Origin of the sequence: Bacillus cereus group sp. MYBK101-2, from assembly GCF_051918845.1 — a bacterium.
GTDB classification, from domain to species: domain Bacteria; phylum Bacillota; class Bacilli; order Bacillales; family Bacillaceae_G; genus Bacillus_A; species Bacillus_A paranthracis.
Genome location: NZ_JBQAIE010000001.1, coordinates 288,358 through 346,028, shown reverse-complemented (window position 1 = coordinate 346,028; position 57,671 = coordinate 288,358). Strand labels below are relative to the sequence as shown.

The following is a 57,671-nucleotide window of genomic DNA, read 5'->3' as shown; positions in this document are numbered from 1 at the left end:
AGTAGATGTGACATTACCATTTGACATTAAAACAACTGAGGTGTTCCAAACTTCACAAGAAGAATTTGAAACTGAAGCTGAAATTCATTGTTTAGAAGGAGAAGTACTTGACTTACTGCCCGTAATCAAGGAAAATATACTTTTGGAGATTCCAATGCAAATTTTCAGTGATGATGTTTCTGGTGGAGCACCGACGCAAGGTCAAGACTGGCAAGTGATTTCGGAAGAAGACAAAGAAAAGCCTGTTGATCCAAGATTGGCAGGACTTGCAAAGTTTTTTGACAAATAATCGGAAGACTGGTTCAGGCCTTCATATGAAAATAACTATTTCTTTTAAGGAGGTGGGAAGAATGGCTGTACCTTTTAGAAGAACTTCTAAAACAGTAAAAAGAAAGCGTCGTACGCATTTCAAATTATCAGTACCTGGTATGGTAGAGTGCCCAAGCTGTGGTGAAGCGAAATTAGCTCACCGTGTATGTAAAGCATGCGGTACTTACAAAGGTAAAGAAGTAATCAGCAAGTAATTGCGGGAAAATAAACGTAGAAGATATCTTCTACGTTTATTTTTTTGTCTTATTCTTCATTTGTTGTATTCTATCTTTTCTAGTAACTGCATATGTTTAATAAAAAATGCATAGGGAGGACTAGAGAGATGGCGACAACAAGACAAGATGCTTGGACTGATGATGAAGATTTGCTTCTGGCAGAAGTAGTACTCCGGCATATTCGAGAAGGTGGAACGCAATTATCTGCCTTTAAAGAAGTGGGAAGACATTTATCACGTACACCAGCAGCATGTGGCTTTAGGTGGAATTCTTACGTTAGAAAGCAATACAAAGAACGTATTGAAGAAGCGAAGCAACTGCGTAAAGTGGAAAATTATGAAGTGAAAGAGACAAAGGTATTAGAACCTACGTCAATTACATTGAATGATGTTATTGATTTCTTGCAAAATTATAAAGATGAAAACTCTTTAGTGGTGTTGCAACAGCAAATTGAATCGTTACAAACAGAGAAAGAGAGCCTGTTGGAGCGATTATCAGTATATGAGGAAGAATATAGAACATTGCTTGATTATATTGATCAAAAAAGAAGTGTAATGGTAGCGGAAAGAAATAGCGCTCGTTCGAATGGGAAATTAGAGAAGTTAAAGAAATAAAAAAACAGCTGCTATGTAGCTGTTTTTTTTATTTCTTATGCAGACTCTTCATTTGTAACCGCATTCAAATTTGTTTCTGGGTGCCAAACGTAAAAATCACCATCAGGTACTGACACAGGTTGGAAATTTAATTTATCCCAAAAACCAGCTGAATGGATACGTGCGATCGTTTTAATTGGGAACTGCAGTCCCTTCGCATAATTTACAAGCATTTCTCCGAATCCTTGTTTTTGGAAAGTTGGTAATACTTCAAGTTTATAAAGTTCTAGGTAAGTACCTGTAATTTCGAATGGTTCCCCGCCGTTCCTTTTCATGTATAGACTCATACGTGCAATGAGTGATCCGCCGTAATAAATACCGTAAAATGGAGATTCACTATTGTTTTCAATAATGTTTGCTTGTAATTCTTCTAACATGGATAGTTCTTGAGCTCCGCAGCCTTTAAATTTTTTAAACTCGTCTAATGTTTTATAATTGATGAGCAAGCGCTCAACTTTTGGGAATCCCATAACATCACATCCTTTTTGTCTCGTTGAATGCAGAAAAGTGAAAATATTTATAATAATATTATAACTCATTTTTTTATTTTTATGAAGATGATAGTGTATTTCTTTTATTATTTTTTTGAGGATTTGCTAAACTAAGAGTAGAAGCATAGTAATAAGTAGTATATACATATTGAAAGAAGAGGTGGCATTTGATCATCTTTAGTTAATTATTATTCCGTATGAATCGGGGGTTCGCGGAATAAAAGAGGAGGGGAAAAAGGGACTTATGTATCGTGTTCAAATGAGTTCCTTGTGTGAAAATGAAAATTGGAGTTGCGGGACCGGGAGCTATTGGTCTATTGTATACATTTTATTTACAAAAAAGTAATCAAGATGTTACGTTGTTTACAAGGACAGCTAAGCAGGCTGACGAATTAAATATAACGGGTGTAACTTGTATTAGGGAGGGGAAACGTGAAACGGTATTCCCGCCAGTATTACCAATAGAAAGTATGCTAGACCAGCAGCTAGATTATATATTTATTGCTGTTAAGCAATATCATATAACTGACATACTACCTTTTGTGCGAGGGAAATCCTCAGTAGTCTTTTTGCAAAACGGAATGTCACACCTTCATGCTATGCAGAAAATAGAGAATGAAAATATTGCAGTTGGAATTGTAGAGCATGGTGCGAAAAAAGAAGAAAGACATATCGTTTATCATACAGGGATAGGTGTAACGAAGTTTGGAATCGTGCGCGGTCGGTCTATACATTTTGAAAAAATATTTAATTGCTTTCCTTTTCCGCATTTTCCAATTCGAATAGAAGATAATTGGAAGGATGTTATGCACAAAAAATTAGTAGTGAATGTATGTATCAATCCATTGACGGCATTATTACAGGTCAAGAACGGAGAATTGATCACGAACCCGTTTTTTTATCAGATGATGGAGCAAGTATTCCAGGAAGTCGTTTTTCTCGTTAAAGAAGAAAAAGAAATGGTATGGGAAATGGTACGTCATGTATGTGAAAGAACATCTCATAATACATCATCTATGCTGGCAGATGTAAGGGCGAATAGACAAACAGAGATTGGTGCGATTGTTGGATATGTATTAGAAGAAGCTAAGAAACAGCAACGATCCGTTCCGACACTTCAATTTTTGTTCGATGCAATAAAAGGGTTAGAAGTAAAAGTATAAGTGTAATTCTTTGCTTTTATGTGAAACATTGACTACAATGTGGATTGGTGAGAGAACAGGATACGAAAGGAAGAATTATATGGAGATAAAAGAAATCTCTGTTCCGCAACAAGGTGTTGTAGCGGACTATATGAACGGTAAAAAAGAGATACAGTCGTGTTTTGATTATATGTTAACAGAAGATGCTTTTAAACAGCGTGTACAAGATTTGCGTGAGAGGGAGTTTTTCCGCCAAGATTTAGTAGCGCATTTATTAGAATATAATACAAAATTACAAGCGGGAGAAGCTACAATTCAAAATGTAAAAGCGCTTGAAGATGAAGATACATATGTTGTTATAGCTGGACAACAAGCTGGGTTATTAACTGGGCCACTTTATACGATTCATAAAATTATTTCAGTTTTACAGCTTGCGAAGGAAAAGGAAGAAAGTTTAGGCGTTAAAGTTGTTCCTGTTTTCTGGATTGCTGGTGAAGACCATGATATGGATGAAATTAATCATACTTTTGTAACGAAGAATAAAAAAATAAAAAAGACTATTTTTCATGATCGTAATCCGAAAAAGGCGAGTGCTTCAGAGTCTGAGCTTTCTTTGGAAGACTGTAGAAAGTGGATTGAAGAAATTTTTAAAACATACCCTGAAACGAATTTTACAAAGGATGTACTGAGATTTATTGATGATTCTTTACGGAAATCGAATACGTATGTAGATTTCTTTGGTCACCTTATTATGAAAATGTTCATAAATTCTGGTTTAATTCTTGTCGATTCGCATCATCCTGAATTAAGAAAATTAGAAGTGCCGTTTTTTAAACAAATTGTAAGTAAGTATAAAGAAGTGCAAGAGGGGCTTCATAACCAACAGGAAGTAATTAAAGAATTAGGATATAAGCCAATTATTGAAACAAAGTCTAATGCAGTACATATATTCATGGAAATTGATAATGAGCGAGTGTTGCTTGAAGACAATCAAGGGAAGTTTGTTGGGAAGGATGGGACGTATTCCTTTTCATATGAAGAATTGATTGAAGAGATGGAAAGAAGCCCAGAGCGCTTTAGTAATAATGTTGTAACACGCCCTCTTATGCAAGAGTATGTATTTCCTACGTTGGCGTTTATTGGAGGTCCAGGGGAATTAGCTTACTGGAGTGAATTACAACAAGTCTTCCATACTATCGGTTTCCGAATGCCGCCTGTCGTTCCTCGTATTACAATTACTTATATTGAGAGGGATATAGCGACAGATTTACACGATTTACAATTGCAAGAGAGTGATCCGTTTTTAAATAACGTGGATAAGTTGCGTGAGAACTGGTTATCTAATCAAATAGAGGAACCGATAGATGAACGATTTGTAGAGGCGAAAAAAGAAATAATGAATATTCATACGTCATTACAACAGTTTGTGAAGGAAATAGATCCTGGATTAAGTGCATTTGCAGGGAAAAATGAGTTCAAAATTAATGAACAAATTGAACTGTTGGAAAGAATGTTGAAAAGAAATGTTGAGAAAAAACATGAAGTGGAACTAAATAAATTCCGTCGTATACAATTTGCAATCCGTCCATTGGGAGCGCCACAAGAGCGTGTGTGGAATGTATGTTACTATTTAAATCAGTTCGGTTTAGATTTCGTTGATCGTGTAATGGAAAAACCGTTTTCTTGGAATGGAAAACATCACGTTATAAAACTATAGAATCTTGCTCTTAGGAGCAGGATTTTATTTTTATTCCGTTGAATTTACTGTGAAGTGAAATTTTTCTGAATTATTAATTTTAATAAAGCTAATATCGTAATTATGCAGGATACTTAAATATATGACAAAATAGCACAAAATGTAAACGTATTATTATCTTTTTCGACAGTTTTTTATTTAAATTCCCGCAAAAGATGATAAAATTTAGTATATAATAAAAGAAAATGGCGATTTGTATAGTATGCTGCCTTTGTAGGCAAGTTAAATGAGTCGTTCTTTCATAGTATTTCGTTCTCTAGTCGTGAAATATGCGTTTAGAGGAGGAGATACATTCAACATAATTAATTGGAAAAAGAGTAGGTGCAACAATGTTTAATCACGTAACAGTGCTTTTGAAGGAAACAGTAGATGGCTTAGATATAAAGCCAGGTGGTACATATGTAGATTGTACACTGGGGGGAGGAGGACATAGTTCTTATTTATTATCCCAATTAACTGAAGGCGGAAGATTAATCGCGTTTGATCAAGATGAGATAGCAATTCAAAATGCGAAAGAAAAATTCTCTTCATACGGTGAGCAGTTCATAACAGTAAAGAGTAATTTCCGTTACCTATCTGAAAAACTACAGGAATTAGGTATAACAGAAGTAGACGGTATTTTATTTGATTTAGGTGTTTCATCCCCGCAATTAGATACACCAGAGCGTGGCTTTAGTTACCATCATGATGCACCGTTAGATATGCGAATGGATCAAGATGCCCCATTAACAGCCTATGATGTTGTAAATAGTTGGTCATATGAACAACTTGTAAGAATTTTCTTCCAGTATGGCGAAGAGAAATTTTCAAAACAAATAGCAAGAAAAATTGAAGCGTATCGTGAGAATAAAGCTATTGAAACGACAGGGGAATTAGTAGAACTAATTAAAGAGGGTATTCCAGCTCCTGCTCGTAGAACGGGTGGACATCCTGCGAAGCGAGTGTTCCAAGCGATCCGTATTGCGGTAAATGATGAATTGAAAGTATTTGAAGAAGCGTTGGAATCTGCAATTGAGATGGTCAAGCCAGGCGGAAGAGTTAGCGTTATAACATTCCATTCTTTAGAAGACCGTATTTGTAAAACGACGTTTAAGCGAAATAGTACAACGCCACAATTGCCACCAGGATTACCAATTATTCCTGATGAATTTAAGCCAAAATTAAAGCTTATTACAAGAAAACCGATTTTACCTTCTGATATAGAGTTAGAAGAAAATAATCGAGCGCGTTCTGCGAAATTGAGAATCGCTGAAAAACGATAAAAAGGGGAGAGAGGTATGAGTAACTTAGCTGTAAAGTACAAGCAACAAGCGCAAGAAGAGGTTCAGATTCAAACGCCCCCACAGCAGATGGTTCAGCCAAAAGCTAAAGCGAAGATTACAAGAATCGAAAAACTGTTGTATGTAGCGTTTATTGGCTTTTTATTGTATGCCTGTGTAGCATTTATTGGAAATAAAGCAGGCCTTTATCAAGTTAATGTAGAAGCTGCGACAATAGAACAAAAAATTGTACAGCAGCAAAAAGAAAATCAAGAGTTACAGGCTGAAGTAGAGAAGTTAAGTCGTTATGAACGAATCGCTGAAGTTGCAAAAAAACACGGGCTAGAAATTAATGCGAATAATGTGAAAGGCCTCAAATAAGGCAATAGGTGTGAAGGGAAAATGAAGAGAAATATGACTAAATTTCATACCAATAAGGGAGCAGGGTATTTTATGATTTTATTCCTCCTGCTCTTTTTGCTGTTATTAGCCCGATTTTTTTACATACAAGCGACAGGAACAGTGCATAATCAGGATTTGGATAAACTCGCTCAGCAAAAACATAGTAAAACAGGAGTTCTCGAAGCAAATCGCGGGACGATTTATGATCAAAACGGTCATGTATTAGCGCAAGATGCAAACTCTTATAAACTTGTAGCGGAACTAAAAGGTGCGAAGCCGGTTGAGGATAAAGAGGATACCGCCAAGAAAATTGCGGGCGTACTCGGAAAAGATGAAAAGAAGATTTTAGATACGTTAAATAAAGAAGGTAGAAGTCAAGTAGAATTTGGGAATTTAGGTAAGGGCTTGACGAAGGAACAGAAGGAACAAATCGAAGCATTGAAATTGCCAGGCATATCTTTTATTACAGAAAATGCAAGAGTGTATCCAAATGGTGATTTCGCATCTTATGTTGTAGGTTACGCGAAACCTGATGATAAAGGAATTGCTATAGGACGATTTGGTTTAGAAAAGAGTTTGGATAAGTATTTAGGTGCTGCTAATGGAAAAGTAGCTTATACAGGTGACCGTAAAGGAGTATCTCTTGACGGTGGAAAAGTGAATGTAAAGGCACCTAAAAATGGTGATAATGTTTATTTAACGCTTGACCAACGTATTCAAAGTTATTTAGAAGACGCGATGAAAGAAGCGAGTAAACATTATGAACCGGAAAGCTTAATAGGAATTGTTGCGGATCCAAAAACAGGGAAAATATTAGCGATGTCTAGTAAACCTAGTTATGATCCGAACCAGGAAATTAATGAGTATTATTATAATGATGCAATTGCAAATGCATTTGAACCTGGATCAACAATGAAAATTTTCACGCTAGCAGCAGCTATTAATGAAGGTGTGTATAAGGGACAAGATTATTATCAGTCTGGTACATATCAAGTCGGGAACCGCAAAATAAAAGATCATAATGGCGGCGCTGGATGGGGATCTATCACATTTGATGAAGGGGTAGAGCGCTCTTCCAACGTAGCGTTTGCTATTTTAGGTGATCAAAAACTTGGTCCAGACCGTTTCCGGAAATATATCCATGCTTTCGGATTAGATGAAAAAACGAATATTGATTTACCTGATGAAGGTTCAAATACCATTTTATTCGATCAGCAAATACAGCAAGTAACGACAGCTTTTGGACAAGGTTCTACTGTAACACCAATTCAGCTTGTACAAGCTGCAACTGCTATTGCGAACGATGGGAAAATGATGAAACCTTATACAATTGATAAAATTGTAGATCCGATAACAGGGGAAGTAAAATTAGAACATAAGCCAGAAGAAGTGGGCAAACCGGTTACAAAAGAGACAGCAGCGCAAGTAAGGCAGTTATTAGAACGTGTTGTTACATCACCGAAAGGAACAGGAACTGCTTATAAAGTCGATGGATATTCAGTTGGTGGTAAAACAGGAACAGCGCAAATTCCGGATGGAAAAGGTGGCTATATGACAGGAAGAGAGAATTATATATTCTCGTTCTTAGGTATGGCACCTATGGATGATCCGCAACTTGTTGTATATGTAGCTGTTAAAAAACCGAAGTTGAAAGATGATGAGAGTGGTGCACAACCTTTAGCTGATATTTTTAAATATGTAACGAAGAATAGTTTAGAGTATTTAAAGATTAAGCCTAATGAAGTGAAAGATCCGAAGAAATATGTGAAAGAGCAGCAAACTGCTGTTCCAGATGTAACGGGAAAAACGATGGAAGAAGCGAAAAAAGCTATTGATAAAGCAAAACTTCGCCCAATCGTATTAGGTGAAGGGAAAGTACAGCAACAAGTACCGAAAGCGACTGAACAAACATTGAAGGGTGACCGAGTGTTCTTAGTGGGAGATCAACCTACAATGCCAAATATACAAGGCTGGGCACTTCGTGATGTTATGAATTTAGCAAAAACATTAAAGCTTAACTTAAAACCTACTGGTACCGGATACGTAACTGAACAAAGTGTGCCAGAAGGAACATTGTTGCAACCTGGTACAGAGTTAGGTGTAACACTTGTGCCGCCACTTGAACCACAACAAGAAGCAGAAAAGCCGTAATGGTAAAAGAGAAGAAGTTCTAATTAAATAAGTACAAGCATATATTGGAACAAGCTAGGCGTAAGGGAGGCTTGTTCCAATATGCGTGTATCAAATGTAACAGTTAGAAAACGACTTATTTTTATACTCATATCAGGTATACTTATTTTCACTATCATCGATATTCGTCTTGGATATGTGCAATTTTTTCTTGGGAATATGTTAACGGATCGTGCGAAAGATTCATGGAGTCGTAATATTACTTTTGAACCTGAACGTGGAAAAATTTTAGACCGAAATGGTGTGGAACTTGCCACGAATAAAAGTGCTCCAACTGTCTTTGTTGTACCGAGGCAAATTGAAAAACCAGCAGAGACTGCAGAGAAGTTAGCTGCAGTATTAGGTGTGGAAAAAGATGAGATTTATAAGAGGATTACAAAAAAAGAATCAATTGTAAGGTTAGATAAAGGCGGAAGGAAAATATCACATGATAAGGCGAAAGAGGTAAGAGGATTAAGTTTGAAAGGTGTTTATATCGCAGAGGACTCTATCCGGTACTATCCATTTGGCAACTTTTTATCACACGTATTAGGGTTTGCAGGTAGTGATAACCAAGGTCTTATGGGACTAGAAAAGTATTATGATAAAGAGCTGAATGGTGATGAAGGTCATGTGCGCTTTTTTGCAGATGCAAAAGGGCAAAGGATGCCTAATGTTGGTGATGATTTCAAAAAACCAGAAGCTGGTTTGAATTTAGGTTTAACAATTGATGCACGTATTAATAGAATTATGGAAAGAGAAATGAATATTGCAGAGTCGACATATAATCCAGATGGTATGATTGCGATTGCGATGAATCCGAAAAATGGTGAAATTTTAGGTATGTCGAGTCGGCCGAGTTTTGATCCGGCAGATTTTCAAAGTGTTTCTCCAGAAGTGTACAATAGAAATTTACCAGTATGGAGTACGTATGAACCTGGTTCAACATTTAAAATCATTACGTTAGCCGCAGCTTTGAATGAAAATTTAGTAGACTTAGAGAAAGATACGTTTTATGATGATGGAGCAGCTGAAGTTGGTGGAGCAAGATTGAAATGCTGGAAAGCAGGAGGCCACGGTAGCCAAACGTTTTTAGAAGTAGTTCAAAACTCTTGTAACCCAGGATTTATCGAACTGGGTGATCGTCTTGGTAAAGACCGATTGTTTAAATACATTCGTAATTTCGGCTTTGGACAGAAGACAGGAATCGATCTGCAAGGTGAAGGTAGTGGGATTTTATTTAATTTAGATAAAGTCGGTCCAGTCGAGCAAGCAACAACTTCATTCGGTCAAGGTGTTTCTGTTACGCCAATCCAACAAGTAGCGGCGGTAGCAGCGGCTGTAAATGGTGGAACTTTGTATCAACCGTATATAGCTAAAGAATTTATTGATCCGAAAAACAATCAAGTTGTAAGTAAAAAGACACCTGTGGAAAAAAGAAAAGTTATTTCCAAGGAAACTTCAGAAAAAGTTCGGTATGCATTAGAGAATGTTGTAGCAAAAGGATCTGGTAAAGGTGCTTTCATTGATGGGTATCGTGTAGGTGGAAAAACAGGTACGGCTCAAAAAGTGAAAGATGGTAAATATTTAGAGAATAATTATATTGTATCTTTTATCGGTTTTGCTCCAGCAGATGATCCGGAAATTGTTGTTTATGTTGCTGTTGATAATCCGAAAGGTGTAACGCAATTTGGTGGAGTAGTAGCAGCTCCAATTGTTGGGAATATTCTGCGGGATGCACTTCCTGTTATGGGAGTGAAACCGAGAAAAGAACAAGTTGAGAGAGAATATAAATGGGGCGATACACCAACTGTGGAAGTTCCGAATTTAATTGGTATGAAAAAGAAAGACTTACAGACGCAACTCGTTGATTTGAAGCTTGATATAAGCGGAGATGGAGAGAAAGTCATTAAACAGTCCCCGGAAGCAGGAGCTAAAGTGAAAGAAGGCTCAAAAATTAGAATTTACTTCGGGAATTAAAGGTAACCTAGTACGTTTTATGGTACAATTGGTGGAAGTGAGTTCTTTATAGAAGAGTTACTTAATTTGAGACCGCAAGAGTCTCGGTTATAAATAGGTCTATTTATTAGACACAGTAGCACTTACCTCCTATTTTACATAATTAGGAGGTAACGTGTTGCTTATTAATAAAAGAGATAAATACACAATGTAGAGAGGGTTTAGTGAAATGAAGTTGCATACACTTGTATCATGTTTGCATGATTTTCCAGTTGTTCCAAAAGAAAATCCAGAAATCACATCTATAGAAGCTGATTCACGTAAAGTGAAAGAAGGAAGCTTATTTGTATGTATGAAAGGATATACGGTTGATAGCCATGATTTTGCTAAGCAAGCAGCGGCACAAGGAGCGGCTGCTATTGTTGCGGAAAGACCAATTGATGTTGACGTTCCAGTTGTACTTGTGAAAAATACTTTTCGTTCGTTAGCGGTTTTAGCTGATTATTTTTATGGTCAACCAACACACAAGTTACATTTAATCGGTATTACAGGTACAAATGGAAAGACAACAACATCGCATATTATGGATGAGATTATGCGCGCACATGGTCATAAAACGGGGCTAATTGGAACGATTAATATGAAAATCGGTGATGAAACATTTGAGGTGAAAAATACAACACCAGATGCACTAACACTTCAACAGACGTTTGCAAAAATGGTTGAACACGGTGTGGATAGCACAGTAATGGAAGTTTCGTCACATGCTTTAGATCTTGGCCGTGTACACGGATGTGATTACGATGTAGCAGTGTTTACAAATTTAACACAAGATCATTTAGACTATCATAAAACGATGGAAGAATATAAACATGCAAAAGGGTTGCTATTTGCGCAACTTGGCAATAGTTATAATCATAATCGTGAAAAATACGCGGTATTGAATAACGATGATGCTGTAACAGCGGAATATATGAGAAGTACTGCAGCAACTGTTGTAACGTATGGAATTGATACAACAAGTGATGTTATGGCAAAAGATATCGTTATGACAAGTGGTGGAACTACATTTACGCTTGTAACACCGTATGAGAGTGTAAATGTTACGATGAAATTAATTGGGAAATTTAATGTATATAACGTACTAGCTGCGACAGCGGCAGGACTTGTTTCTGGTGTAAGTTTAGAAACAATCATTGATGTAATAAAGGAACTAGCTGGAGTTCCAGGACGTTTTGAAGTAGTTGATGGTGGACAAAATTATACAGTTATTGTTGATTATGCACATACACCAGATAGCTTAGAAAATGTATTAAAAACAGCAAAACAGTTTGCAAAAGGTGACGTATATTGCATCGTCGGTTGTGGCGGTGATAGAGATAGAACGAAGAGACCAATCATGGCAAGTGTTGCAACACGATATGCAACTCACGCCATTTACACTTCAGATAATCCAAGAAGTGAAGAGCCAGGAGCTATTTTAGATGATATGGTACATGGTGCAAATGGAAATAATTATGAAGTAATTATTGATAGAAAAGAAGCGATATACCATGCAATTGCTAACGCAAAAGCCGAAGATATTATCATTATTGCTGGTAAGGGTCATGAAACATATCAAATTATTGGTAAAGATGTTCATCATTTTGATGATCGTGAAATCGCTAAAGAAGCAATTACAGAGCGTTTAAACAACGAAGAGTAACAACGTGAGAGGAGGACTACATGTGCTTGAGCAAGGTTTATTAGTAACGGCTGGGGTAGCATTCTTAATTTCTGTTGCCCTTTCGCCATTGTTTATTCCATTTTTAAGAAAATTAAAGTTCGGACAGAGTATTCGTGATGAGGGACCAAAATCACATCAAAAAAAATCAGGGACACCGACAATGGGTGGTATCGTCATATACGTATCTATGATGGTAACTTCACTTATTATGGCGATTAAGTTTAATCATTTAGGTGCAGAGGTATCGTTATTACTATTAGTGACATTTGGTTACGGATTGATTGGATTTTTAGATGACTACATAAAGGTAGTTAAGAAGAGAAATCTTGGTTTAACATCAAAACAAAAATTAGTAGGTCAGCTTGTTATTGCTATTGCGTTCTTTTTAATTGGAAAAGGGCAAGCGTTCCACACATACATCATGATTCCGGGAACGGATGTTAAGTTTGAATTAGGTTGGGCGTATTTTGTACTTGTACTATTTATGCTTATTGGTGGATCAAATGCAGTTAACTTAACTGACGGTTTAGATGGTTTATTATCAGGAACAGCTGCTATTGCATTTGGAGCATTTAGTATAATTGCTGTGGCACAAGAGCAATTTGGAGTAGCGATATTCTGTATGGCAGTTGTAGGAGCTGTACTTGGATTTTTAGTATTCAATGCGAATCCAGCAAAAGTGTTTATGGGAGATACAGGTTCATTAGCTTTAGGTGGAGCCATTGCAGCTGTAGCAATTTTATTAAAACAAGAATTGCTACTTGTAATCATTGGCGGAGTATTCGTAATGGAAACTTTATCGGTTATTATTCAGGTTATTTCGTTTAAAACAACAGGAAAACGTGTCTTTAAAATGAGTCCATTACACCATCATTATGAATTATGTGGTTGGTCAGAATGGCGTGTTGTTGTGACGTTTTGGTCTGTAGGATTTTTATTAGCTGTGTTAGGAATTTATATCGGGGTGTGGATGTAATTGAAAACTGTAACTGAATTTCAAAATAAGAATATTCTTGTATTAGGCATTGCAAAAAGTGGTTATGCAGCAGCTACATTGCTACAAAAGTTAGGGGCAAATGTTATTGTAAATGACGGAAAGCCTTTAGCAGAGAATGTACTTGCTGCAGAATTACAAGCAAAAGGAATGGATGTTGTATGCGGTGGTCATCCTTTAGAATTATTAGAGAGAAATATTTCTCTTGTAGTAAAAAATCCAGGAATCCCGTATTCTAATCCAATATTAGTTGCTGCGAAAGAAAAGCAAATTCCAATTGTTACGGAAGTTGAATTAGCATATCGTATTTCAGAAGCACCATTTGTTGGGATTACGGGGTCTAACGGTAAAACGACGACGACAATGCTTACATTTGAAATGCTAAAAGAAGGACAAAAGCATCCCGTAATTGCAGGAAACATTGGAACTGTAGCGTGTGAAGTTGCACAGGATGCGAAAGAAAATGAAGTTGTAGTTACAGAACTTTCATCGTTCCAATTGATGGGAGTAGAATTGTTCCAACCTAAAATTGCTGCGTTTTTAAATTTATTTGAGGCCCACTTAGATTATCATGGGACGAAGAAAGAATATGGTTTAGCAAAAGCGAATATTTTTAAAAACCAAACAGAAAATGATTATAGTGTAATAAATGCAGATGATGCAGATGTGATGGCTTTATCTGCTTATAGTAAAGGTCAAAAAGTACTGTTCTCAACAACGAAAGAAATTGAAGATGGTGCGTGTATAAAAGATAATGCTCTTTATTTTAAAGGTGAAAAAGTTGTTGAAGTAGGCGATATCGTTTTACCTGGTCAACATAATTTAGAAAATATTTTAGCAGCGATGAGTATCGCAAAATTATCGGGTGTTTCTAATGAAGCGATTACGGCAGTTTTAAAACGTTTTACAGGTGTAAAACATCGTTTAGAATACGTAACAACTATAAACAACCGTAAGTTTTATAATGACTCAAAAGCAACGAATATGTTAGCGACAGAGAAAGCTTTATCTGCGTTTACACAACCGACTGTGTTATTAGCAGGTGGGCTGGATCGTGGAAATGAATTTGATGATTTAATTCCGTATTTCAAAAATGTTAAAGCGATTGTAACATTTGGACAAACAGCTCCAAAATTAGTAAGAGCTGCAGAAAAAGCGGGATTAGATACAATTGAAAGTGTCGATACTTTAGATGAAGCTGTAGTGAAAGCTTATGCTCATTCTACAGATGGCGATGTAATTCTTCTTTCTCCAGCATGTGCAAGCTGGGATCAATTTAAAACATTTGAAGAAAGAGGAGACATTTTTATACAAGCTGTGCATAAACTTATATAAAGTAAATCAAAACATCAGTAGGCTAACACCTACTGATGTTTTGTTACATAGGGCAAAAGTTTCTGCCTAAAGAGGTGGTGTTTATGGGTAATGAAGAAAACGCCTGATTTTATTCTCATCATCGTTACACTTGCGTTGTTAACAATCGGAATGATTATGGTTTATAGTGCGAGTGCGGTTTGGGCCTCTTATAAAATGGGGGACTCATTCTTTTTTGCAAAAAGGCAATTGCTATTCGCAGGTCTTGGTGTAGTGGCTATGTTTTTTATTATGAAAATTGATTATTGGGTGTGGCGTACGTATTCAAAAGTAATTTTGCTAGTTTGCTTCGTTCTTCTTATTCTCGTTCTTATTCCTGGAGTAGGTCTTGTTCGAGGAGGAGCGCGAAGTTGGATTGGAATCGGGGCATTTTCCATTCAACCGTCCGAATTTATGAAGTTTGCGATGATTATTTTCTTAGCGAAATTTTTAGCGGAACGACAAAAATTAATTACCTCTTTTAAACGTGGTTTACTACCAGCTTTAGGTTTTGTATTTCTTGCTTTCGGAATGATTATGTTACAGCCCGACCTTGGTACAGGGACGGTAATGGTTGGGACATGTATCGTTATGATATTTATCTCAGGAGCAAGAGTCTTTCACTTTGCAATGTTTGGTTTGCTTGGTGTAGCAGGATTTGTAGGGCTAATTGCATCAGCACCGTATCGGATGAAACGTATTACATCATATTTAGACCCGTGGTCAGATCCGCTTGGAAGTGGATTTCAAATTATTCAATCGTTACTCGCAATTGGACCAGGTGGATTATTCGGGCTTGGACTTGGACAAAGTAGACAAAAGTTTCTTTATTTACCTGAACCGCAAACAGACTTTATATTTGCAATCTTATCCGAGGAATTAGGTTTTATTGGTGGTTCATTTGTGTTATTATTATTTAGTCTATTATTATGGCGTGGGATTCGTATAGCTTTAGGAGCGCCAGATTTATATGGTACGTTTTTAGCAGTAGGTATTGTGGCGATGATTGCGATTCAAGTAATGATTAATGTTGGTGTTGTAACAGGATTGATGCCTGTTACGGGTATTACTTTGCCGTTTTTAAGTTATGGTGGATCAAGTTTGACATTAATGTTAATGGCAGTAGGTGTATTATTAAATATAAGTCGCCATTCTCGCTACTAAACCCTGTTTTATAAGACAGGGTTTTTCGTATGTGTACGAAGAAACAATATGTATATAGAAATAAATACGACTGTAATAAGAAAAAGAGAAGCGGAGGAGTTAGTAGTGCGTGTATTAGTAAGTGGTGGGGGCACTGGAGGTCATATTTATCCGGCTCTTGCTTTAATAAGAGAAATAAAAAAATTAAATCCGGAAGCAAGGTTTTTATATATTGGTACGGAGAATGGATTAGAGAGCACAATCGTGCCCAAAGCAGGTATACCGTTTCAACCTATTGTTATAAGTGGATTTAAGCGTAAAATATCGTTAGATAACGTGAAAACGGTGATGCGTTTTCTAAAAGGTGTACAAGATAGTAAACGATATATTCGTCGTTTCAATCCAGATATTGTAATTGGAACAGGTGGATATGTATGTGGACCTGTTGTATATGCTGCGGCAAAATTAGGTATTCCAACTATTGTACATGAACAAAATAGTGTACCTGGTGTAACGAATAAATTTTTAAGCCGCTATGTTGATAAAGTTGCAGTTTGTTTTGAAGCGGCTGCAGAACATTTTCCGCAGTCAAAAGTGGTCATGACTGGAAACCCACGAGCGTCAGAAGTAATGGATCAAAATGGAATGAAAGGAAAACGTTCAGTAGGTTTATCTCTTCCTAAAAAATCCGTGCTTATTTTTGGTGGCAGCCGTGGGGCTAGACCAATTAACGATGCTTTCGTAGAGGCAATTGAACAGTTTGGAAATAAAAGTTACGAAATATTGTATGTAACAGGTGAAGTTCATTACGACAAAGTGATGGATGCAGTGAAGCAAAAAGGGAACCCGAATAATGTTATTATTAAACCTTTCATTCATAATATGCCAGAAGTACTTACAGGTGTAGACCTTGTTGTCTCAAGAGCTGGAGCAACAACACTTGCAGAATTAACAGCGTTAGGTAAGCCAAGTGTGTTAATTCCGAGTCCTTATGTAACAAATAACCATCAGGAAAAAAATGCACGTTCTGTTGTCGATAAAGGAGCAGCAAAAATGTTGCTTGAAAAAGATTTAACAGCTGAAACACTTATTCGTGATATTGACGAGATTTTATTAGATGCACAAACATTACAAAATATGAAGCTTGCTGCTGGGCAATTAGGTATTCCAGATGCAGCAAATAAGTTGTATGAAGTAATGAATAAGCTTGTAAAAAAATAACGTTAGGTGAACGCCCTGCATACTACTGTAATAAGGATGCTTAGTATGGGGGAGATTGTTTATGGAGCAATTAGTAAATGAGCTTATAGAAGCAAAGGTTGGTCGTGTGTTAGTGGATGAACCGTTAGCACGTTATACAACTATGAAAATAGGTGGACCAGCTGATATTTTAATTGTGCCAAAGCATGTTGCCGGTATTGAAAAAACGTTGCAGTTAGTAAAGAAATATAAAACAAAGTGGACTGTAATTGGTCGCGGTTCGAACCTTCTTGTATCTGATCTAGGGATAGAAGGTGTCGTTATTCGTTTAGGAGAAGGATTAGACCACTTAGAAGTCGAAAAACATAGAGTAAGAGTTGGTGGTGGGTATCCCCTGATTAAATTATCAACTTTACTTAGTCGTCAAGGGTTAGCTGGTCTGGAGTTTGCAAGTGGTATTCCAGGAAGTGTTGGCGGTGCAGTGTATATGAATGCAGGAGCACATAAATCGGATATATCAAACATATTCTCAAAAGCTCTTATTTTGTTTGAAGATGGAACAATTGACTGGTTAACGCATGAAGAAATGGAGTTTTCCTATCGTACATCTGTATTGCAAACGAAACGTCCTGGTATTGTTTTGGAAGCTGAGTTTCAATTGCAGATAGGAGAGCGTGAGGGAATTGTAAGTGTCATGCAAAAGAATAAAGATTACCGTCGTGAAACACAGCCATGGAATCACCCTTGTGCAGGAAGTGTGTTTCGGAATCCAATTCCATACTTTGCAGGAGATTTAATAGAGAAGGCGGGGCTTCGTGGTTATCAAATAGGTGGAGCTCAAATTTCTGAAATGCATGGAAACTTCATTATTAATACTGGTGGAGCTAGCGCGCAAGATGTATTATCTTTAATAGCATTAGTAAAACAAACAATCAAGGATAAATTTAGCGTAGAAATGCATACAGAAGTAGAAATCATTGGAAGATAACGGTTATTCGTTCCGCTCATTATCATTTATGTTATAATAAGAAGATAAGAACGGCATGAGGAACATGCCGTTCTTTATGTTACGTAGGGGGATCGTACATGAAAAATAGTAAAGTGATTAAACTACAGGATCGTGTACCAAAGTTAAAAAATCAACAGAAAAAAAACAAGAAAGATGTTAATCATCGGTTGATTTTATACATATCAATTTTATTTTTATTAGTTCTCTTTTTAATTTATTTTCGGTCTCCGCTTAGCAATATAAAAAAGATAAGCGTGTTTGGAAATCATTATATGACAGATGAACAAGTGATGAAGGAATCAGGTGTGACATATGATACAAGTTATTTCCGAGTGACAGCACATAAAGCAGAAGAAAACTTAACGAAACGAAAAGAAATTAAAGCAGTAAATGTAAAGAAGCGTTTTCCAAATAAAATTGACGTTCATATTGAAGAATATTTAACGATTGGTTATATAAACAAAGATGGGAAATTACAACCGTTATTAGAGAACGGGAAAACACTTGATGTACTCCCGAACGGAAAACTTCCTGTTGCAGCGCCAATTTTTGAACCTTTTAAAGAGGAGAAAATGAAGGAGTTAATTGCTGAGCTTGAAAAATTAACACCAACTATTTTAAGGTCTATTTCTGAAATTCGTTATTCACCGACAAATGCGAATGAAGACCACCTTACTTTATATATGAATGAAGGGTATGAAGTGAGCACTACGATTCAAAATTTCGCAAAACGTATGGAAGCTTATCCACTTATCTTAAAAACAATTGAGCCAGGCAAAAAGGTATTAATTGACTTAGAAGTAGGGGCGTATACGAAAGAATTAGGAGCAGAAGAAAAAAAAGAATAGAATGATAGTTTTCACTACGTTATTGTAGAAAAAAACGAAACGAACGTTCTGCTTGGTGCATAGGAATTTACAAGAATGGTTCATTTGATGAAAAATATGTAAAAATTCTTAGATTCATACTAGGATTGGTACAAGTTTCACTTTTCTATGAGTACATCTTAGTGTAGACTTATACTTGGCGGTAATCTTTACACTTGAAATAGAATTATTTCAAGATAAGCAGTTATTCACAGTTTACTGCAATATTCTTAAATGAATGTTAAATAAAAATAAGAAAAATATAGGGTTAAAAAAGGGAAACGTATAAAGACGTTGAATATTTTTCTTATAAATAGTAAAGTTGCGATTGTTGTTCCATATATTGAGTTGTATGGTATAAATAAAGAAGGAGGTGCCAAAGAATGAACAGCAATGAAATATATGTTAGTCTTGACATCGGTACATCCAATGTTAAAGTCATCATTGGTGAAATGGTTAATGACAGCTTAAACATTATTGGTGTTGGAAATGTAAAATCAAATGGTTTAAAGAAGGGATCGATAGTTGATATAGACGAGACTGTTCGATCAATTAAAAAAGCAATTGAACAAGCTGAGCGCATGGTGGGAATCCACATTGAGCAAGTTGTAGTAGGTGTCAATGCAAACCAGGTACAGCTACTTCCTTGTCACGGAGTAGTCGCTGTTTCAAATGAAGATCGTGAAATCGGGAATGAAGATGTCTTACGCGTTCTAGATGCAGCACAAGTTGTGTCAATTGCTCCAGAACGTGAGTTTATTGATGTGGTACCTCGACAGTTCATTGTAGACGGTCTTGACGAGATTAACGATCCGCGCGGGATGATCGGTGTAAGATTAGAAATGGAAGGTACACTTATTACAGGCTCGAGAACTTTACTACATAACCTACTTCGTTGTGTAGAAAAAGCAGGTCTTGAAATTGTTGATATTTGTCTTCAACCTTTAGCGGCTGCAACAGTTGCTATATCTTCAGATGAAAAAAATAGAGGAGTAGCCCTTGTTGATATGGGGGGAGGATCTACAACTTTATCTATTTTTAAAGATGGAGAGTTACAAGCGACGAGCGTATTACCATTAGGTGGAGACCATATAACGAAAGATATTGCGATTGGGTTGAAAACTTCAACAGAAAATGCAGATCAAATTAAGTTGAAATATGGACATGCTTTTTATGATACAGCGTCTGAAGAAGAGATGTTTACGGTTCCTATTATGGGAAGCGATCAAACAGAACAATATTCTCAGTTGGAATTATCGGATATAATAGAGGCTCGTGTAGAGGAAATTTTAATGTTTGTTCAAGATGAAGTGCGTAAGTTAGGGGTAAAGCAAGTAGCTTCTGGTTATGTACTAACTGGTGGAATTGCTTCTATGCCAGGTGTTCTTGATCTTGCATATGATATTTTACATGAAAATGTTCGTATAGCAACTCCTGATTATATTGGCGTGCGTGAGCCCCAATATACAAGTGGAGTAGGATTAATTAAACATTCTTATCAAAAAGCTAAGTTGCGTGGGAAAAATGTGCAGGAAAAACAAGAGCATTTTGAACCAGTACCAGCACCAGCTCCAACGCCGGTACAACAGCAACCTGCGAAACAAAAAACGCGTAATCAAAACAATAATAATCAAAATGATGACCGTATGATGTCAAAAGTAAAACGTGTATTCCGTTATTTATGGGATTAAAATTGGACACGAAAAATGAGGTTCTAGGGGGATTTCGACATGTTAGAGTTTGATACTACTCAAGATCAATTAGCGAATATAAAAGTTATCGGTGTCGGCGGTGGCGGAAACAATGCTGTAAACCGTATGATTGAACACGGTGTACAAGGTGTAGACTTTATCGCTGTGAATACTGATGCACAAGCATTAAATCTATCAAAAGCTGAAACGAAAATGCAAATTGGTGGAAAATTAACACGTGGACTTGGTGCAGGTGCAAACCCTGAAGTAGGGAAAAAAGCTGCAGAAGAAAGTAAAGAACAGATCCAAGAAGCACTTCGTGGTGCTGATATGGTATTCGTAACTGCTGGTATGGGCGGCGGAACTGGAACTGGTGCAGCTCCAGTTGTTGCTCAAGTGGCAAAAGAATTAGGTGCATTAACAGTTGGTGTTGTAACACGCCCATTTACATTTGAAGGACGTAAGCGTGCAACACAAGCGGCATCTGGTATTGCGGCATTTAAAGAAAATGTAGATACACTTATTGTAATTCCAAACGATCGCTTATTAGAGATTGTTGATAAAAACACGCCAATGTTAGAGGCATTCCGTGAAGCAGATAACGTATTACGTCAAGGTGTTCAAGGTATTTCTGATTTAATTGCAACACCAGGTTTAATTAACTTAGACTTCGCAGACGTAAAGACAATTATGTCTAATAGAGGTTCTGCTTTAATGGGTATTGGTTCTGGTAATGGAGAAAATCGTGCTGCTGAAGCTGCGAAAAAAGCGATTTCTAGTCCATTATTAGAAACATCTATTGATGGAGCTCAAGGTGTTATCATGAACATTACGGGTGGAGCTAACTTAAGCTTATATGAAGTACAAGAAGCGGCAGACATTGTAGCTTCAGCTTCAGATCCAGAAGTAAATATGATCTTCGGTTCGGTTATTAATGAAGGATTAAAAGATGATATCGTTGTAACTGTAATTGCAACTGGTTTTGATGATACAATTGCAACTCAACCACCAAAACCAATTATCCGTCCGAATGTGAATCACACGCAACAACAGCAACAGCCAGTAGCTCAACCACCAAAACAACGTGAAGTAAAACGTGAAATGAAGCGTGAAGAGCCAGTTGTACATGAGCGTCATTCAGATTCAGATGATATCGATATTCCAGCATTCTTACGTAATCGTCGCAGACGATAAAAGAAAAGGAGCATTTATGCTCCTTTTTTGTTTTATACAGGGAAAAGATCTGCCTAAGCAGGTCTTTTTTATTTTATATATTTTAATCTATTCCGCTATTTGCCGGATAGCACGATTGGTGCGTGGCGATTAAAGTTTCACTTTATATGTAAGTAAAAAGTATATAGCATTCTATGAAACATATACTTTTATTTTTTACCGACAGATTATGTCTAGAAAGCACAAAATAACAAAAAAACACCTCCGCAAATTGACACACTTTCCTATTGGATATGCATTATACTAGTCTCAACTTAAAAAAAGAGGTGAATTGTTTGGTTGTTTACGCCGACGTTGTTTGGTTGTTAAACGCCTGCATTGATTTTCTTTTACTTTTATTAACGGCTACCGTGTTAAAAAAGAAGATCAAAAGATGGAGGCTTGTGTTAGGGGCATTGATAGGTTCAACCATTGTTATTTTTGCCTTTACTCCTTTTGCTTCTATGATGACACATCCGATTATGAAACTACTGTACTCGTTACTTATTGTGTATACAGCATTTGGGTTTACAACATTTAGAAATTATGCACAAACTGTTTTTACTTTTTACTTTGTAACCTTTATGGTTGGCGGAGGATTAATGGGCACTCATTTCTTTTTGCAAACGAATGAAATGGTAAATGGGTTGGTTCAATCTCAATCAATTTCTTACGGTGACCCAATTAGTTGGTTGTTCGTTATTTTTGGTTTTCCAGTCATTTATTATTTTTCTAAAAAGCGTATTGAAAGCGTAGAGGTTACAAAAATACACTATGATCAAATTGTGAAATTGAAAATTCAATTAGCTGAAGAGGAACTAGAACTCGCAGGTTTAATTGATAGTGGGAATCAACTTTACGACCCGTTAACGAAAACACCTGTTATGATTATGCATATTTCATCATTAGAACATTGTTTGCCAGCTTGGTTAACGGAACAAATTTATTCCAAAACACAGATTCCTCAAATACCAGAAAATGATTCTGGGTGGGCGACAAAATTACGCTTAATTCCTTTCCGAGCAGTAGGAGTAGAGAATCAATTTTTATGGGCAATTAAGCCAGAAAGTGTACAAATTTATCATGAAGGTAGTTCTATTGTCGTGAATAAAGTATTGATTGGATTAAATACACAACAGTTGTCAACCAATGGAGAATATCAATGTATTGTGCATCCGAAAATGTTAATTTCGCAAAAAATGGTAATTGCTTAATAATGGGAGGCGGGATAATATGATGAAATTAAAATTTTATTTAGTATACCTTTGGTATAAAGTATTGTTGAAATTAGGAATTAAGACCGATGAAATTTATTACATTGGTGGAAGTGAAGCGTTACCACCGCCGTTAACGAAAGAAGAAGAGGAAGTTTTATTAAATAAATTGCCAAAAGGAGATCAGGCGGCAAGGTCGTTACTGATTGAACGTAATTTACGGCTAGTCGTATATATAGCAAGAAAGTTTGAAAATACAGGGATAAATATTGAAGATTTGATTAGCATTGGAACAATCGGGCTTATTAAAGCGGTAAATACATTTAATCCAGAAAAGAAAATAAAATTAGCAACATATGCCTCACGTTGTATCGAAAATGAAATCTTAATGCATTTACGCCGCAATAATAAAAATCGTTCAGAAGTTTCTTTTGATGAACCACTTAACATCGATTGGGACGGGAATGAACTTTTATTATCAGATGTATTAGGGACAGACGATGATATTATTACAAAAGATTTAGAAGCTACTGTTGATCGTCATCTTCTAATGAAAGCATTACATCAATTGAATGATCGTGAAAAACAAATTATGGAACTTCGGTTTGGGCTCGCTGGAGGAGAGGAAAAGACGCAAAAAGATGTAGCAGATATGCTTGGGATTTCACAGTCATACATTTCGCGTTTGGAAAAAAGAATCATAAAAAGGTTACGAAAAGAATTTAATAAAATGGTGTAAAGAATAAGACCAGCCGTTATGTAGGCTGGTCTTATTCTCTTTCGTTGTATGAGGAGAGACAACGAAAATGAAAAATGAAGAGAAAACCGCATGCATAAAATCCCCTTCAAAGGAAATACTTTACACTGTACAGCAACTCCCGATAGGAGGGAACACTTTGACGAGAAACAAAGTAGAAATTTGCGGTGTTGATACAGCTAAACTTCCCGTACTAAAAAATGATGAAATGCGTAAATTATTTCGTGAAATGCAAAGTGGAGAGATAAGCGCAAGAGAGAAATTAGTGAATGGAAACTTACGTCTTGTACTGAGCGTCATCCAAAGATTTAATAACAGAGGAGAATATGTTGACGATTTATTTCAAGTTGGTTGTATCGGACTTATGAAATCCATTGATAATTTTGATTTAGGCCAAAATGTAAAATTTTCAACGTATGCTGTGCCGATGATTATTGGGGAAATACGCAGATATTTGCGTGATAACAATCCGATTCGCGTATCTCGCTCCTTACGAGATATTGCGTATAAAGCGTTACAAGTAAGAGAAAAGTTGATTGCAGAAAATTCAAAAGAACCAACAGCAATGGATATTGCAAAAGTGCTTGAAGTGACTCATGAAGAAATCGTTTTTGCTTTAGATGCAATTCAAGATCCAGTTTCATTATTTGAGCCGATTTATAACGATGGGGGGGATCCTATCTTTGTTATGGATCAGTTAAGTGATGAAAAGCAAAAGGACGAGCAGTGGGTTGAAGAGTTAGCTCTAAAAGAAGGAATGAAGCGTTTAAATGATCGTGAGAAAATGATTATTCGAAAACGTTTCTTCCAAGGAAAAACACAAATGGAAGTTGCAGAAGAAATTGGGATTTCTCAAGCACAAGTGTCACGTTTAGAGAAATCAGCTATTAAACAAATGAATAAGACGATTCAAGGATAAGGTTTCACCATTTATGGTGAGACCTTTTTATATGTCATATAGTTTGTTTGCGCTCATAGTAGGATAGTTGTGTTCATATAATGAAAATAATATGAGGTTGGTAAGAGGGTGCTTCCTGTTCATTTGTGAAACAATTTTTTTTCGATTCGTCATATATAAGGGAGAGGATGAAAGTGATACAAATTTCGGAATTGCAGATGAAAGATATAATAAATGTTTCAGACGGAAAAAGGCTGGGTAATATTGGTGATATTGAAATTGATATGAACACAGGGAAGATCGATTCTATTATTATTTCTAAACAGGCACGTATGTTTGGGATTTTTGGGAAAGACGTAGAAATTGTAATTCCTTGGAAAGAAATTGTGAAAATTGGGGAAGATGTCATACTTGTTAGAGTAAATCCTGTTAATTCTGTAACAGAATCAATACAAACACCGACAATTTCATAAAGAATATTACAAATTCCTCTTTTTTTTCTGTTAGGATTATGAAAAAATAAAAGTATGGTAAAATAGACAGGAAGTACCATGCTTTTTTATGTTATTTTAATTAAAAGGAGCAGCCTTATGAGAGAACCATTTAAATATGTGGACGGTATACTGTATTTAGAAGCGTGGAAAGAACTTGGAAACATTACTGCTGGATTTACGACAAAAGATGGTGGGGTAAGTACGGGCTCCTTTCATGCAATGAATTTAGGATTACATGTGAATGATATTGCCGAGAACGTTCATGAAAATAGACGCATTTTAGCAAATAAGTTACAAAAACCATTAGAAAACTGGATTTGCTCTGAACAAGTTCATGATCATCATGTTGAAAAAGTAGGACAACAGGAAAAAGGAAGTGGCGTTTATTCATATGAAGACGGCATTTCAAAAACAGATGGCATTTATACGACTAATAATGATGTTCTTTTAACATCTTGTTATGCGGATTGTGTTCCACTCTATTTTTATGCACCATCACATGGTATGATAGGACTTGCGCATGCTGGATGGAAAGGGACTGTAAAAGAGATTGCAAAAGAAATGATTCAAAAATGGAATGCAGAAGGGATTTCGAGTGATGAAATTCATGTTGCGATTGGACCAGCAATTGGATCTTGTTGTTACGTTGTTGATGATCGAGTGTTAACAGCAGCAGAGCAAGTAGTAAACGGTTCTGTTCCTTATAAAAAAGTTTCAGACGGACAGTACGCAATTGATTTAAAAGAAATTAATCGTATATTATGTGTACAAGCAGGCATAAAAGAAGAGAATATTGTAATGTCATCTCTTTGTACAAGCTGTGAAGAACAACTGTTTTTCTCTCATCGTCGTGATCAAGGTAAGACAGGGAGAATGTTGAGTTTCATAGGTTTTAAGGAGGATGAAAGCAAGTGACAGTACAAAAAAATTTAACAACTGTAAACGAAGCAATTAAACAATCTTGCGCGCGAGCGGGACGTTCTTTGCAAGATATTAAACTCGTTGCAGTTACAAAAACGGTAGGAATTGAAAAAACAAACGAAGTAATTGAAGCAGGAATTATCGATTTAGGTGAAAATAGAAATGAAGGTTTCTTACAGAAGTATGAACATTTCGGTTCAAAAGTGAATTGGCATTTTATTGGATCATTACAAACGAGAAAAGTAAAAGAAATCATTAATGAAATCGATTATTTACATTCATTAGATCGTCTTTCACTTGCAAAAGAAATTCAAAAACGTGCGGATAAGAAAGTGAAATGTTTTATTCAAGTGAAAACATCATCTGAAGAATCAAAGCAAGGATTGGCAATAGAAGAAACCGTTTCTTTTATTCAAAGTTTGCAAGAATTGGATAAGATTGAAGTGGTTGGACTAATGACAATGGCTCCGTTTACAGAAGAAGAGGAAGAAATCAGACGCTGTTTTAAGACATTACGTATGCTACAAACAAAGGTGCAGGAGTTAGAATTATTACATGCGCCATGTAAAGAATTATCAATGGGAATGTCTAATGATTACACCATTGCAATTGAAGAAGGTGCTACATACATTCGTTTGGGGACGATTTTAGTAGGAAAAGCGTAAAAGGAAGGAGAATCTTATTATGAGTTGGTCAAAAGTAAAATACTTCTTTTTTGATACACCTGAAGAAAAAGAAGCAGCTCAATATAGTTATGAAAAGGAGCAAACGGACATGAAGAAGCAGCAAGATCCGCCAGAACAACAAGATGTTACGTTTCCAAAAGCGCAAACGAAACAAAATGTTGTGAGCATTGAAACAGCGAAGCAATCCTCAAAAGTTGTTTTATTAGAACCACGCACATATTCGGAAGCGCAAGGAATTGCGGACCATTTAAAAGGTAGACGAGCTGTTGTAATTAATTTACAACGAATGTCTACGGATCAAGCTGTACGTATCGTTGACTTTTTAAGTGGTACTGTATACGCTATAGGCGGGGACATTCAAAAAATAGGACCGAAAACATTTATGTGTACGCCTGAAAATGTAGATATAGTTGGTGCAATTTCAGAGTTATTCGGTGAAGAAGAAGACACAAATATAAAGAGGTGGTAATACGCCATGGAAACAGTTTTAAGGCTTTTAGTTACTGCTATCGAGATTTACTCGTGGGCACTTATTATTTACATTCTCCTATCATGGTTCCCAGGTGCAAAGGAATCAACTTTCGGAGATTTTCTTGCCCGTATTTGTGAACCGTATTTAGAACCATTTCGCAGATTTATTCCGCCGCTTGGTATGATTGACATCTCACCACTTGTTGCGATTTTTGCGTTGAGACTTGCTACAAGTGGTTTAGTAACTTTATTCGGCTATTTCTTATAGTAAGAGGTTAAATACATGAGCATCTACGAGCATTTTAGACCTGATGAAGTGGTCTTTGTGGATAAAGTGTTAGAGTGGAAGCGAGCAGCAGAGTACCATCAAGTGAAGTTAACAGACTTTCTTGATCCAAGACAACAACAAATTGTCACGATGGTAATAGGACAAGGAGATGTTGCTGTACAATTTGATGGTGCAACGTCTCAAGCAGAGCGCAAAAGAGCACTCATTTATCCGGACTATCTAGTAATAAATGAAGAGGAATTTCAAGTAGAAGTATTGGAAATTGACTATCCTTCCAAGTTTTATACGCTAGAGCATAGGCAAATATTAGGTACATTTATGTCTCTCGGTTTAACGAGAGAAAAATGTGGTGATATTTTGCTTCAAGAAGATCGTGCCCAAATTGTAGTCGCGAAAGAAGTTGTATCTTATATTGAGATGAACTTACAATCTATAGGAAAAGTGAAAGTCTCCTTATCACCAGTGCAAAGGGAAAAAATTCTACAGATACAAGAAACGTGGGGGGAGAAATCCGGAACGGTTTCTTCACTTCGTTTAGATGTTATGTTAGCTGAAATGTTACATATATCTAGGCAAAAAGTACAACCTTTCATAAAAAATGGTTTAGTAAAAGTGAATTGGAAAACAGTGGAGCAAACCTCTTATGAATGTTATCCAGGAGATGTTTTTTCAGTGAGAGGATATGGACGCAGTAAATTGTTTTCTGTAGAAGGTAGAACAAAGCGCGACAAATGGAGAATTTTGTATGGTATACTAAAATGATTGGTTTTTTAGAAGGAAATCCTCCTATTTTGTCGAAGAAAAGATATAATTGAAAGAGGAAATTTAGATAACTACTTGGAGGTGGCGTTGTGCCGTTAACACCATTAGATATTCATAACAAAGAATTTGGTCGCGGATTCCGTGGCTATGATGAGGATCAAGTAAATGAGTTTCTTGATCAAATTATCAAAGATTATGAATTAGTCATTCGTGAGAAAAAAGCTTTAGAAGAACAAGTTGCACAATTAGAAGGGAAGTTAGATCATTTCTCTAATATTGAAGATACGTTAAACAAATCTATCGTTGTTGCACAAGAAGCAGCGGAAGAAGTAAAACGTAATGCCCAAAAAGAAGCGAAATTAATTGTACGTGAAGCTGAAAAGAATGCAGACCGTATTATTAACGAAGCTTTAGTAAAATCAAGAAAAGTTGCTTTTGATATTGAAGAGCTAAAGAAACAAGCGAAAGTATTCCGCACTCGTTTCCGTATGTTATTAGAAACACAGCTTGAAATGTTAAACAACGATGATTGGGATAAGCTAATTGAGTTAGAAGACGAAGTAGACGAGCTGTTGAAAAAAGAAGAAACAGTGTAAGCTTGACGTTTTTCTCATTATTACATATAATTTTAAACAACATATTTATTAAGAAAAACGAAGATAGGGATAAGTACCTTTTTCATACCTTATATAGCGAACTGAGGATGGTGTAAGCTCAGGATAAGGAGATAATGGGAATATCACCCTGGAGTTCCGCGCTGAACAAATAGAGTAAGCGTAGGCGTATATTCGCGTTAAGAATATAAAGAGGATTGTATACATACGTATAGAATCTACTAGGGTGGTACCGCGGGAGACTTTCTCGTCCCTTTTTGGGATGAGAAAGTCTCTTTTTTATTCCGTTTTTTAGGTCTTTCTTTTATACATGTAAGGAGGAATTGAGCATGGAGTACAAAAATACATTACTAATGCCAAAAACAGAGTTCCCGATGCGTGGGAATTTACCAAAACGTGAGCCTGCAATGCAAGAAAAGTGGGCGGAAATGAATATTTATGAAAAGGTACAAGAACATACGAAAGGTCGTCCTTTATTTGTACTGCATGATGGACCTCCATATGCGAATGGTGACATTCATATGGGACATGCATTAAATAAAGTATTAAAAGACTTTATCGTTCGTTATAAATCAATGACTGGTTTCTGTGCACCATATGTCCCAGGTTGGGATACACACGGTTTACCAATTGAACAAGCTTTAACAAATAAAGGTGTGAAGCGTAAAGAAATGACAGTTGCTGAGTTCCGTAAGTTATGTGCAGAGTATGCATATGAACAAGTAGAACGTCAGCGTGAGCAATTTAAGCGTTTAGGTGTACGTGCTGATTGGGATAACCCATACATTACTTTAGAGCCAGCATATGAAGCACAACAAATTAAAGTGTTTGGTGATATGGCGAAAAAAGGTTATATCTATAAAGGACAAAAACCAGTTTATTGGTCACCAACGAGTGAATCAGCTTTAGCAGAAGCTGAAATTGAATACCAAGATAAAAAATCTGCATCTATTTACGTAGCATTTCCTGTAAAAGATGGAAAGAACGTATTAGAAGGTGATGAGAAATACATTATCTGGACAACAACGCCTTGGACGTTGCCTGCAAACTTAGGTATTTCTGTTCACCCAGAACTTGAATACGCTATTGTAAAAGTAAATGATGAAAAATATATTATTGCTTCTGAACTATTTGAGACAGTTGCAAAAACGTTAGAGTGGGAAAACGCTGAAGTTGTGAAAACAGTAAAAGGTAGTGAGCTTGAGTATACAGTTGCAAAGCATCCATTCTACGATCGTGATTCATTAGTTATGCTAGGAGATCACGTAACAACAGATGCAGGTACAGGTTGTGTTCATACAGCACCAGGACACGGGGAAGATGACTTTATTGTTGGTAAAAAGTATGGCTTAGAAGTACTTTGCCCAGTTGATGATAAAGGTGTATTAACAGAGGAAGCACCTGGATTTGAAGGCTTATTCTATGATAAAGCTAACAAGCCAATTACAGAAAAATTAGAAGAAGTAGGCGCATTACTGAAGCTAACATTCATTACGCATTCATATCCACATGATTGGAGAACGAAAAAACCTATTATTTTCCGTGCGACAGCACAGTGGTTTGCATCTATTGAAGCATTCCGTAAAGAGTTATTAGAAGCTGTTGCGGAAACAAAATGGGTACCAGCATGGGGCGAAACTCGTCTTCATAACATGGTTCGTGACCGTGGTGACTGGTGTATTTCTCGTCAACGTGCATGGGGTGTGCCAATTCCTGTATTCTATGCTGAGAATGGTGATCCAATCATTACGGATGAAACAATTAACCATGTAGCTGATTTATTCCGTGAACACGGTTCTAACGTATGGTTTGAGCGTGAAGCGAAAGATCTATTACCAGAAGGATTTACACATCCAGGTAGCCCAAATGGTGAATTCCGTAAAGAAACAGACATCATGGATGTATGGTTCGACTCAGGTTCTTCTCACCAAGCGGTATTAGAAGAGCGCAATGACTTACAACGTCCAGCAGATTTATATTTAGAAGGATCTGACCAATATCGTGGTTGGTTTAACTCTTCATTATCGACAGCAGTTGCTGTAACAGGAAAAGCGCCATATAAAGGCGTACTAAGCCACGGTTTCGTATTAGATGGTGAAGGACGTAAAATGAGTAAGTCGATTGGTAACATCGTCGTACCGAAGAAAATTATGGATCAATTAGGCGGAGATATTTTACGATTATGGGTATCTTCTGTTGACTATCAATCTGATGTACGTATTTCGGATGATATTTTAAAACAAGTAGCAGAAGTGTATCGTAAAATCCGTAACACATTCCGTTTCTTGTTAGGAAACTTAGACGACTTTAAGCCAAGTGAAAATACAGTAGCTATAGCTGAACTTCGTGAAGTAGATCGTTACATGTTAGTGAAATTAAATGACTTAATTACAAAAGTAAAAGAAGCATATGAGACATACGACTTCGCTGCTGTATATCATGCAATTCATAACTTCTGTACAATTGATTTAAGTTCATTCTACTTAGACTTTGCAAAAGACATTTTATACATTGAAGGTGCGAACCATGAAGATCGTCGTGCAATTCAAACTGTATTATATGATGTTCTTGTTGCATTGACGAAACTTGTAACACCAATCTTACCGCATACAGCTGATGAAGTATGGCCATACATTCCAGGTGTAACAGAAGAAAGTGTACAATTAACTGATATGCCAGAAGCTACACAATTAGATGGTGCAGAAGCATTAAAAACAAAATGGGATGCGTTTATGACATTGCGTGATGACGTATTAAAAGCGTTAGAAGTAGCTCGTAATGAAAAGGTAATCGGTAAGTCATTAAATGCAAGTATTACGCTATATCCAACTGCAGAAATGAAAGCTATGTTAGAGTCTATTAACGAAGACTTAAAGCAATTATTCATCGTTTCTGAGTACAAACTTGGTGGCATGATGGAAGAAGCGCCAGCAGATGCACCGAAGTATGAACATACAGCGGTTGTTGTTGTTCAAGCAACTGGTGAAACATGTGAACGTTGTTGGGTAGTTTCAGAAACAATTGGTAAAGATGCTGAACATGAAACATTATGTGAGCGTTGTGCAACGGTTGTTAAAGAAAATTATGTAAAATAATAAGGGGTGACTGCACGTAAAGTGCAGTCATTTTTTTGGTTAACAGTATATTGAAATAACTTTCACTCTCTTTCCTATGAAGGAAAAATGTGTGAGAGGTAAGCATATAAATTTCGGACACACTAATCGTACATTGCAACTGGGAGGAATGTACACGTGAATGAAATGTATATGGAAATCAAAGAAGAATTGCAATTGATGCGAAAAGAGTTACAAGAGAGGCTAGCTAAAGAGGTTATGTACAAATATAATACAGAGTTTAGCGAAGAGCTTGGGTATGAAATTAAGGAAGAGATAAAGAAAAAACTTTTATTACATGATATAAAAGAGGATTTAAAAGATGTAGAACGTGCATTATTTAAAATGGAAATAGATATGTATGGTATTTGTGAAGATACAGGGAGAGTAATGTCGGTAAAACAAATGAAAACGATGCCGACTGCACGTACCATTCATGAATTTTTCTATGAAAAAGTAAATGTATGAATGTGCACAACGATATTATATTACCTTTTTTAAATTTATTTTATTCTTCTATAAAGGTTCATTGTGAAAAGGTGGCAGCTATGCTAAAATTTTGAGGTACACTGTCTTTGTGGGGGAAATGAAAATGATATATTATGTAATAGCGTTATTTGTCATTGCCATCGATCAAATATCGAAATGGCTAATTGTAAAGAACATGGAATTGGGTACGAGTATTCCGATTATCGATAATGTATTATACATAACATCACATCGAAATAGAGGAGCTGCTTGGGGTATTTTAGAAAATAAAATGTGGTTTTTCTACATTATTACAGTCGTTTTTGTAGCATTTATCGTATTTTATATGAAAAAATATGCAAAAACAGACAAGCTTCTAGGAATTTCATTAGGTCTAATTTTAGGCGGAGCAATTGGTAATTTTATTGATCGTGTATTTAGACAAGAAGTAGTGGATTTCATTCACGTGTATATTTTCTCGTATAACTATCCAGTATTTAATATCGCTGATTCAGCATTATGTATTGGTGTTGTATTAATTATTATTCAAACATTATTAGAAGGCAAGAAAACGAAGGAGTAATTGAATGAGTGAAGTAGTACAAGTAACAGTTGCAGAAGAACAAAAAAACGAGCGAATTGATAAATTCGTTGCAGGAATAAATAATGAATGGTCACGTACACAAGTACAACAATGGATTAAAGATGACGTTGTTACAGTTAATGGAAAAGCTGTAAAAGGGAATTATAAAGTTAGAGAAAATGATGAAATTACAGTGACGATTCCTGAGCCAGAAGAGTTAGATATTCAGCCAGAAGATATGAACTTAGAAATTTATTATGAAGATGCAGATGTACTTGTTGTTAATAAGCCGCGTGGTATGGTTGTGCATCCAGCACCAGGTCATACAAGTGGTACACTTGTGAACGGTCTTATGCACCATTGTACAGACTTATCAGGCATTAATGGTGTGATGCGTCCGGGTATCGTGCATCGTATTGATAAAGATACGTCTGGTCTATTAATGGTTGCTAAAAATGATATGGCACACGAATCACTTGTAAATCAACTTGTAGCAAAAACAGTAACGAGACGTTACAAAGCGATTGTACACGGTGTTATTCCGCACGATAAGGGAACGATTGATGCTCCGATTGCTCGTGATAAGAAAGAACGCCAAAGTATGACGGTTGATGAAAATGGTAAGCATGCTGTTACGCATTTCCAAGTGTTAGAGCGATTCAAAGATTTCACACTTGTAGAATGTCGCTTAGAAACAGGGCGTACACATCAAATTCGTGTTCATATGAAATATATTGGCTATCCACTTGCAGGAGATCCAAAGTATGGACCAAAGAAAACATTAGATATGAACGGACAAGCACTTCATGCAGGTATTTTAGGCTTTGATCATCCTCGTACTGGTGAATATATTCAGTTTGAGGCACCGATTCCAGAAGTATTTGAAGATGCATTAAATATTTTACGGAAATAGTATTGACAAATCATAAGAAAACTGAGATACTGACAACAGTTAAATAATGATCCTTTAACACAGCCCCGTGAGGTTGAGAAGGTAACGGTTTGAAATGCATAGGGTATGCTATACCCTTTTTCAAAAGTCCTCTCGCACACGCTGAGAGGACTTTTTTTATACCATTACTCTCACGCAAGAAAAAAGCTTGGAGGTGTAGAGCATGCAAGAGAAAGCTGTCGTTTTAGATGACCAAATGATTCGCCGCGCTTTAACACGAATTAGTCATGAAATTGTGGAACGAAATAAAGGTGTCGATAATTGTGTTCTTGTCGGAATTAAAACTCGTGGAATTTTTATTGCACAACGTTTGGCAGAACGAATTGGTCAAATTGAAGGAAAAGAAATAGAGGTTGGAGAGCTAGACATTACGTTATATCGTGATGATTTAACGCTACAATCGAAAAATAAAGAACCACTTGTAAAAGGTTCTGATATCCCTGTAGATATTACGAAGAAAAAAGTTATCCTTGTAGATGATGTATTATATACAGGTAGAACAGTTCGAGCAGCAATGGATGCTCTGATGGATTTAGGTAGACCATCACAAATCCAATTGGCGGTTCTTGTTGATAGAGGTCATCGTGAACTACCAATTCGCGCTGATTATGTAGGAAAGAACATTCCAACATCAAGTGAAGAGCGTATCGAAGTTGATTTGCAAGAGACAGATCAACAAGATCGAGTAAGCATATACGATAAGTAAAGCCCTTTTAAATGTAGTCCTGTGAGGCTGCCAAAGGGTCTTGGCTTTCATATGTCAAATTTGGCATACGAAAGTGTAGGACTCTTTGTGCACAGGCACAAAGAGTTTTTTTATTGCAAAGATTTAAACTGAAGGAGGATGTAACAATGGAACAAAAGCCAGTGTTAGACGTTAATGAAGTACCGAAACCGGGAAAATGGTTATTTTTAAGTATACAACATTTGTTCGCGATGTTTGGATCAACAGTGCTTGTTCCGTTTTTAACAGGATTGAATCCGTCAGTAGCATTAATATCAAGTGGATTAGGAACGTTAGCGTTTCTTCTTATAACGAAAGGTCAAGTACCTGCCTATCTAGGATCATCATTCGCCTTTATCGCACCGATTATAACAGCAAAAACGGCAGGTGGACCGGGAGCAGCAATGCTTGGTGGGTTGCTAGCAGGGCTTGTGTATATCTTAATCTCAATCGGAATTAAGAAATCAGGATCAAAGTGGATTATGAAATTACTACCACCAATCGTAGTTGGCCCGGTAGTAATGGTAATCGGTTTAGCATTAGCACATACAGCAGTTAACATGGCGATGAACGGTGCGGATGGCAAATATAGCTTTACACACTTTTCAGTGGCATTAGTAACATTAGCAATTACAATTATCTGCTCAATATTCGGAAGAGGATTTTTCAGTATCATACCAGTGTTACTTGGCATTATCGGCGGATATATTTTCGCTTACTTCCAAGGGCTAGTAGACTTAAAGCCGGTAGCTGAGGCAAAATGGTTTGTTGTACCAGATTTCACAGTACCATTTGTAACATACACACCAGAGTTTTCATGGAAGATCGTACTCTTGATGGTACCAGTAGCACTAGTAACAATTTCAGAACATATCGGACACCAAATTGTACTAGGAAATGTTATTAAAAGAGATTTAATTGAAAAACCTGGTTTACACCGTTCAATCTTCGGTGATGGAGTAGCAACATTAATCGCATCACTAATTGGTGGACCACCGAATACAACGTATGGTGAAAACATCGGTGTGCTAGCAATTACAAGAGCGTACAGTGTATACTTATTCATCGGTTCAGCTGTATTCGCAATCATGTTCGGATTTATCGGTAAGATTTCTGCACTGATTCATTCGATACCAACACCAGTTATGGGTGGTGTATCCATCTTACTATTCGGTGTAATCGCATCAAGCGGATTACGTATGATGGTAGACGATAAAACAGATTTAAGTGACAAACGAAACTTAATGATTGCATCAGTAATACTAGTAATCGGTATTGGTGGAGCGGTACTTCACGTAGGAGAATCATTCCAAGTAGAAGGAATGGCACTAGCAGCAATTGTAGGTGTACTGCTAAATTTACTACTACCGGAAACGAAACAAATAAAACGATCTAAGCAGATTGCTTCATAATAATAACCTTTTAATTCAGTCCTGTGAGACTGGAAAGGGTGGCTTCTTTCTTGCACCCTAGTCTCACATGACTAGGGTATTTTTATGCAAAGGTTGTTATAAAAATACAAAAGTGGTAACATAAAAATCAGAAAGATGAGGGATGACGATGAGCCATTTGTTAACGATGAGTGAATTATCGGAAGTAGAAATTTCAGAAATCCTAAAAGACGCAGAAGATTTTGCGAATGGGAAAGAAAGCAAAACGACAGAGCAAACTTTTGTTGCAAACTTGTTCTTTGAGAATAGTACGAGAACAAGATTTAGCTTTGAAGTTGCTGAGAAGAGATTAGGACTTGATGTTTTAAACTTTTCAGCTGATGCATCTAGCGTACAAAAAGGAGAAACATTATACGATACGATAAGAACACTAGAATCAATCGGAACAAAAGCAGTGGTCATCCGCCACGAGCAAGATCGCTACTTCGATGAACTAAAAGATCAGGTGAATATTCCAATCTTAAACGCTGGAGATGGATGTGGAAACCACCCAACGCAGTGCTTACTCGACCTTCTTACAATTAAACAAGAGTTTGGAAGATTTGAAGGATTGAAGATTGCGATAGTAGGAGATGTTCGTCATAGCCGAGTAGCACGTTCGAATGCAGAAGCATTAACGAAACTGGGTGCAACAATTTACTTCGCAAGTCCAGAAGAGTGGAAAGATGAAGACAACACATTTGGAACATACAAACCATTAGATGAGCTTGTTCCAGAAGTGGATGTAATGATGTTACTTCGTGTACAACATGAGCGTCATGATCATTATGAAACAGACATTATGAAAGAGTATCATGAGAAACACGGATTAACAGTGGAAAGAGAACAGCGTATGAAAGAAGGAAGCATTATTATGCATCCAGCTCCTGTAAACCGAGATGTTGAAATTGCAAGTGAACTTGTTGAGTGTGAGCGTTCACGCATATTTAAACAAATGGAAAATGGAGTTTACGTAAGAATGGCTGTACTAAAACGCGCCTTACCAAATGTATTAGGAGGAATGAAACATGAATTACTTGTTTAAAAATGGTCGTTATATGAATGAAGAAGGAAAAATCGTAGCAACAGATCTTCTCGTACAAGACGGTAAAATCGCTAAGGTAGCAGAAAATATTACGGCAGATAATGCTGAAGTAATCGATGTGAACGGAAAGTTAATCGCACCTGGATTAGTAGATGTACATGTACACCTTCGTGAACCAGGTGGTGAACATAAAGAAACAATTGAAACAGGTACACTAGCAGCGGCAAAAGGTGGATTCACTACAATTTGTGCAATGCCAAATACACGCCCAGTACCAGATTGTAGAGAACATATGGAAGACTTACAAAATCGTATTAAAGAAAAAGCGCATGTTAACGTATTACCATATGGAGCAATTACAGTACGTCAAGCGGGTTCTGAAATGACAGATTTCGAAACGTTAAAAGAACTTGGAGCATTTGCTTTCACTGATGACGGTGTAGGCGTACAAGATGCTAGCATGATGTTAGCTGCTATGAAACGTGCAGCGAAATTAAATATGGCAGTAGTTGCGCACTGTGAAGAGAATACTCTTATTAATAAAGGTTGTGTACATGAAGGGAAGTTTTCTGAGAAACACGGATTAAACGGTATCCCATCAGTATGTGAATCTGTACATATTGCAAGGGATATACTGCTTGCTGAAGCGGCAGATTGTCACTATCACGTATGTCACGTAAGTACGAAAGGCTCTGTACGTGTAATCCGTGATGCAAAGCGCGCTGGAATTAAAGTAACAGCAGAAGTAACACCACATCACCTAGTGTTATGTGAAGATGATATCCCATCAGCTGACCCTAACTTTAAAATGAACCCACCGCTTCGTGGAAAAGAAGATCATGCAGCATTAATTGAAGGTTTATTAGATGGAACAATCGATATGATCGCAACTGATCATGCACCGCATACAGCAGAAGAGAAAGCACAAGGAATTGAAAGAGCACCATTCGGAATTACTGGTTTTGAAACAGCATTCCCGCTTTTATACACAAACCTTGTGAAAAAAGGAATTATTACATTAGAACAATTAATTCAATTCTTAACAGAAAAGCCAGCTGATACATTCGGCTTAGAAGCAGGTCGCCTGAAAGAAGGTAGAACAGCTGATATTACAATTATTGATTTAGAACAAGAAGAAGAGATTGACCCAACAACATTCTTATCAAAAGGAAAAAATACACCATTCGCAGGTTGGAAATGCCAAGGATGGCCGGTAATGACAATCGTTGGTGGTAAGATCGCATGGCAAAAGGAGAGTGCATTAGTATGAAAAGACAACTTATCTTAGAAGATGGAACAGTATTAATTGGAACAGGTTTCGGAGGAGAAATCGAAAAGTCAGGTGAGGTTGTATTTACAACAGGAATGACTGGATATCAAGAAACATTATCTGATCCATCATATTGCGGTCAAATTGTAACATTCACGTACCCATTAATCGGAAACTACGGCATCAACCGTGACGATTTTGAATCGATTCACCCATCTGTAAATGGTTTAATCGTAAACGAAATTTGTGATCACCCATCAAACTTCCGTAATGAAATTTCGTTAAATGACTACTTAAAAGAAAGAAACATCCCAGGATTAGCAGGGATTGATACGAGAAAATTAACGAGAAAAATTCGTCAATACGGTACATTACGCGGACGCCTTTGTAATATGGATGCAGATGTAGAATACATCGTGAGTCAATTAAAAGCGACAGTATTTACAGATCATGTGAAACGCGTATCAACGAAAGATCCATACCCAAGCCCAGGCCGCGGACATCGCGTTGTACTAGTAGACTTCGGTATGAAACATGGTATTTTAAGAGAATTAAATAAACGTGATTGCGATGTGATTGTAGTTCCTTACAACACAACAGCTGAAGAAATTTTACGCCTTAGCCCAGATGGGATTATGCTAAGTAACGGACCTGGGGATCCAAAAGATGTACCAGAAGCAATTGAAATGTTAAAAGACATTATCGGTAAAGTTCCTTTATTCGGAATTTGCCTAGGACATCAATTGTTCGCTCTAGCATCTGGTGCGAATACAAGTAAGTTAAAATTCGGCCACCGTGGGTTAAACCATCCAGTAAAAAATCTTGCAACTGGAAAAGTAGCAATTACATCTCAAAACCATGGTTACGCAGTAGAAGAAGAATCAGTTGAAAATACAGAACTTGAAATTACACATGTTGCTTTAAATGATGGAACAGTAGAAGGCCTTCGTCATAAGAAGTTCCCTGCATTTACAGTACAATACCATCCAGAAGCTTCAGCAGGACCAGAAGATGCAAATGATTTATTCGAAGATTTCTTAACAATGATTGAAAACTTCAAGAAAGAAGGGGAAGAGTTATGCCAAAACGCCTAGACATTAACACAATTTTAGTAATCGGATCGGGACCAATTGTAATTGGGCAAGCAGCGGAGTTTGACTACTCTGGTACACAAGCTTGTCAATCTCTTAAAGAGGAAGGTTACAAAGTAATCCTTGTTAACTCTAACCCAGCAACAATTATGACCGATACTGCAACAGCAGATAAAGTATACATTGAGCCTTTAACATTAGAATTCGTAAGCCGAATCATTCGTAAAGAACGTCCAGATGCAATCTTACCAACATTAGGTGGTCAAACAGGTTTAAACATGGCTGTTGAACTTGCAAAATCAGGCGTACTTGAAGAGTGCGGAGTTGAAATTTTAGGAACAAAATTATCGGCAATCGAGCAAGCGGAAGATCGTGATTTGTTCCGTACATTAATGCAAGATTTAAATGAACCAACACCACCAAGTGAAATCATTCATAACCTTGATGAAGCATATAGCTTTGTAAACGAAATTGGTTATCCAGTAATCGTTCGTCCAGCATTCACATTAGGCGGAACGGGCGGCGGAATTTGCCATAACGAAGAAGAGTTAATTGAAATCGTAACAAGTGGTTTAAAGCATAGCCCAGTAACACAATGTTTATTAGAGAAAAGTATTGCTGGTTGTAAAGAAATTGAATACGAAGTAATGCGTGATTCAAATGATAACGCGATTGTAGTATGTAACATGGAAAACATTGATCCAGTTGGTGTTCATACAGGGGATTCAATCGTTGTAGCACCGAGCCAAACGTTAAGCGACCGTGAATACCAAATGTTACGTAACACTTCATTACGAATTATTCGTGCACTAGGAATTGAAGGTGGATGTAACGTTCAGCTTGCACTAGATCCATATAGCTTCCAATACTATGTAATCGAAGTAAACCCACGTGTAAGTCGTTCATCTGCATTAGCATCTAAAGCAACTGGATATCCAATTGCGAAATTAGCAGCGAAAATTGCAGTCGGCTTAACATTAGATGAAATCGTAAACCCAGTAACACAAAAAACTTACGCTTGCTTCGAGCCAGCATTAGACTATGTTGTTTCAAAAATTCCACGCTGGCCATTTGATAAGTTTGAATCAGCGAACAGAACACTTGGAACGCAAATGAAAGCAACTGGTGAGGTTATGTCAATCGGACGTAACTTAGAAGAATCATTATTAAAAGCGGTTCGTTCTTTAGAGCTTGGCATTTATCACTTAGAATTAGACCACTTAAAAGAACTTGATAAAGAAACAATGAAAAAACGCATTATTAAAGCAGATGATGAGCGACTGTTTATCATAGCAGAAGCAATTCGTCAAGGTGTAACGAAAGAAGAAATTAACGAATGGTGTGAAATGGACTTCTTCTTCTTACAAAAAGTTGAAAACATCGTAAATATGGAACGCGAAGTAAAAGCGAATGTAGGAAATATGGAAGTACTACAAACCGCAAAAGAAATGGGCTTCAGCGATCACTACATCGCAGCAGCTTGGAACAAAACGGAGCGCGAAATTTACGATATGCGTAAAGAAAATAATATGACGCCAGTATTCAAAATGGTAGATACTTGTGCGGCAGAGTTTGAATCTGCAACACCGTATTACTACAGCACATACGCTGAGGAGAACGAATCAATTGTAACAGATCGTAAGAGTGTAGTAGTTCTAGGATCTGGTCCGATCCGCATTGGTCAAGGTGTTGAGTTTGACTATGCAACAGTTCACTCAGTATGGGCAATTAAAGAAGCTGGATATGAAGCGATTATCATTAACAATAACCCAGAAACTGTTTCAACAGACTTCAGTATTTCTGACAAATTATACTTTGAACCATTAACGATTGAAGATGTAATGCACATCATCGATTTAGAAAAGCCAGAAGGTGTTATCGTTCAGTTTGGTGGACAAACGGCGATTAACTTAGCGGCAAAATTAGAAGAACATGGTGTGAAGATTTTAGGAACATCACTTGAAGACTTAGACCGTGCAGAAGATCGTGATAAATTCGAAGCTGCTTTAACAAAACTTGGTATCCCACAACCAGTTGGTAAAACAGCAACGACTGTAGAACAAGCGGTAGCAATCGCAGAAGAAATTGGTTACCCAGTATTAGTAAGACCATCTTACGTACTAGGTGGACGTGCGATGGAAATCGTATATCGTCAAGAAGAACTACTGCACTACATGAAAAATGCAGTTAAAGTTCACGCAGATCACCCAGTATTAATCGACCGTTACATGGTCGGTAAAGAAATTGAAGTAGATGCAATTTCAGACGGTGAGAATGTATTCATTCCAGGTATTATGGAACATATTGAACGCGCTGGAGTTCACTCTGGTGACTCAATTGGAGTATATCCACCACAAAGCTTATCTGAAAAATTAAAAGAACAAATTATTGAACATACAATTGCACTTGGAAAAGGATTAAACATTGTTGGATTACTAAATATCCAGTTTGTAGTATTCGAAGATCAAGTGTACGTAATTGAAGTAAATCCACGTGCGAGCCGTACAGTACCATTCTTAAGTAAAATTACAGGTGTACCAATGGCAAACGTTGCAACGAAAGTTATTCTAGGGCAAGACCTAGTAGAGCAAGGATACGGAACGGGCTATCACCCAGAAGAGAAAGAAGTATATGTAAAAGCTCCGGTATTCTCATTCGCGAAACTACGCTCAGTGGATACAACATTAGGACCTGAAATGAAATCAACAGGGGAAGTAATGGGTAAAGATTTAACGCTTGAAAAAGCATTATACAAAGGGTTAGTTGCTTCTGGAATTAACATCCCAACGCACGGATCAGTAATCATTACTGTAGCGGATAAAGATAAAGAAGAGGCGATGGAAATTGCAAAACGTTTCCATGAAATCGGCTATAACTTATTAGCAACAGCTGGAACAGCAAAATCGTTAACAGAGCAAAATATCCCAGTACAAGTTGTAAACAAAATTGATTCTGAGGACTACAACTTACTAGATATTATCCGCCAAGGAAAAGCACAGTTTGTAATCAATACATTAACAAAAGGCAAACAACCAGCGCGTGATGGTTTCCGCATTCGCCGTGAATCAGTAGAAAATGGTGTAGCTTGCTTAACATCACTTGATACAACGAGAGCAATCTTACGAGTATTAGAATCTATGACATTCTCAGCTCATTCAATGAAAGAAATTACGCAAACAAAGCGTCACGAGGTGGTACATGCATGATGCAAAAGCAAAATATGATCGTCGTTAATCAAAAAGAAATCGCAAAGAACATTTACGAATTAGTGCTTCAAGGAACTTTAGTACAGCAAATGAACGAACCAGGGCAGTTTGTACACATTAAGGTAGCAGAGGGCATTGCGCCCCTTCTGCGCCGCCCAATTAGTATTTGTAATGTAGATCAAGAGAAGAACGAATTTACAATGCTATATCGTGCGGAAGGACAAGGGACAAAAACATTAGCAACTAGAAAACAAGGTGAAATGGTAGATGTATTAGGACCATTAGGACACGGTTTTCCTGTAGAAGAAGCAGAAGCTGGTCAAACAGCTTTACTAGTAGGCGGGGGGATTGGTGTACCACCACTTTATGAACTATCACAGCGCCTCGTTGCAAAAGGTGTACGTGTGATTCACATCTTAGGTTTCCAAACGAAAGATGTCGTTTTCTATGAAGAAAAATTTGCAGAGCTTGGTGATACGTACGTTGCGACAGTAGACGGTACACACGGTACAAAAGGATTTGTCACAGATGTAATTGATCATTATGGAATTGACTTTGATATTCTTTATTCATGTGGTCCGTTAGCGATGCTTCGTGCATTAGAAGGACGTTACAAAGAGAAAAAAGCCTATATTTCATTAGAAGAACGTATGGGCTGTGGTATTGGAGCTTGTTTCGCATGTGTATGCCACTTACAAGAAGATCCAAGTGGACATTCTTACAAGAAGGTGTGTAGCGACGGACCAGTATTTCCAATCGGGGAGGTTGTACTATGAACAGATTGCAAGTTGAATTACCAGGATTATCATTAAAAAATCCAATTATACCGGCATCTGGATGCTTTGGATTTGGTCGTGAATATGCACAGTTTTACGATTTAAGTGTACTAGGATCAATCATGATTAAAGCGACGACAGAACAACCACGCTATGGAAATCCGACGCCTCGTGTTGCTGAAACACCGGGTGGCATGTTAAATGCAATCGGACTTCAAAACCCAGGATTAGAAAAAGTAATGAATTCTGAATTACCATGGTTAGAACAATTTGACCTTCCAATCATTGCAAACGTTGCAGGTTCACAAGCTGAGGATTACGTAGCGGTTGCAAAGGAAATTTCTAAAGCGCCTAATGTCCATGCACTAGAATTAAATATTTCTTGTCCGAACGTAAAAACAGGTGGTATCGCCTTTGGTACAAATCCTGAAATTGCTGCTGATTTAACGAAGCGAGTAAAAGAGGTTTCTGAAGTACCTGTATACGTGAAGTTGTCACCGAACGTGGCAAACATTGTAGAAATCGCAAAAGCGATTGAAAATGCAGGTGCCGATGGTTTAACGATGATTAATACATTGCTTGGTATGCGTCTAGATTTAAAAACAGCTAAACCAATTTTAGCAAACCGTACAGGTGGATTATCAGGTCCTGCGATTAAGCCAGTAGCAATTCGTATGGTACATGAAGTAAGCCAAGCGGTTAACATTCCAATTATCGGAATGGGTGGTATTGAAACAGCGGAAGATGTAATCGAATTCTTCTACGCTGGCGCAAGCGCAGTTGCAGTAGGTACAGCGAACTTTATCGATCCGTTCGTATGTCCGACAATTATTGAAGAGTTACCAGCGTTACTAGATGAATTAGGATTTGATCACATTTCGGAATGCCAAGGAAGGAGCTGGAAGCAAACATGTCACAGTCGTTAATCGTTGCATTAGATTTTCCAGGGAAACAAGATGTAGAACAATTCTTGCGCCACTTTGAAGGGGAAGAGTTATTTGTCAAAGTTGGTATGGAGTTATTTTACAAAGAAGGCCCTGCGATTATTACGTACTTAAAAGAAAAAGGACATAAGATTTTTCTAGATTTAAAACTTCATGATATTCCGAATACAGTAAAAAGCGCTATGCGTAGCCTAGCTAGTCTAGATGTTGATATGGTAAATGTTCATGCTGCTGGGGGAAGCAGTATGATGAAAGCTGCGATTGAGGGATTAGAGGAAGGTAAGCAAGAAGGAAAAGAGAGACCGATTTGTATTGCAGTTACACAACTAACAAGCACTTCGGAAGCTATGATGAAAAAAGAGATCGGCATTGAGAAAACGTTAGAAGAAGCGGTTGCTCATTATGCAAAACTAACGAAAGAAAGTGGACTTGATGGCGTTGTTTGTTCAACACTTGAAGTTCCAAAATTACGTGAAGTATGCGGAAATGAATTTGTAACAGTAACACCGGGGATTCGTCTTGCGAGCGATGATGTAAATGACCAGGTGCGCGTAGCAACACCGAAACGTGCGAGGGAACTTGGCTCAAGCTATATCGTAGTTGGACGTAGTATTACAAAAGCAGAAAATCCGCTTGAAGCGTATAAAACAGTAAAAAAACAGTGGGAAGGTGTAACAGTATGAAAAAAGAAATCGCATCGCATTTATTAGAAATTGGAGCAGTATTTTTACAACCGAATGATCCATTCACTTGGTCTTCAGGTATGAAATCACCAATTTATTGTGATAACCGTTTAACTTTATCTTATCCAAAAGTACGTCAAGCGATTGCAGCTGGATTAGAAGAGTTAATTAAAGAGCACTTCCCAACTGTAGAAGTTATTGCAGGAACAGCAACTGCTGGTATTGCGCATGCTGCATGGGTAAGCGATCGTATGGATTTACCAATGTGCTACGTACGTAGTAAAGCAAAAGGTCACGGTAAAGGGAACCAAATTGAAGGAAAAGCTGAAAAAGGTCAAAAGGTAGTAGTAGTAGAAGACTTAATTTCAACTGGCGGTAGTGCAATTACATGTGTAGAAGCACTTCGTGAAGCTGGCTGTGAAGTATTAGGAATCGTATCAATCTTCACATACGAGCTAGAAGCAGGAAAAGAAAAACTAGAAGCAGCTAACGTAGCATCATACTCTTTAAGCGACTACAGTGCATTAACTGAAGTAGCAGCAGAAAAAGGTATGATCGGACAAGCTGAAACGAAAAAATTACAAGAGTGGCGTAAAAATCCAGCTAACGAAGCTTGGATCACAGCGTAACACGAAAAAAGACGACTGCGGGGGAACGCGGTCGTCTTTTTATATCACTGTTAAAACTTCATGTAAAGAGCATATAGTAGGAATATTGTACTTGAGTTGCGAGTTATCCCGATTTAACCATATCCCTTGCATTCCAGCTGCTGTACTACTAATTGCATCTGTCTTTAATCGATCACCAATATAATAGCAATCTTTTATTTCAAAATTCGATTGTAATACAGTTCTTTGAAAAATTTCAGGGTTTGGTTTTGATATGCCAAGTTCACTAGAAGTAAATATATATTTAAAATATTGTAGAATGTTTAGAGTGGTTAACTTTTCGACTTGTTGCTCATAGTCACCATTGCTAATGATACCTAATGTGTGCCCTTCTTGCTGCAAGGCGTGTAATGTATAGTGTACATCTTCAAACGCCGTCCAGTTGTTCTTATATAGTTTTATATATTGATTGAATTTGTGCTGAGATTCTTCGGGTGATAAGTTTACTCCATATGTTTTAAATAAATGATACATTCGCATCCTTTGTTGTTCTTGAAAAGATAATTCCTTGGATAAAAATTTGTTGAAATATGCTTCTGATAATTCATGCCAGACTTTTGTCGCCTCTAATTCATTACCTGAAAAAATAGTACTATATACTTGAAAGAAATCTATAATACCATTTCTTTCAGCAGCCTTATAATCAAGTAAAGTTCCATCAATATCAAAGAAAATCATATGATAATCTCCTTGCTAATAACTATTTAGCGTTTTCCGCAACCTCATATCCTCTTACAAACAATAGCGTCATATAAGAAATAATAAATGAAAAGATACTGTACATGCCAACCCAAAAGAAGAATTTTGGAGTAAAGGCGATAACACCTATTATTAAAAAACTAGCAAACGTTACAATCGGCATGACGTAATACGTTTTCGTCTTGCGGGTTCCAACAACAGAAACGATAAAGATAAGTAACGGACAAATTAATAAGACGAAAATCAATTCATTCATAGTTATGTCCCCTTTTCGAATGGAAGTAATCTGTTTCTCGTAAACGTTTTAAAAAAATACTCTCTTAATATAACTTCGCTAACATGTATATAATCCCTTTTGAAAGTCAGTAATAAATGCTGGATTTCACAATAAAATACGTAAGCAAGAGAAAACTTGCTTACGCTATAGAAGAAACATCGCAACGATCGTGGTGACAAGTAAACCGATAACAACCGGTAAAAAGTTTCGGTGTGCAAGTTCAAATGGATCCACTTTACAAATTGCAGCGGCAGGAATAAGTGCCCAAGGAATTAACGTCCCGCCTCCGGTCCATATGGCAGCAATTTGCCCGAGTGCTGTTAATGTAGCTGTGCCATGCCCAAGTGCTGTTCCGAAAAGATTGGCAATGGAACCAGCAAGTGATATACCAGAAAAGCCAGATCCATCTAAACCTGTTATGACACCAACGATAGTTAATGTTCCCGCCGATACATATTGATTTAAAGGAACTGTTTGAGACAAAGCGATTCCTAAGTCGTTAATGATTCCGTGCGAACCTTTCGGTAAATAGTCCCCGATAATTTTCACAAAGCCGCTATCCCCTAAATAAAAGAGTGCAGCGATTGGAATAACTGGTCCGAAAATTTTAAATCCAAATTGGAGACCTTCTATAAAATAATCGGTCGTTTTATTCAGTCCATTGCCTTTATAGGCGATGAGAGAAATGATGATAATCATAATAACAGTCGTCCCGCCGATAAGTGCAGTTGCATCGCTTCCTTGTAGTTTAAATTGAATCATGCAAAGGATATCAATGATATATACGATAGGGATACATATAGCGAGCCATTTCTTTATGTGAGGGGATAATAAAATAGTAGTTTTAGATGGTTCCGTTGATGAAACAGAGTCTTGTAACGATGGTCTTGTATGAAACTCTTTTCGTAAGAAGAAAAAAGCGACAGAAGTTGTCACAACCCCCATAACGATAACGAGTGGAACACTTGCAGAAACAACGCTAGAAACAGGAAGACCAGCAGCGTCTGCAGTTAATTTTGGTGCACCTTGTATAACGAAGTCGCCGGATAAAGCAATCCCATGACCGAATAAGTTCATAGCAATTGCCACTCCAATTGGTGGAAGACCGACACGTACAGCAACCGGTAATAAAATCGCTCCCATTAAGGCAACAGCTGGAGAAGGCCAAAAGAAGAAAGAAATTGTCATCATTAAAAGGCCGATAATCCAGTAGGCGAGGGTAGGGGTACGAATCATCTTTGTAAATGGTGAAATCATCGTATCATTTATGCCGGTATGAATGAGTAAATTGCTCATGGATACGATAATGGAAATGATTAATATAGTTGGTAATAGCTCAGTAATAGCGTAAATAAAACTTTGAAAAATGCCGCTAACGGCAAGAGGGATAGAACTTGTAGCAGTTAATGCTAATAAAAAGATGAAAACGATACAAATAATCGTCGTATCCTTTCGGAAAATAAAAAAGATAATAATAGTGAGTAAACAAATAACATAGAGAGCGTGTAATAGCGTTAATTCAACTCCCATAACATTCACATCCTTAGGCAATCGTGTAGTTTATTGTATGAAAGTAGGGAAAGTATGTGAGTATAAGAAACAGAAAAAAAGTAAAATTTCATGTACTGCAATGGTAAGAATAAAAAATGGATGTTACAATACAATTAATCCTAAAAATGGAATTAAAGGAGGGCTTATGCGCAAAATAATTGGGTTTTGGGGCTTTATCCTCTCTTGTAGTCTATTAATCATTTTAAATATGTTTACAAGCAATGAATGGATCAGTATTATACCTGTTTTTTGGTTTGTACTTATACTTTTATATAACTGGGATGATATGAAACAATATAGCAAGAAAAGTATTGGAATTATGATAGGTATCATCGTTGTTTGTTCATTATTCGTAGGAGTTATTTTAATAGAGGGTCAGAAACAAATGGAGAAAATGTCTATTTTTCAAGAATGGATGTCGTCTGCAAAAAGTCTTTATATTGTAATTGTAGTAGTTATTTTTCTAAGAATTGTTATAAGCATAGCAAGTTACATATTAAAGGAGAAGTAGAATGGGGGAGTACGAATGAGAGAGAAAATAGGTTATTATGGTGTGCTCGTTTGTTTACTATTATCAGTTATTTCAGGGCAATTTTTTAAAAGTGAATGGGTACCAGTTATATTATGTATAGGAGTATTGATTTTTGCACCTATGTATCGCTGGAACGAATGGAAATCATATAGCAGAAAAAAGAAAATTGTTTTCAGCATCGAGTTTGGTATTATAATTAGCACGATTCCATTTTTGTTACTGAAGGGAAATGAAATAATAGATGGAATTGTAATGTTTCAAGGATGGTTATTTTTTGCGAAATTGTTATATTTAACATGCATTTTAATAGTGGTAGCGCTAGTCGTTAAAAAAGTAAATGAAAAGCTATTCGCTAACGAATAGAAAATGCCACCAAATAAGGTGGCATTTTCTCATTTTATTGAATGAGCTTTTTGCATCTTTTTAACTAAGCGAATTTGTCCGCGATGATTGATTTCATCTTCAAATACGTGAAACCACTTAAAGTAGTTATTTGCTGGTTTGTCATACCAAAAGTCTGTCGTTTTAAATAGCCATTCATCAGGTAACGATTGAAAAGTCTCGATCGTTTTCGAACGTACTTCTTGTAATGTGTTTATGTAAAATTCTATAGAGTTTCCTTTTATTTTCTCGCGTCCAAGATCCCCTAACTCAATAGCAGGTAACCAACGTTCTAACTCAGCCTCCGTTGGTTCACGGTCTTCAAAAGTATGAATCTGGTAGTAAAATTCAATAGCGGCCATATGGTACAAAAGCATGCCAATTGAGTTTGCTTCCTCATCATATAAATAATCAAGTTCTTCAATTGTTAAACCTTCCACGGCTTGCATTGTTGTATAGCGAGCGTAATCCATCATGGAAACAAGTTTTGAAAATTCAGGCTGTAAACCATCTATTTTATCAATTACAAAGTTCAATTAAAATTCCCCCTCTTTAAACGATGACTCCAGAGAATGAATTCTATGTGCAACGAAAAACTCCTTTAAAAAAGGCTATGATTTCAACACGGAATAACAATTAGTTCCCGAGTTGATTTTGTAATCACTTCATATCCATCTTTTGTAATGACGATATCGTCTTCAATTCTACAACCGCCCCAGTTCGGTATGTAAATACCTGGTTCAACTGTAACGACCATACCCTCTTCTAAAGTAGCCTTACTTTCTTGGGATAGGCGGAGAGGTTCATGAATTTCTAATCCAAGACCATGACCAGTAGAATGTCCAAAATATTGACCGTATCCATGCTCAGTAATGTAGTTTCTCGTTATATCATCGATACGTTTTGCAGTTTCTCCAGGTTTAATCGCTTCAGTCCCGCGTTTTAATGCTTCAAGTACAATATTGTATATCTTTTTGAATTCTTCTGATGGTTCTCCAATTGCTACAGTACGTGTTATATCGGAACAATATCCGTCGTAAAGTGCACCGAAATCTAATGTAACGACGTCGCCTCGTTCGATTATTTTATTGGATGCAACTCCATGAGGAAGGGAAGAACGGACGCCAGAAGCTACGATGATTTGGAAGGAAGAGGATGTAGCCCCTTTTTTTCGCATGAAAAATTCTAACTCATCTCGTACATCATTTTCACTTATTCCTGGTTTTAGAAACGTAAGGATGTGGTGAAATGCTTCGTCCGCAATATTAGCTGCGATTTTCATTGTTTCTATTTCAGGCGTGTCTTTAATGATACGAATATTTTCGATGATTTCGCATACTTGAACCATTTCTACATGTACGTATTTTTGTAAGTTCTTATATTGTTGCAATGTCATGTTGTTTTCTTCAATTCCGAGTTTTTGAATGTTTAATTTCGATACTTGATTTGCAATTTCTTTTTCTAAATTTCCTTCATGCATAATAATTTCAGCATCTTTTATTTGTGATTTCGCTTGATCAACATAGCGAAAATCAGTTATAAAAACTGCTTTATCCGCAGAGAGTAAGACGACGCCAGCGCTACCTGTAAAACCAGTTGCATATTGGCGGTTTTCTTTTTTGGTAATAAGCAATCCGTCAATTTCGTAGTTTTGTAGTTGATTTTGGATTTTATTAATTTTTAAAGTCATGTTATTCCCCCTATTCACAGTATTGAATAAAGCAAATAGTGTGCCAAGATGTATATTTGAAGAAAGTATGGTAGGGGCAACATATATTTTAGGGGAGGGGAGATAAAAATATTGATTGGAGTTGCACTTGTATGTTATTTACATGTTGTAAAAAAATTTATACAAATGTGAAATGAAACTGTCAAATTTTTTGACAATATGGAATGGATATAGCAACTAAATTGACAACATATAAAAAATGCGTTGCTTATAAGCAACGCATTTTTGTATTTACGCTTTTAATTTCATTACAGTATCAGCATCTGGTGTTACATAAACTGTTTGCTGATTGTCGTACGTAACAAAACCAAGTTTTGCACCACTCGGTTTTTTCACATGGCGTATTTTGGTGAAATCAACAGGTACAGAACTAGACTCTTTTGCTTTACTGTAATAAGCAGCAATTTTGGCAGCTTCTAGTAAAGTTTCTTCAGCAGGTTCTAAAGAACGAATGACAACGTGAGAACCAGGTATATCTTTCGTATGTAACCAAATTTCATCACGACGGGCAAATTTCGTTGTTAAATAATCATTTTGTTTATTGTTTTTACCGACGAAAATCTCTGTGCCATCACTTGCTACATATTTATCTAATACTGGTTTAGTAGGCTTTTTCTTTCCGTTTTTCGTTTTACGATTGCGCATATAACCTTCTTCAGCTAATTCCTCACGAATTTCTTCAATATCTTTTGAAGAAGCAGCTTCCATTTGTTGAAGTAAGCTATCAAAATAAAGAATTTCTTCCTTTGTTTTTTCGATTTGTTCTTCTACAACAACAACGGAATTTTTCGCTTTTTGGTACTTTTGGAAATAGCGTTGTGCATTTTCAGATGGCGTTTTTAAAGGATCTAATGCGATCTTTACAGTTCCACCATTTTCATCATAATAGTTAACGACTTCAATATCTTTATCGCCTTTTTTCAAAGCGTACATATTGGCTGTAAGTAGTTCTCCAAATAGTTGATATTTATCTGCTTTTCCAGCATCTTGTAATGTTTTTTCTAGTTTAATGAGTTTTTTCTCATTTTTATTTTTTTCGTTTTGCATAAAGCGCTCTAAATCATGAGCTTGTTGTTTTACACGGTCACGCTCTGCTTTTCCAAAAAAGAAACGGTCTAGCAATTCACTAACAGATGAGAATGTCTTGTCTTCTCCAGCTAAGTGCGCAAGAGGGAAAAGATAAAAGAATTCTTTCCCATTTGAAGTAGTCATTGTTGGTGAATATGTATGAGTTAATAATGGTTTTTGTATGGAGAAAAATGCGTCAGCTAATGCTTTTTCATTTACCATACCTGCTTTTTTCACTACTTCTTTTGCGAATAACGGTGATATTCCGGTAAAGGTTCCGACTAGCTGTTTATCCATGTTTCCAGATAGAAAGTCTAGCGGTCTAATAAATTCATCATTTGTTTCGATCTGAAGTGGGTTAATTTTATGTTGTGCTGGTGGTGCAATATATTCAGCTCCAGCGTATACAGTTCGATGTCGGTTTACTGCTAAGGAAACGTGTTTTAAGCTATCTAAAATATTGTTTGTTTTTGTGTCTACTAAAATGATGTTACTATGTCGTCCCATAATTTCAATTACTAATGTTTTTAGCGATTCATCACCAATTTCATTTCTGCTACGAACGGTAATTTGAATAATACGCTCTAAATCAATTTGTTCAATTTTTTCAATGAATCCACCTTCTAAATGCTTACGAAGAAGCATACAGAACATTGGTGGAAGTGCAGGTGAATCATAATTTTGATTTGTTAAGTGTAAACGTGCATATGTCGGATGAGCGGAAAGAATCAGTTTTTGATTTTTTCCGTTTGCTCGAATATGTAATAAAATCTCGTATTTTGAAGGTTGATATATTTTTGAAATTCTTCCCGTGTAAAGAGAATTTGCAATTTCATGTGTAATCGCTCTTGTAAATAATCCATCGAATGCCATAAATGAACACTCCTTTCTAACTAAAAGTTAATTATAGCATTTTTTTGGACGAGGCTGAATAAGCTTTCAATAGAGTATGTCTGGAATCAGGAGGTCGATAGCAGGATGAACTGGTATGGAATGCGTGCACATGAAGTGGAAGAAAGAACGAATACGAATGTGAAGGTTGGACTTACAGAGAAAGAAGCAGAAGGGCGAATAAAAAAATTTGGTACAAATGAACTAGATGAAGCAAAAAGGCCTTCTGCACTAATGGTATTTTTGGCGCAATTTAAAGATTTTATGGTGCTTGTTTTGTTTGGTGCAACAATCGTTTCGGCTTTTTTAGGGGAATACATTGATTCTATTGCGATTGTGGCAATTGTTATTATCAATGGTATTCTCGGATTTTTTCAAGAAAGAAAGGCTGAAAAGTCCTTGGAAGCTTTAAAAGAGCTAGCCGCCCCACAAGTAACTGTACTGCGAAATGGAAAGTGGGTAAAGGCACCGTCTAAAGCACTCGTTTTAGGTGATGTTATTAAATTTTCTAGTGGCGATCGTATTGGAGCTGATGTACGTCTTGTTGAGGCGTCGAGTTTATATATTGAAGAATCAGCTTTAACAGGAGAGTCAGTTCCAGTGCAGAAGAAAGTAGAAGCGTTGCAAGGGCAAGATGTTTCAATTGGTGATCAAAAAAATATGGCTTTTATGGGTACGATGATTACACGAGGGTCTGGAACAGGAGTCGTTGTAGCAACGGGTATGAATACAGCGATGGGCCAAATTGCAAATATGTTGCAAAATGCAGAGCAAATGGAAACACCATTGCAAAGAAGATTAGAGCAACTTGGGAAAATATTAATTATTGTGGCTCTTATTTTGACAGCGCTTGTCGTGTTAGCTGGTGTGTATCAAGGGAATGAAGTATATCATATGTTTTTAGCTGGCGTGTCGCTAGCTGTTGCTGCTATTCCAGAAGGGTTACCAGCAATCGTTACAGTAGCTTTATCGCTTGGTGTACAGCGTATGATAAAAAAGAGAGCAATTGTAAGAAAGTTACCAGCAGTAGAAACGTTAGGCTGTGCTTCTGTCATATGCTCTGATAAAACAGGAACGATGACGCAAAACAAAATGATGGTAACACATATGTGGTCAGGTGGAGAATTGTGGAAAGTGACAGGCCAAGGGTATGAACCTAATGGCTCTTTTATGAAAGGTGAAAAAGAAATTAATCCAGCTAAGACGAAATCACTTTATCAACTACTTACATTTGGTTCGCTATGTAATAACGCAAATATTATTCAAAAGAAAAAGGCGTATGTATTAGATGGAGATCCAACTGAGGGGGCGCTTGTAGCTGCAGCAATGAAAGCGGGGATAACGCGTGAGGCGCTGAAAGGGAAATTTGAAATTATTCGTGAATTTCCGTTTGATTCAACTCGAAAAATGATGAGTGTTATTGTACGAGATCGAGAGGGGAAAAAGTTTGTCGTTACGAAGGGAGCACCAGATGTCCTTCTGCAAATGAGTCAAACGATTTTATGGGGGGATAAGCAGCAACCATTAAGTGAGTTGTATAGAAAAGAAGTACAGGCGGCTATTCATAGCTTAGGTAGTCAAGCACTTCGAACAATTGCAGTTGCTTTTAAGCCTTTAAAAGTAACAGACTCAATTGAACATGAAAGAGACGTTGAAAAAGATTTTATGTTAGTTGGAATACAAGGAATGATTGATCCGCCAAGACCAGAAGTAGAGCAGGCAGTAAAAGAGTGCAGAGAAGCTGGTATTCGAACAGTGATGATTACAGGTGATCATAAAGTGACTGCAATGGCGATTGCAGAACAATTAAGTATTTTACCACCAGGTGGACGCGTTGTTGAAGGGGTAGAACTCGCAACTATGGATGTAGAAGAATTAGAAAATGTTGTAGAAGATACGTATGTATTTGCTCGTGTATCACCAGAACATAAATTAAAAATTGTTAAGGCGTTGCAAAATAAAGGGCATATAGTGGCGATGACAGGTGATGGAGTAAACGATGCTCCGGCTATAAAAACTGCGGATATTGGGATAGCGATGGGAATTACAGGGACAGATGTTGCAAAAGAAGCTTCATCTCTCGTATTGCTGGACGATAATTTCGCTACGATAAAATCAGCAATTAAAGAAGGTAGAAATATATACGAGAACATACGTAAGTTTATTCGTTATTTATTAGCATCGAACGTTGGAGAAATTTTGGTCATGTTATTTGCCATGTTACTTGCACTACCGCTGCCGATGGTTCCAATTCAAATTTTATGGGTGAATTTAGTTACTGACGGTTTACCGGCGATGGCGTTAGGTTTGGATAAGGCCGAGGGAGACGTGATGAAGAGAACGCCGCGTCATCCGAAAGAAGGGGTATTTGCTAGAGGGCTTGCCTGGAAAATTATAAGCCGTGGCTTTCTAATAGGAGCAGTGACGTTAGTAGCATTTATTATTGCGTATAATCAACATCCAAATGAACTGAAATATGCACAAACTGTAGCGTTTGCAACATTGGTACTTGCTCAGCTGATTCATGTATTTGATTGCCGAAGTGAGCATTCTGTTTTCCACCGCAATCCGTTTGGAAATGTGTATTTAGTAGGAGCGGTTATCATTTCATTACTACTCATGCTAGTCGTTATATATTATCCACCGTTACAACCGATTTTTAGCACGATGCCAATACAAGCGAGAGATTGGTTGTTAATTGGAGGTTTATCGTCAATTCCGACCTTCTTATTAGTAGGCTCTTTATTAACAGGGAAAAAGGGGAAGAAAAAGCCAATATTATATAAGAAGGGATTAAACTTGAAATAGTCAATGATATGAAAATGTGATATAATTTACAGAAGGTAGTAGAGCCTTGTCTCTATTACCTTTTTCATTGAGTTATTTCATGGCTTGGATGTGATAAAAAATGATTTGTAGTATGACAGGATTTGGAAGGTCGAAAGTAGAGAGTGATACTTTTCAAATTACAGTAGAAATGAAATCGGTGAACCACCGTTTTCTAGAGATGAGTATTCGACTACCGAAGCAAATGACGGTATTTGAAGACAAAATTCGTAAAATAATTGCACAGCAAGTTCGCCGTGGACGTATTGAAGTGTCTATTAGTATAGCGGGTGAAGGGCTTGTTGAAAGAAAATTAAGTGTGAATTGGTCGCTTCTTGAGCAGTACCAATCAATTATGGAAGATATAAAAGGAAAATTTCAATTACAAGATTCTATTACACTCGAGCAATTAATGGCAATGCCAGAAGTAACAGCGATTGAAGAGGTAGAAAACGTAAATGAACAATTTGAGAACAGTTTATATGAGGCTGTTCGCCAAGCTGCTCATATGTTAAAAACGATGAGAGATGGCGAAGGAGAACGATTACATAAAGATATAGCGTATCGCTTACAAGAGATTCATAATTGTGTAAATGCTATTATTCCGCATGCACCAATTGTTACACAAAAATATCGTGAACGATTAGAAAATCGCTTAAAGGAATTACATAATCAAGATCTAGATGAACAAAGATTGCTAACAGAAGTTGCAATCTTTGCTGAGCGTTGTGATATTCACGAAGAGTTAGTTCGTTTGCAAAGTCATTTAGAACAATTCCGTGAAACACTGCAGATTGAAGAGCCTGTTGGAAGGAAAATGGATTTCATCGTGCAAGAGATGCATAGAGAAATTAATACGATTGGTTCTAAGGCAAATGACTTAACAATTTCAAAATATGTTGTAGAAATGAAAAATAACCTTGAAAAAATTCGTGAACAAGTACAAAATATTGAGTAGCTTTCAAAAAATAGATAAAGTTATACGTGGTGGAGAAATCGGATAGACTTACTAGGAGGCGCAAACTATGGCCATGAGGTTTTTAAATATTGGATACGGAAATATTGTATCTGCTCATCGAATTATTGCTATTGTAAGTCCGGAGTCAGCTCCTATTAAACGAACAGTACAGGAAGCACGCGAACATAATGCTTTGCTTGATGCTACGTATGGGAGAAAAACAAGGGCGGTTATTGTTATGGATGATGGGCATGTTGTATTAAGTCCAATTCAGCCAGAGACGATTGCACATCGTTTGAATAATAAAGAAGATTTAAGTGAGGAAGGGTAGGTTTTACATATTTATGAGAAGTAGAAGAGGATTGCTCATCGTTCTTTCAGGACCTTCTGGGGTTGGTAAAGGAACGGTTCGAAAAGAGCTGTTTAGTCATGAGGATACACGTTTTCAGTACTCCATTTCAGTAACGACACGTAAGCCACGTGAAGGTGAAGTGGATGGTGTGGATTATTTCTTTAAAGAGAGAGAAGAATTTGAGGAAATGATTCGTAATGAAAAATTACTTGAGTGGGCTGAGTTCGTAGGTAATTATTACGGAACACCAATTGACTATGTTGAAAAAACATTACAAGAAGGAAAAGATGTATTCTTAGAAATTGAAGTGCAAGGAGCAATTCAAGTTAAGAAAGCTTTCCCAGAAGGTGTATTTATTTTCTTAGCACCTCCAAGTTTATCTGAACTAAAGAACCGAATTGTCGGTCGTGGTACAGAAACTGAAGATGTTATTGAAAATCGTTTAACGGTAGCGAAAGAAGAAATTGATATGATGGACGCTTACGACTACGTTGTAGAAAACGACCAAGTTGAACTAGCTTGTGAAAGAATTAAAGCAATTGTGGTTGGCGAACATTGCCGCCGCGAAAGAGTAGCAAAATATTATAAAGAAATGACGGAGGGTCTATAATTATGTTAAATCCATCAATTGATTCATTATTAACAAAAATCGATTCTAAATATACACTTGTAACAGTGGCTGCAAAACGTGCGCGCGAAATGCAACTTGCTAATAACTGTGTTGTAGAAAAACCAGTTTCTCATAAATGTGTAGGTAAAGCATTAGAAGAAATCGATA

The 57,671-nt window shown here is 36.9% G+C and carries 56 protein-coding genes and 1 other annotated feature (2 of these 57 only partly in view); of the genes, 49 read left to right on the top strand and 7 right to left on the bottom strand.

Annotated features, from left to right (window positions below; all coding sequences use genetic code 11):
• The 3 genes from ACTFSI_RS01645 to ACTFSI_RS01635 all read left to right on the top strand — a co-directional run.
• Positions 1-289, top strand: the 3' portion of a protein-coding gene (locus tag ACTFSI_RS01645; RefSeq protein WP_000872145.1) for a YceD family protein. 212 nt of this gene lie to the left of the window's left edge; only the last 289 of its 501 coding nucleotides appear in the window; its start codon lies off the left edge, out of view; the stop codon is at positions 287-289.
• Positions 290-350: 61 nt separating this feature from the next.
• Complete coding sequence (rpmF, locus tag ACTFSI_RS01640) at positions 351-524, top strand: 50S ribosomal protein L32 (protein WP_001984764.1); 174 nt, start codon at positions 351-353, stop codon at positions 522-524.
• A gap of 128 nt (positions 525-652) precedes the next feature.
• Positions 653-1,159: an RsfA family transcriptional regulator gene (locus ACTFSI_RS01635; RefSeq protein WP_000246478.1), complete on the top strand. Its 507-nt coding sequence runs from the start codon at positions 653-655 to the stop codon at positions 1,157-1,159.
• 35 nt (positions 1,160-1,194) lie between these two features.
• Here the strand turns inward: ACTFSI_RS01635 and ACTFSI_RS01630 are convergent, their stop codons facing one another.
• Entirely contained in the window at positions 1,195-1,668 is a 474-nt protein-coding gene (locus ACTFSI_RS01630; protein WP_000506707.1) for an N-acetyltransferase, read from the bottom strand.
• A 293-nt stretch (positions 1,669-1,961) separates the two neighbouring features.
• On the opposite strand from ACTFSI_RS01630, the gene panE reads away from it, so the two are divergent.
• From panE to pyrE, 39 genes are all read left to right on the top strand, one after another.
• Positions 1,962-2,852 carry a 2-dehydropantoate 2-reductase gene (panE, locus tag ACTFSI_RS01625; protein ID WP_052587750.1) on the top strand — a complete coding sequence of 297 codons (891 nt, stop codon included), beginning with the start codon at positions 1,962-1,964 and terminating at the stop codon, positions 2,850-2,852.
• 79 nt (positions 2,853-2,931) lie between these two features.
• Positions 2,932-4,548 carry a bacillithiol biosynthesis cysteine-adding enzyme BshC gene (gene bshC, locus ACTFSI_RS01620; RefSeq protein ID WP_000403051.1) on the top strand — a complete coding sequence of 539 codons (1,617 nt, stop codon included), beginning with the start codon at positions 2,932-2,934 and terminating at the stop codon, positions 4,546-4,548.
• Positions 4,549-4,916: 368 nt separating this feature from the next.
• Positions 4,917-5,849, top strand: a complete 933-nt coding sequence (gene rsmH, locus ACTFSI_RS01615) for a 16S rRNA (cytosine(1402)-N(4))-methyltransferase RsmH (RefSeq protein ID WP_000481789.1) — start codon at positions 4,917-4,919, stop codon at positions 5,847-5,849.
• Between the two features lie 15 nt (positions 5,850-5,864).
• Positions 5,865-6,227 carry a cell division protein FtsL gene (ftsL, locus tag ACTFSI_RS01610; protein WP_000067081.1) on the top strand — a complete coding sequence of 121 codons (363 nt, stop codon included), beginning with the start codon at positions 5,865-5,867 and terminating at the stop codon, positions 6,225-6,227.
• A gap of 21 nt (positions 6,228-6,248) precedes the next feature.
• A complete protein-coding gene (locus ACTFSI_RS01605; RefSeq protein WP_080776446.1) occupies positions 6,249-8,399 on the top strand; it encodes a penicillin-binding protein in 2,151 nt (716 codons plus the stop codon).
• 81 nt (positions 8,400-8,480) lie between these two features.
• The gene (locus ACTFSI_RS01600; protein WP_001266227.1) at positions 8,481-10,397 is read left to right on the top strand and encodes a stage V sporulation protein D; all 1,917 of its coding nucleotides are present in this window, start codon (positions 8,481-8,483) and stop codon (positions 10,395-10,397) included.
• 208 nt (positions 10,398-10,605) lie between these two features.
• Positions 10,606-12,081, top strand: coding sequence for a UDP-N-acetylmuramoyl-L-alanyl-D-glutamate--2,6-diaminopimelate ligase (gene murE, locus ACTFSI_RS01595; RefSeq protein ID WP_000766300.1), 1,476 nt, complete (start codon positions 10,606-10,608; stop codon positions 12,079-12,081).
• Between the two features lie 22 nt (positions 12,082-12,103).
• Positions 12,104-13,078, top strand: coding sequence for a phospho-N-acetylmuramoyl-pentapeptide-transferase (gene mraY / locus ACTFSI_RS01590; RefSeq protein WP_000893058.1), 975 nt, complete (start codon positions 12,104-12,106; stop codon positions 13,076-13,078).
• On the top strand, positions 13,079-14,431 hold the full coding sequence (gene murD, locus ACTFSI_RS01585) for a UDP-N-acetylmuramoyl-L-alanine--D-glutamate ligase (protein ID WP_138321223.1): 1,353 nt from the start codon (positions 13,079-13,081) through the stop codon (positions 14,429-14,431).
• Positions 14,432-14,521: 90 nt separating this feature from the next.
• The gene (gene spoVE / locus ACTFSI_RS01580; protein WP_000753511.1) at positions 14,522-15,613 is read left to right on the top strand and encodes a stage V sporulation protein E; all 1,092 of its coding nucleotides are present in this window, start codon (positions 14,522-14,524) and stop codon (positions 15,611-15,613) included.
• Positions 15,614-15,718: 105 nt separating this feature from the next.
• Positions 15,719-16,813, top strand: a complete 1,095-nt coding sequence (murG, locus tag ACTFSI_RS01575; RefSeq protein WP_440045213.1) for an undecaprenyldiphospho-muramoylpentapeptide beta-N-acetylglucosaminyltransferase — start codon at positions 15,719-15,721, stop codon at positions 16,811-16,813.
• A gap of 61 nt (positions 16,814-16,874) precedes the next feature.
• A complete protein-coding gene (murB, locus tag ACTFSI_RS01570; RefSeq protein ID WP_000437033.1) occupies positions 16,875-17,780 on the top strand; it encodes a UDP-N-acetylmuramate dehydrogenase in 906 nt (301 codons plus the stop codon).
• Positions 17,781-17,878: 98 nt separating this feature from the next.
• Complete coding sequence (gene divIB, locus ACTFSI_RS01565) at positions 17,879-18,649, top strand: cell division protein DivIB (protein WP_138321225.1); 771 nt, start codon at positions 17,879-17,881, stop codon at positions 18,647-18,649.
• Between the two features lie 401 nt (positions 18,650-19,050).
• Positions 19,051-20,358 (top strand): cell division protein FtsA, encoded by a 1,308-nt coding sequence (ftsA, locus tag ACTFSI_RS01560; protein ID WP_001087553.1) that lies wholly within the window; start codon positions 19,051-19,053, stop codon positions 20,356-20,358.
• A gap of 39 nt (positions 20,359-20,397) precedes the next feature.
• Positions 20,398-21,552 carry a cell division protein FtsZ gene (gene ftsZ / locus ACTFSI_RS01555; protein ID WP_000888991.1) on the top strand — a complete coding sequence of 385 codons (1,155 nt, stop codon included), beginning with the start codon at positions 20,398-20,400 and terminating at the stop codon, positions 21,550-21,552.
• Positions 21,553-21,866: 314 nt separating this feature from the next.
• Entirely contained in the window at positions 21,867-22,784 is a 918-nt protein-coding gene (gene spoIIGA, locus ACTFSI_RS01550) for a sigma-E processing peptidase SpoIIGA (protein ID WP_000261994.1), read from the top strand.
• A gap of 19 nt (positions 22,785-22,803) precedes the next feature.
• A complete protein-coding gene (sigE, locus tag ACTFSI_RS01545) occupies positions 22,804-23,523 on the top strand; it encodes an RNA polymerase sporulation sigma factor SigE (protein WP_000976948.1) in 720 nt (239 codons plus the stop codon).
• A gap of 157 nt (positions 23,524-23,680) precedes the next feature.
• Entirely contained in the window at positions 23,681-24,460 is a 780-nt protein-coding gene (gene sigG, locus ACTFSI_RS01540; RefSeq protein ID WP_000197753.1) for an RNA polymerase sporulation sigma factor SigG, read from the top strand.
• Positions 24,461-24,627: 167 nt separating this feature from the next.
• A complete protein-coding gene (locus ACTFSI_RS01535; RefSeq protein WP_001998116.1) occupies positions 24,628-24,912 on the top strand; it encodes a YlmC/YmxH family sporulation protein in 285 nt (94 codons plus the stop codon).
• A gap of 117 nt (positions 24,913-25,029) precedes the next feature.
• Complete coding sequence (gene pgeF / locus ACTFSI_RS01530) at positions 25,030-25,848, top strand: peptidoglycan editing factor PgeF (RefSeq protein WP_001209002.1); 819 nt, start codon at positions 25,030-25,032, stop codon at positions 25,846-25,848.
• Positions 25,845-26,519: a YggS family pyridoxal phosphate-dependent enzyme gene (locus ACTFSI_RS01525; protein WP_044791556.1), complete on the top strand. Its 675-nt coding sequence runs from the start codon at positions 25,845-25,847 to the stop codon at positions 26,517-26,519. Before pgeF ends, ACTFSI_RS01525 begins: the two co-directional genes overlap by 4 nt.
• Before the next feature lie 19 nt (positions 26,520-26,538).
• Positions 26,539-27,009: a cell division protein SepF gene (locus ACTFSI_RS01520; RefSeq protein WP_000119138.1), complete on the top strand. Its 471-nt coding sequence runs from the start codon at positions 26,539-26,541 to the stop codon at positions 27,007-27,009.
• 6 nt (positions 27,010-27,015) lie between these two features.
• Complete coding sequence (locus ACTFSI_RS01515; protein WP_000450919.1) at positions 27,016-27,279, top strand: YggT family protein; 264 nt, start codon at positions 27,016-27,018, stop codon at positions 27,277-27,279.
• Between the two features lie 15 nt (positions 27,280-27,294).
• The gene (locus ACTFSI_RS01510) at positions 27,295-28,062 is read left to right on the top strand and encodes an RNA-binding protein (protein ID WP_000029726.1); all 768 of its coding nucleotides are present in this window, start codon (positions 27,295-27,297) and stop codon (positions 28,060-28,062) included.
• Between the two features lie 89 nt (positions 28,063-28,151).
• A complete protein-coding gene (divIVA, locus tag ACTFSI_RS01505) occupies positions 28,152-28,658 on the top strand; it encodes a septum site-determining protein DivIVA (RefSeq protein ID WP_001131612.1) in 507 nt (168 codons plus the stop codon).
• A 51-nt stretch (positions 28,659-28,709) separates the two neighbouring features.
• Positions 28,710-28,934: a binding site (T-box leader), on the top strand.
• 71 nt (positions 28,935-29,005) lie between these two features.
• Positions 29,006-31,771, top strand: a complete 2,766-nt coding sequence (ileS2, locus tag ACTFSI_RS01500) for an isoleucine--tRNA ligase (protein WP_000455926.1) — start codon at positions 29,006-29,008, stop codon at positions 31,769-31,771.
• Positions 31,772-31,927: 156 nt separating this feature from the next.
• On the top strand, positions 31,928-32,257 hold the full coding sequence (locus ACTFSI_RS01495) for a molecular chaperone DnaK (protein WP_001004664.1): 330 nt from the start codon (positions 31,928-31,930) through the stop codon (positions 32,255-32,257).
• A 124-nt stretch (positions 32,258-32,381) separates the two neighbouring features.
• Positions 32,382-32,840 carry a lipoprotein signal peptidase LspA gene (gene lspA, locus ACTFSI_RS01490; protein WP_000642177.1) on the top strand — a complete coding sequence of 153 codons (459 nt, stop codon included), beginning with the start codon at positions 32,382-32,384 and terminating at the stop codon, positions 32,838-32,840.
• 4 nt (positions 32,841-32,844) lie between these two features.
• Positions 32,845-33,753, top strand: a complete 909-nt coding sequence (locus ACTFSI_RS01485; RefSeq protein ID WP_000005838.1) for an RluA family pseudouridine synthase — start codon at positions 32,845-32,847, stop codon at positions 33,751-33,753.
• A 202-nt stretch (positions 33,754-33,955) separates the two neighbouring features.
• Complete coding sequence (gene pyrR, locus ACTFSI_RS01480; protein WP_001156487.1) at positions 33,956-34,498, top strand: bifunctional pyrimidine operon transcriptional regulator/uracil phosphoribosyltransferase; 543 nt, start codon at positions 33,956-33,958, stop codon at positions 34,496-34,498.
• 146 nt (positions 34,499-34,644) lie between these two features.
• Positions 34,645-35,928, top strand: coding sequence for a uracil permease (gene uraA / locus ACTFSI_RS01475; RefSeq protein ID WP_138321227.1), 1,284 nt, complete (start codon positions 34,645-34,647; stop codon positions 35,926-35,928).
• 148 nt (positions 35,929-36,076) lie between these two features.
• Positions 36,077-36,991, top strand: a complete 915-nt coding sequence (pyrB, locus tag ACTFSI_RS01470) for an aspartate carbamoyltransferase (protein ID WP_000018853.1) — start codon at positions 36,077-36,079, stop codon at positions 36,989-36,991.
• Positions 36,975-38,261, top strand: a complete 1,287-nt coding sequence (gene pyrC / locus ACTFSI_RS01465) for a dihydroorotase (RefSeq protein ID WP_001108374.1) — start codon at positions 36,975-36,977, stop codon at positions 38,259-38,261. Before pyrB ends, pyrC begins: the two co-directional genes overlap by 17 nt.
• Positions 38,258-39,355 (top strand): carbamoyl phosphate synthase small subunit, encoded by a 1,098-nt coding sequence (locus tag ACTFSI_RS01460; protein WP_000828682.1) that lies wholly within the window; start codon positions 38,258-38,260, stop codon positions 39,353-39,355. Before pyrC ends, ACTFSI_RS01460 begins: the two co-directional genes overlap by 4 nt.
• Entirely contained in the window at positions 39,340-42,558 is a 3,219-nt protein-coding gene (carB, locus tag ACTFSI_RS01455) for a carbamoyl-phosphate synthase large subunit (RefSeq protein WP_001126112.1), read from the top strand. Before ACTFSI_RS01460 ends, carB begins: the two co-directional genes overlap by 16 nt.
• On the top strand, positions 42,555-43,334 hold the full coding sequence (gene pyrK, locus ACTFSI_RS01450) for a dihydroorotate oxidase B electron transfer subunit (protein ID WP_000983358.1): 780 nt from the start codon (positions 42,555-42,557) through the stop codon (positions 43,332-43,334). The genes carB and pyrK overlap by 4 nt, the downstream gene beginning before the upstream one ends.
• A complete protein-coding gene (pyrD, locus tag ACTFSI_RS01445; protein ID WP_001081057.1) occupies positions 43,331-44,260 on the top strand; it encodes a dihydroorotate oxidase B catalytic subunit in 930 nt (309 codons plus the stop codon). The genes pyrK and pyrD overlap by 4 nt, the downstream gene beginning before the upstream one ends.
• Positions 44,245-44,961, top strand: coding sequence for an orotidine-5'-phosphate decarboxylase (gene pyrF, locus ACTFSI_RS01440; protein ID WP_000083494.1), 717 nt, complete (start codon positions 44,245-44,247; stop codon positions 44,959-44,961). Before pyrD ends, pyrF begins: the two co-directional genes overlap by 16 nt.
• The gene (pyrE, locus tag ACTFSI_RS01435) at positions 44,958-45,590 is read left to right on the top strand and encodes an orotate phosphoribosyltransferase (protein WP_000711449.1); all 633 of its coding nucleotides are present in this window, start codon (positions 44,958-44,960) and stop codon (positions 45,588-45,590) included. The genes pyrF and pyrE overlap by 4 nt, the downstream gene beginning before the upstream one ends.
• Before the next feature lie 39 nt (positions 45,591-45,629).
• Here pyrE and ACTFSI_RS01430 read toward each other — a convergent pair whose 3' ends face one another.
• The 3 genes from ACTFSI_RS01430 to ACTFSI_RS01420 all read right to left on the bottom strand — a co-directional run bounded on the left by ACTFSI_RS01430 (position 45,630) and on the right by ACTFSI_RS01420 (position 48,135).
• The gene (locus ACTFSI_RS01430) at positions 45,630-46,307 is read right to left on the bottom strand and encodes an HAD family hydrolase (RefSeq protein WP_138321229.1); all 678 of its coding nucleotides are present in this window, start codon (positions 46,305-46,307) and stop codon (positions 45,630-45,632) included.
• A 22-nt stretch (positions 46,308-46,329) separates the two neighbouring features.
• Entirely contained in the window at positions 46,330-46,584 is a 255-nt protein-coding gene (locus ACTFSI_RS01425; RefSeq protein WP_001003945.1) for a YbeF family protein, read from the bottom strand.
• Positions 46,585-46,749: 165 nt separating this feature from the next.
• Entirely contained in the window at positions 46,750-48,135 is a 1,386-nt protein-coding gene (locus tag ACTFSI_RS01420) for a hypothetical protein (protein WP_440045212.1), read from the bottom strand.
• Between the two features lie 166 nt (positions 48,136-48,301).
• Between ACTFSI_RS01420 and ACTFSI_RS01415 the strand changes: the two genes are divergently transcribed.
• Together ACTFSI_RS01415 and ACTFSI_RS01410 are read left to right on the top strand one after the other, a co-directional pair.
• Positions 48,302-48,667: a YoqO family protein gene (locus tag ACTFSI_RS01415; protein ID WP_044791659.1), complete on the top strand. Its 366-nt coding sequence runs from the start codon at positions 48,302-48,304 to the stop codon at positions 48,665-48,667.
• Between the two features lie 15 nt (positions 48,668-48,682).
• Entirely contained in the window at positions 48,683-49,051 is a 369-nt protein-coding gene (locus tag ACTFSI_RS01410) for a YoqO family protein (protein ID WP_001208254.1), read from the top strand.
• A 29-nt stretch (positions 49,052-49,080) separates the two neighbouring features.
• Here ACTFSI_RS01410 and ACTFSI_RS01405 read toward each other — a convergent pair whose 3' ends face one another.
• The 3 genes from ACTFSI_RS01405 to ACTFSI_RS01395 all read right to left on the bottom strand — a co-directional run bounded on the left by ACTFSI_RS01405 (position 49,081) and on the right by ACTFSI_RS01395 (position 52,739).
• Positions 49,081-49,605: a DinB family protein gene (locus ACTFSI_RS01405; protein ID WP_001012034.1), complete on the bottom strand. Its 525-nt coding sequence runs from the start codon at positions 49,603-49,605 to the stop codon at positions 49,081-49,083.
• 83 nt (positions 49,606-49,688) lie between these two features.
• Positions 49,689-50,759 (bottom strand): M24 family metallopeptidase, encoded by a 1,071-nt coding sequence (locus ACTFSI_RS01400; protein ID WP_138321231.1) that lies wholly within the window; start codon positions 50,757-50,759, stop codon positions 49,689-49,691.
• 270 nt (positions 50,760-51,029) lie between these two features.
• Positions 51,030-52,739, bottom strand: coding sequence for an Rqc2 family fibronectin-binding protein (locus ACTFSI_RS01395; protein WP_000863254.1), 1,710 nt, complete (start codon positions 52,737-52,739; stop codon positions 51,030-51,032).
• A 105-nt stretch (positions 52,740-52,844) separates the two neighbouring features.
• On the opposite strand from ACTFSI_RS01395, the gene ACTFSI_RS01390 reads away from it, so the two are divergent.
• The 5 genes from ACTFSI_RS01390 to rpoZ all read left to right on the top strand — a co-directional run.
• The gene (locus ACTFSI_RS01390; RefSeq protein ID WP_044791564.1) at positions 52,845-55,565 is read left to right on the top strand and encodes a calcium-translocating P-type ATPase, SERCA-type; all 2,721 of its coding nucleotides are present in this window, start codon (positions 52,845-52,847) and stop codon (positions 55,563-55,565) included.
• A 100-nt stretch (positions 55,566-55,665) separates the two neighbouring features.
• The gene (locus ACTFSI_RS01385; RefSeq protein WP_000564125.1) at positions 55,666-56,541 is read left to right on the top strand and encodes a YicC/YloC family endoribonuclease; all 876 of its coding nucleotides are present in this window, start codon (positions 55,666-55,668) and stop codon (positions 56,539-56,541) included.
• A gap of 67 nt (positions 56,542-56,608) precedes the next feature.
• Entirely contained in the window at positions 56,609-56,872 is a 264-nt protein-coding gene (remA, locus tag ACTFSI_RS01380) for an extracellular matrix/biofilm regulator RemA (protein ID WP_001251456.1), read from the top strand.
• Between the two features lie 13 nt (positions 56,873-56,885).
• On the top strand, positions 56,886-57,503 hold the full coding sequence (gene gmk, locus ACTFSI_RS01375; RefSeq protein WP_001257738.1) for a guanylate kinase: 618 nt from the start codon (positions 56,886-56,888) through the stop codon (positions 57,501-57,503).
• 2 nt (positions 57,504-57,505) lie between these two features.
• Positions 57,506-57,671, top strand: partial view of a DNA-directed RNA polymerase subunit omega gene (gene rpoZ / locus ACTFSI_RS01370; RefSeq protein WP_000933970.1) — the 5' portion only. Its footprint extends 47 nt past the window's final position; the window shows 166 of its 213 coding nt (coding positions 1-166); it begins with the start codon at positions 57,506-57,508; its stop codon lies beyond the right edge, outside the window.

Bases quoted from the DNA above. Each gene is read 5' to 3' on its own strand.
- rpmF (WP_001984764.1), top strand. From the start codon at position 351: ATGGCTGTACCTTTTAGAAGAACTTCTAAAACAGTAAAAAGAAAGCGT.
- ACTFSI_RS01635 (WP_000246478.1), top strand. From the start codon at position 653: ATGGCGACAACAAGACAAGATGCTTGGACTGATGATGAAGATTTGCTT.
- ACTFSI_RS01630 (WP_000506707.1), bottom strand. From the start codon at position 1,668: ATGGGATTCCCAAAAGTTGAGCGCTTGCTCATCAATTATAAAACATTA.
- bshC (WP_000403051.1), top strand. From the start codon at position 2,932: ATGGAGATAAAAGAAATCTCTGTTCCGCAACAAGGTGTTGTAGCGGAC.
- rsmH (WP_000481789.1), top strand. From the start codon at position 4,917: ATGTTTAATCACGTAACAGTGCTTTTGAAGGAAACAGTAGATGGCTTA.
- ftsL (WP_000067081.1), top strand. From the start codon at position 5,865: ATGAGTAACTTAGCTGTAAAGTACAAGCAACAAGCGCAAGAAGAGGTT.
- ACTFSI_RS01605 (WP_080776446.1), top strand. From the start codon at position 6,249: ATGAAGAGAAATATGACTAAATTTCATACCAATAAGGGAGCAGGGTAT.
- ACTFSI_RS01600 (WP_001266227.1), top strand. From the start codon at position 8,481: ATGCGTGTATCAAATGTAACAGTTAGAAAACGACTTATTTTTATACTC.
- murE (WP_000766300.1), top strand. From the start codon at position 10,606: ATGAAGTTGCATACACTTGTATCATGTTTGCATGATTTTCCAGTTGTT.
- spoVE (WP_000753511.1), top strand. From the start codon at position 14,522: ATGAAGAAAACGCCTGATTTTATTCTCATCATCGTTACACTTGCGTTG.
- murB (WP_000437033.1), top strand. From the start codon at position 16,875: ATGGAGCAATTAGTAAATGAGCTTATAGAAGCAAAGGTTGGTCGTGTG.
- divIB (WP_138321225.1), top strand. From the start codon at position 17,879: ATGAAAAATAGTAAAGTGATTAAACTACAGGATCGTGTACCAAAGTTA.
- ftsA (WP_001087553.1), top strand. From the start codon at position 19,051: ATGAACAGCAATGAAATATATGTTAGTCTTGACATCGGTACATCCAAT.
- ftsZ (WP_000888991.1), top strand. From the start codon at position 20,398: ATGTTAGAGTTTGATACTACTCAAGATCAATTAGCGAATATAAAAGTT.
- sigE (WP_000976948.1), top strand. From the start codon at position 22,804: ATGATGAAATTAAAATTTTATTTAGTATACCTTTGGTATAAAGTATTG.
- ACTFSI_RS01535 (WP_001998116.1), top strand. From the start codon at position 24,628: ATGAAAGTGATACAAATTTCGGAATTGCAGATGAAAGATATAATAAAT.
- pgeF (WP_001209002.1), top strand. From the start codon at position 25,030: ATGAGAGAACCATTTAAATATGTGGACGGTATACTGTATTTAGAAGCG.
- ACTFSI_RS01520 (WP_000119138.1), top strand. From the start codon at position 26,539: ATGAGTTGGTCAAAAGTAAAATACTTCTTTTTTGATACACCTGAAGAA.
- ACTFSI_RS01515 (WP_000450919.1), top strand. From the start codon at position 27,016: ATGGAAACAGTTTTAAGGCTTTTAGTTACTGCTATCGAGATTTACTCG.
- ACTFSI_RS01510 (WP_000029726.1), top strand. From the start codon at position 27,295: ATGAGCATCTACGAGCATTTTAGACCTGATGAAGTGGTCTTTGTGGAT.
- ileS2 (WP_000455926.1), top strand. From the start codon at position 29,006: ATGGAGTACAAAAATACATTACTAATGCCAAAAACAGAGTTCCCGATG.
- lspA (WP_000642177.1), top strand. From the start codon at position 32,382: ATGATATATTATGTAATAGCGTTATTTGTCATTGCCATCGATCAAATA.
- ACTFSI_RS01485 (WP_000005838.1), top strand. From the start codon at position 32,845: ATGAGTGAAGTAGTACAAGTAACAGTTGCAGAAGAACAAAAAAACGAG.
- pyrR (WP_001156487.1), top strand. From the start codon at position 33,956: ATGCAAGAGAAAGCTGTCGTTTTAGATGACCAAATGATTCGCCGCGCT.
- uraA (WP_138321227.1), top strand. From the start codon at position 34,645: ATGGAACAAAAGCCAGTGTTAGACGTTAATGAAGTACCGAAACCGGGA.
- pyrB (WP_000018853.1), top strand. From the start codon at position 36,077: ATGAGCCATTTGTTAACGATGAGTGAATTATCGGAAGTAGAAATTTCA.
- pyrC (WP_001108374.1), top strand. From the start codon at position 36,975: ATGAATTACTTGTTTAAAAATGGTCGTTATATGAATGAAGAAGGAAAA.
- ACTFSI_RS01460 (WP_000828682.1), top strand. From the start codon at position 38,258: ATGAAAAGACAACTTATCTTAGAAGATGGAACAGTATTAATTGGAACA.
- carB (WP_001126112.1), top strand. From the start codon at position 39,340: ATGCCAAAACGCCTAGACATTAACACAATTTTAGTAATCGGATCGGGA.
- pyrK (WP_000983358.1), top strand. From the start codon at position 42,555: ATGATGCAAAAGCAAAATATGATCGTCGTTAATCAAAAAGAAATCGCA.
- pyrD (WP_001081057.1), top strand. From the start codon at position 43,331: ATGAACAGATTGCAAGTTGAATTACCAGGATTATCATTAAAAAATCCA.
- pyrF (WP_000083494.1), top strand. From the start codon at position 44,245: ATGTCACAGTCGTTAATCGTTGCATTAGATTTTCCAGGGAAACAAGAT.
- pyrE (WP_000711449.1), top strand. From the start codon at position 44,958: ATGAAAAAAGAAATCGCATCGCATTTATTAGAAATTGGAGCAGTATTT.
- ACTFSI_RS01430 (WP_138321229.1), bottom strand. From the start codon at position 46,307: ATGATTTTCTTTGATATTGATGGAACTTTACTTGATTATAAGGCTGCT.
- ACTFSI_RS01425 (WP_001003945.1), bottom strand. From the start codon at position 46,584: ATGAATGAATTGATTTTCGTCTTATTAATTTGTCCGTTACTTATCTTT.
- ACTFSI_RS01420 (WP_440045212.1), bottom strand. From the start codon at position 48,135: ATGGGAGTTGAATTAACGCTATTACACGCTCTCTATGTTATTTGTTTA.
- ACTFSI_RS01415 (WP_044791659.1), top strand. From the start codon at position 48,302: ATGCGCAAAATAATTGGGTTTTGGGGCTTTATCCTCTCTTGTAGTCTA.
- ACTFSI_RS01410 (WP_001208254.1), top strand. From the start codon at position 48,683: ATGAGAGAGAAAATAGGTTATTATGGTGTGCTCGTTTGTTTACTATTA.
- ACTFSI_RS01400 (WP_138321231.1), bottom strand. From the start codon at position 50,759: ATGACTTTAAAAATTAATAAAATCCAAAATCAACTACAAAACTACGAA.
- ACTFSI_RS01395 (WP_000863254.1), bottom strand. From the start codon at position 52,739: ATGGCATTCGATGGATTATTTACAAGAGCGATTACACATGAAATTGCA.
- ACTFSI_RS01390 (WP_044791564.1), top strand. From the start codon at position 52,845: ATGAACTGGTATGGAATGCGTGCACATGAAGTGGAAGAAAGAACGAAT.
- ACTFSI_RS01385 (WP_000564125.1), top strand. From the start codon at position 55,666: ATGATTTGTAGTATGACAGGATTTGGAAGGTCGAAAGTAGAGAGTGAT.
- remA (WP_001251456.1), top strand. From the start codon at position 56,609: ATGGCCATGAGGTTTTTAAATATTGGATACGGAAATATTGTATCTGCT.
- gmk (WP_001257738.1), top strand. From the start codon at position 56,886: ATGAGAAGTAGAAGAGGATTGCTCATCGTTCTTTCAGGACCTTCTGGG.